This is a genomic window from Leptothoe spongobia TAU-MAC 1115 (assembly GCF_018739885.1).
Classification (GTDB): domain Bacteria; phylum Cyanobacteriota; class Cyanobacteriia; order Phormidesmidales; family Phormidesmidaceae; genus Leptothoe; species Leptothoe spongobia.
In genome coordinates, this window is record NZ_JADOES010000038.1 from 1 (window position 1) to 53,095 (window position 53,095).

Below are 53,095 nucleotides of genomic sequence, written 5' to 3' on the forward strand. Positions count from 1 at the left end.
TTTATTCTGGACCATGCAACAGAAGCTACCTTTGCCTGATACTATTGATGGACTTTTGTCAATGCGTAACTCCTATAATTGCTCTAAATTTCAGGAATTTTAAGGATTTGAGATGAAGTTTGAAAGCTAGAAATAGGTGGAAGCTTTCAAAAAAATAGTTGAGTATGATTATTCAGAAAGTTATAAAAGGCATTGGTGGAATTAGTGATGTGGAAGCTCAGAATATCTTAGATTTGGGGATTCAGTGTAACTGGTGGAGAAGGGTAGGCAGTTTGCCAGCATATGAAATTCCTTTAAGACTGACAGAGCGCAATCTATTTTGGCATCAGAATAGGTACGAGGATGCGGATCCTAATAGGGCAGGGCGACCATTTCAGGAAGGTACACCATTTATCTCAACAACTGCTGGCACTATTGAACGTGATACTGCTGCAAGGTCAAATCTTTTAACGCCTGCATGGCTTGAAGCACTTCGCTTCGCAACTGATCACTGGCGGCATGATGGTTATCTATTTTACTGTTACGTTTTTGTTATTGGTAGACAATCTATTAGACATGGTTTTTTTGCGGAAGAATTAAGGGAGCTTAATATTTATACTGGGTTTTCTCCGTTTCAACCCGAAGGAGAAATAACTGCAAAGATTTATATACCTTCAGCTCAGATTGAAAGGTTTGAGTTCTGGTCGATAGGGGACTTTATGCAAGACCTTGAAAATGGAATAATGCCTGAAGCTGGTAGAGTCGTCTATAATAGAAACTTCTATCTACCTCCCGAAAATTATCAAAATATTAGAGAAGTATTGTCTTAGAGAAGTAACGCAAGATGAAAAGGATTCCTGCATGGATTAGAGATCTGGGAATAGACTCTGAAATATTAGATGCAGAAGTTCAGATCTGCAAAAACCTGGGTTTTGTTTATAAGAATAAGGTTGCATCCAAAGATATCATCCTGCAAGAAGATGCAAAGAAGCAAGCTAGTACTATTGCAGCTAGTAATTTTCGTCGTGCGGCTGCACACAGTCTCTTAATTGGCAATCATTCAACTTTTAGAAAGTATTTCTATTGTGCAGCAGAAAGCTACGCAAGGTCTAAGATGCTCTATGCTTTCATGATGTCAGCTTTTGATATGGAAGTTTCTGCTTTCCTGACAGATATAGACTATGGGCAGAACTTAACTAACTTAGATGATACCTCGTATCAAGTCCCCCCACAAGCTGTTTATCCGCTATTGTTCTATTCCTATTCTTACCAGAAAGAAAAAAAGTATTCTTACCAGAAAAAAAAAACAGGCTTGTCATCTCGATCATGGGATCTTATACGAGAGAATCTTGAAACTTATCGTTCTTATCCTATTGGAGTACTAGGTATACAGATAGGAAGCTATCTAGATTTAGCAGATGCCTTAAGGACACAAATGAAAAATAACTACTCAAAGGAAAATTCCATTAAAGAGTGTTTACTTCCATTCTTAGAAAGCTATAATCGAGCTGTTAAACAGACTATGAAGAATAGGTATCATTGGAAAAGATTGGCTGTTCCATTTCATCCGGCAGAGCCTGATATTTTTAGTGTTCTCCTAATAGTAAGTGAAGCTCTTGTTGTCAACAGTTCTTATTCGGAGAAACAGAAGAAACGGAATACGATTTTTAGTTTAATAGAAAGTCTTCCATTAGCAAGTGAGAGTCACCTAATCCTTGCTAGGGTTTTAGAACAATGTTTTAGAGACTTCAGGTTTTGATAATCCCTTCATATTTAGGAATATATATCAGAGAAGGCTGAGATCTAATTTCTTAAACTTCTACTTTTTAGCAGTCATCTGACTTTTCAATATATAACTCTCCATTAACTCAATAATCCGTAATGTTTTTGGCTTATACCCTAAATCCTTTTCATTTCAAACATCTGTTCTGCTTCCTGAATTTTTGGTATGGCTATCTTACGTAACGTAATTCTAGTCGGGGCAACCACCTTATCATCTAGTAGTACAAACAAGTTTATAGGTTTGCCTGAGAGTATTGCAGTCGAACTTATAAAACTGTTGCCAAGTCTCTTGTGGTACATTTTTGTAGTAATTCTCTGTATATTGTTTTACAGACAAATCAAGCATGACCTTATTCCTAAGTTGAGTGGGTTTAAAGTACTTGGAGTTGAAGCTACCTTTACCAGGGCAAAACTTGATAGAGCCATTGAGAAGCAGCAAGCTCATGTTAGTGAGAACGATCGTTCCCAAGTTATTCGACGGGCAGCTTGGTCTGCAAGAGCCCTAGCAGGAATGCATGTGCTGTGGGTAGATGATTATCCAGATAACAATGTTAATGAAGTTCGATTGCTCAAAGATGTTGGTATAACCATAGAGCAAGTCAAAACAACAAACCAAGCTCTTTATATCCTCAGCAGGAAAAAAATTGATGCTGTAATATCTGATATTCAACGAGGCTCAGATCAAGATGCTGGCTTAAAGTTTTTAAATGAGATGTATCAAAGAAATCTATACCGCTGGACTATTCTTTACACTGGAACAGTTGAAAGAGATCGAGGTACGCCAGCTTATGCTTTTGGTATTACTGATCGTCCAGATCATCTACTACACTATTTGATCGATATTGCAGAACGACAGCGACTGTAGAAAAGTAACGCATCAATCAAAGCTTACTCCACCGGACCCAACTCATTAGGCAACTCCTCAATTGACCATTGCAACACCCGACATAACGCCTTCACCTGCGGCAACGTTAACTTCGCCTCCTTATACCGCCCCGTCTCCCAATTACTAACCGTCTGCATCGACACATTTACCCCAATCGCAATATCCCGCTGCTTTAGCCCCAGCTCCTCACGCCGACGTTTCAAAGCAGATTCTTTAGAAGGGGATGGCTCAGTCATCACATTCCATTTATGAACCAGACTCTTTGGTCGCAGCCACCACCAGCTCATCCAACGTACAGCCCAAAATCTCAAGCAACTGCCGCACTTGTGCCACCGTCATCTTTGGCGAATTTGCACTCTTCTCCCACACATAAATTGTCTTTTCCGTAACCCCCAGCGCATTAGCCACCTCACGGCGCGTTAAACCCGCCCGCGTGCGTAAATCCATCAAAGTATTTTGCTGATCTTGACTCGCCATACTATACTGATTGGTATACACCGTCTAGCATAGATAGAACGGTATACTTGACTGAGTTGCATCGCAGCATAACCTACGACACAGCTCAATTTCATAGTTTCCCATTTGCAATGCCATTTGTGCCTTGCGCACAGCTTTTTGTGTCAAAAATTCTAATCCCCATGCAAGAATTCATTCCCGAAACCTACACTCCACCACCTACTAACGCTCCAGCCCCCCAACCCACCCGTGAACCTGTACTCATCACCATCATCGGCTCCACCCCTGGCCTAAGCATTATCATCCAAATCCTCCATCGCCTCGGCTTTGCCGAAGCCGGAGCCTGGAGCAAACCCCAGATCGATCCCAAAAGCGGCAAACCCATGCGCGTCCTCAAAAAATGGATCCGCCTCTAGCTCCTCGGTTTCTATCAAATCCAGCACTCCATCGACCTCTACACCCACATCCTCGCCACCATCGCCGACCTCACCGAAACCCTCAAAGACATGAATACTCTCACGCCTGAGATCCACACCGATTCAGGCTTCGCAGAACTCATCAGCGCGATCCAAAAACGTCTCGAAAGCTAGCTGCGCAATACCTCTCGCTTAGATCCCCGGTTTCTACAAGGGATCCCATATCGCAACAGCCCAGGACTTTCTAGAAACCGGGGATCTTGCAATAACCCCCGGCGACGGCGCAGCTAGTCCAGCATCAAACGCTGCAACTCCGGATCCACACCTCCCGCCGCCTCAACAAAATCTCGATAAGCCTCCACTGAGCCAATCTGCCCCAGCACACTATCCAACTTCGGCAATGTCCCCTGCCTCAGTCCCACATAATCCAAATGGCTCTATATGGGTTTCTGGGAGGTCTTAATCAAGAAACGCTTGAAATTCTTACTATGCAAAGTTTTTAGCCTAGGAGGTGTAGAATTGCTGACGCATGGTTTGGGTAAGGCTTACAGTCCATTGGGTTAGTCCACCTTCCTGAAATAGCTATTGAGCCATCCAAATAACTCCACCTAAGAAAGATTAAAGACCAAAATCTGACCTCGCCGCTGCCAATCACCCTGATCTTCAGGCAGTGCTCTCATAGCCTCCGCTTCTGACTCCAGGACGAACTGGAGTTCCCCAGGCATTACCTTACAATCAACAAACTTAAACGAACGATCAATCCCAGCCGCTTGCTCCGCCGCAAAATCGCTCAGCATTTGAGCGCCTTTCACCTTCCCCCGGTGTTGTAAAATCGCTCGTTCCCACGTAGCCGTATAACGGGGACGATTCTCGCTATCCGCTCCTAAACAAGTTGTCTGAAAGAATCTAGGTTGTTCAACATTGCCGTAGTTGAAACCCAGGAATACAGTCACTACCGTAAATTTGCCCACCGTATCTTGCGCGACCAGCAAATTAGCCCCATCATTCATGAAAGCTCGCCAGGTTGACTCATCCTCACAGACTAATGGCTGCTGGTTGTTCAGAGTGTAATGACGTGAATCTCTGGGAATGTCCGGCAGTTCCATCATTCTAATAGCGACTTGTTATCGTTTAATTATGATACAAATAATGCTAGGAAATTTGTGAACCTTGCTGGATTCAGGGAGATTAAATGACGGAACTTGAGCAAGCCATAGAAATTGCAGTTGGACTTCACGGAACCATTACTCGAAATGACTCCGGTTTTATTGCTTGTTTCTCTGATGTGTTGACGGCTGAGTCTTATATTGTCTTAGTAGAGGACTTTGACTCCTTAACTGCCGATCGTCAAGACAGATGTGTAGTTGTCATCAAAGTGTCTAGCTTGATGTAGCTTTAGCCATCGTTCTCTTATACTTTAGCTTGAGTACAAATCATTGAAGCAAAGCACATTCGACTATTGACTTAAGCAAAGAGCTAATCGAGGAATAAAGCATAGAATAGTTCTATAAATATGGTCGATACCCATGTCCTACGACCAATTCAAAACCATCAGCAGTGTCAAAAAAGCCTTTGACCTGACCGTCGTAGAAGGCAAACGATTTTTACCAGAACTAGAAGGCATGGCACCATCAGACATCCTGACTGGATACCTCCAAGAAAGCCTGCCCATCGTCGCCACATCAGGCAGCGAAAAAGCTCGATCCGAAGGCATCATTTACCCTGTCTTACTAGAAGTACGCCGTTACCTCGATCGCCATATTAGCCTTTTCTCGGGCGAAGAATTTAACGTTGATGAAGCAGCAGGTTTAAGCGGACGCTGTGATTTTCTCATCACCCGCTCCCCCGAAATACTCGAGATCGAAGCCCCCGCCATCGTCGTAGTAGAAGCTAAGAAACAAGAATATCCCTTACTCCTGCAAAAATCGTGCTCTACCTGACATGCCTGTCTCAAACAGATCCTGGATAGCATGACTAAAAGAGTGCCAGCCTTTAGAAATAGTCTGTAAAGACACATTCAAGGCTCGGTTGACCGAATCAACCTCGGAGCTATCCATAGTTAAGTTAGCCACAGTCTGCACACCATTCGTCATTGCCACTGGTCCAGCCTCTGACAGCTGGTTTTTAAGACCGGCTACTTCAGAATGGGAATTCCCATGACATACCGCTGTTCTCTCTATAACAACAGGCTCGATATAGATCGGAATCTTCAAAACAATTGGAATAACAATTTCGCATCCATGAGGATAGCGTTCAAAATCGTGAGAAATATCCATAACCTTGCCCACATAACGATAGCGCCCTATTGTCTGGCAGGGGCTCCTACCAGACAATAGGGGAAAAGAGAACCTTAGTGATATCCTTTGTCAATACACTGCGGCTTTTTCTCGATTACAACAGGAACAACATAAACAGGCACCTTTAATTTGATCGGTGCACACACCTCACAAGCCCGCTTATAGTACTCGTCATACAGGGCAGATTCGAGTTTGACAGATTCAGTAGCCATGTTTATCACCTACATTCAAAAAAGTTTGTAATTTGCTAGGAACTGGAAAATAGCTCAAGGCATTAAGCAGTCATTAAGCGATCGCACATAAATAAAATCCCACTCTGCGAGAAGAGCCAAGCTCTACATCCCCCAACCCTTTAAAGGGAATAGCCTCAAAGTCCTTCTCCCCTAGGGAGAAGGATTTAGGATGAGGGCAAATGCAGTCTCTGGAATCACTTTCTAGCCTAGATTACTAGATGTGTATACACCGTAGCCTTGGTAAGGAGAACCAGATATCGCCAAGCATTTCAAACGGCAGAGATCATTTATTTGCACATCCCTTAACCCTTACTCAGGGTCTACTTAATACTTTTTCTCTAAACATTTAGCTTCCTTTTCAATCACAATGGGTTCGATATAGATAGGCGTCTTCAGAACAATGGGAACACAGACCTCACAGGCATGGTTGTAATACTTGTCGTAATACGCATAATCCTTTACGACGCCATTAGTTGTAGTGCCAGTTGCAACAGTCATAACAAGACCTCAGATAAGTTGATATCTAAATCCTAGGCACCACCCACTCGGGTCACATTACCCGAGTGGGTACCATGGCCATTTTTGCAACCCTCGCTGTATTTTGTGACATTTCTTCAAATGCCATGCAACGTGGAAACTACAACTACTACCATCTGATTCACGTAAGCCAAGTGAATTCTCTCTCAGTAACGATTTATACTTATATTTCTAGTGAAAACAAATTAATAATGCAGGTGATACCGCACTAAAATTCAACGTTATCCGGTGTCCGAGGGAACGGTATCACATCGCGAATATTCGCCATGCCGGTCATAAACTGTACCAGTCGCTCAAATCCCAGACCAAAGCCTGCATGGGGTACCGTCCCATAGCGACGCAGATCCAAATACCACCAGTAGTCTTCCTTCGGTAATCCAGCTGCCGCAATGCGCTCTTCCAACACATTCAATCGTTCTTCCCGTTGAGAGCCACCGATAATTTCTCCAATGCGTGGAGCCAACACATCCATCGCCGCAACCGTCTTGCCACCGTCATTCAAACGCATATAAAACGCCTTAATCTCAGTGGGATAATCCGTCACAATCACTGGCTTTTTAAAATACTCTTCTGCCAGATAACGTTCATGCTCCGACTGCATGTCTAAACCCCAGGAAACAGGGTATTCAAATTTCTTATCGCATTTCTCTAACAACGTGATGGCATCTGTATAGGTAATGCGTTCAAATTCATTATTAATGATGTTATCAGCCGTTTCCAAAACTGTTTTCTCAATGCGCTTATTGAAGAATTCCATATCGTCAGAACAGTCTTCTAATACGCGCTTAAAAACAAACTTAAGAAACTCTTCTGCTAAGTCCATATTGCCTTCAAGATCACAGAAGGCCATCTCTGGCTCCATCATCCAAAACTCAGCCAGGTGACGAGACGTATTCGAGTTCTCAGCCCGGAAGGTGGGACCAAAGGTATAGACATTTGCAAATGCCATGGCCATGATCTCAGCTTCGAGCTGGCCGCTCACGGTCAGGTACGTGGGCTTACCAAAAAAGTCACGACCATAGTCCACCTTGCCATCATCGCCCTTAGGCAATTTATCCAGGTTCATACTGGTGACGGTAAACATTTCCCCGGCCCCTTCACAGTCACTGGCAGTGAGAATGGGGGTATGGATCCAGAGAAAGTCGCGGCTTTGGAAAAACTCATGAATGGCATTGGCACAGGCATTGCGTACACGGAAAACGGCACCTAAGGTGTTGGTGCGCGATCGCAAATGCCCCAACTCCCTCAAAAATTCAAACGAATGTCGCTTCTTCTGCAGCGGGTAAGTTTCAGCATCCGACTCCCCCACCACCTCAAGACCACTCGCCTGCAGTTCCACCCGCTGCCCCTTACCCGGCGACTCCGCCAAAGTCCCCTCGACAACCACCGAAGCACCGGTTGTAATTCGCTTCATCGCATCGCTATAGCCATCGATCTTGGCATCCGCAATCACCTGCAGGCCTGTCATTGAGGAACCGTCATTAATATCCAAAAAGCTAAACGCCTTCGAATCACGCTTAGTACGAACCCAACCCTTGATCGTAACGGTATCACCAGGGTTGCCAGATTTCAGGATGTGCTTAATGCGCTGGGTGGTCATTGCCTGTCCATATTTTTGACTCTATATAAGTTAGCGCAGGCCAAGCCATTTACTCCCATTTATTCGAGATTCAATAAAATCAGCAAAATATCAATAAAATTCTAGCCTTTGACCATGGTCTTACCACCTATGCCCTGCTATCGCCCCTGCCCCCTTACCTTATCCTTTAGCGCAGTCAAAAACCTGATACCCAGAACCTCTTCTTCCTCCTTATGCCCCAAACCACCCTCGCAGAAACCACCCCAACACCAACCCCAATCCCACAAACCGCAGCACCTGCCAAAATGGGTCTTTGAGGTTATTCCAAGACATCAACTGATTTTCTAAGGTTGCTTCCAGGGTTTCAATCTGCTTTTTTAAACGTTTTAGCTCTGCCTTAGGTAAATGTCCCTGGGTTATCGTTGCCTGGGTCTGGGACCGCTGAGAAAATGCATCGCGCACCTCTTCATAGCGCTGACGTAAAGCATCGAAATCCTTATTAGTTTCCTCCAAAGCTGTGGCAAAGTCGGATAGATCTTGCTCAGTCAGGGGTAGAGACGATTTCATAACAGGATCAAGGTCATACAGTAGATATAAACTTAAGGTACAGGACGAACCCTCCAGGATAAACCTGTAACGATAGGTTTATCACTCGATGGCCCGTGGCCAACTCGATGGCCCGTGGCCGACTCGATGGCCCGTGGCCAACGCGATGCCCACGGGCCATCGACCCAAAAGATAGTAGGAAATAAAACAATGGCGGCTGGGAATGAAACGTTAAATCTGCAAGAAGCTCCGTCTTTAGAGCTTGCTCAGGCATTGGCCAATCAACTTGCCATTAGCCCCATAGATTGGCACCGACTTAATTCCAACCGACAAATACGTGCCAAAGAACAGGTGGCCGCAGCTCTAGTCTATTTGCTCAATGACAATCCAGAAGAAGCCTTACCCCGCTTAGAACAGGCGGTGGGCTGGCTCAATCGCAGCATCAAGGCTCCCCCCTGTCCCACCCATGGTGAGCGCAAGTGATTTAAGCTGACATTCGAATTATGCCAAATCCGAATTCATTAGACCCGATTAAAAATAGACAAATCCTGTAGGGGCACTCCCTTATGGATGCCCTTCGATACCGGGCGCTATCAGCCAGGATTTCTATTAGACGCAGAAAGAATATAAACATAACAAAAAGCCCTTCAGGCTGAGCTGAAGGGCTTTTTTCATTCTCCTAATGGAGCAATCAAACGCTAACCAAATCGGGCAGACGTCGATGCTATCAGGAAGGCAGCGTAAGTCAGGATAAAGCCTACCGTAAAGTGAGCTAGACCAACTACACGAGCCTGAACGATGGATAGAGCAACTGGCTTATCCTTCCAGCTAATTAAATTAGCTAGAGGAGTACGCTCATGAGCCCAAACGATGGTCTCAATCAGCTCTTGCCAGTAACCTCTCCAGGAGATGAGGAACATGAAACCAGTCGCCCAAACCAGGTGTCCAAAGAGGAACATCCAAGCCCAAACCGCCAGGTTATTCATGCCGTAGGCGTTATACCCGTTAATCAACTGGGAAGAGTTCAACCACAGATAATCACGGAACCAACCCATCAGATGCGTGGAGCTGTTGTTAAACTGCGCCACATTACCAGACCAGATAGCCAAATGCTTCCAGTGCCAGTAGAAGGTCAACCACGCAATGGTGTTAAGCATCCAGAACATGGCTAGGTAGAAGGAATCCCATGCAGAGATGTCGCAAGTACCGCCACGACCAGGGCCGTCACAAGGGAAGCTATAGCCGAAGTCCTTCTTGTCGGGCATCAGCTTAGAACCACGAGCATCTAGAGCACCTTTCACGAGTACAAGAGTAGTCGTGTGGAGACCTAGAGCGATCGCATGGTGAACCAAGAAGTCACCAGGGCCAATGGTCAAGAACAGGGAGTTAGTACCACTGTTGATGGCCTCGAACCAACCAGGTAGCCAGATACCGCTAGCAGCGCCAGTGGCCATGCTGTCAGCATTGGATAGTAGCGCGTCAAAGCCATAAAGGGCCTTACCAGAGGCAGCCTGAACCCACTGGGCAAATACAGGCTCAACCAGGATTTGCTTCTCGGGACTACCAAAGGCAACGACAACATCATTGTGTACGTAGAGACCCAGGGTATGGAAACCGAGGAACAGAGTGACCCAGCTTAGGTGAGAGATGATCGCTTCTTTGTGATCCAAGATACGAGCCAACACATTGTTAGTATTCGCAGCAGGATCATAGTCACGAATCAAGAAGATCGCACCGTGGGCAAAGGCACCCATCATCAGGAAGCCAGCAATGTACTGGTGGTGAGTGTAAAGCGCAGCCATGGTGGTGTAATCCTTAGCGATAAACGCATAAGGAGGCATCGCATACATGTGCTGAGCAACTAGAGAAGTTACTACACCCAGGGAAGCCAAAGCTAGACCTAGCTGGAAGTGCAAGGAGTTGTTGAGCGTGTCAAACATACCCTTGTGACCGTCACCCAAACCACCGCTAGGAGGCTGGTGAGCATTGAGGATCTCCTTGATGCTATGACCAATACCGAAGTTAGTCCGGTACATGTGGCCAGCAATGATGAAGACAACCGCAATGGCTAGGTGGTGATGAGCCATATCAGTGAGCCATAGAGACTCAGTCTGAGGATGGAAACCGCCCAAGAAGGTCAAGATTGCAGTACCTGCACCCTCAGACGTACCAAACACATGGTTTACAGTGTCAGGATTCTGAGCATACACACCCCAGTTTCCGGAGAAGAAGGGGGCTAAGCCTGCGGGGTGAGGCGAAACAGTTAGGAAGTTATCCCAACCAACATGAACACCACGGGACTCAGGAATTGCAACGTGTACCAGGTGACCGGTCCAAGCCAAAGAGCTCACACCAAACAAACCAGCCAGGTGGTGGTTTAGGCGAGACTCAGCATTCTTGAACCAGGACAAGCTGGGACGGAACTTAGGCTGCAAGTGCAACCAACCTGCAAGCAGGAAGATGGACGACAGCACTAATAGGAACAAGGACGCCGAATAAAGGTCGCCGTTGGTCCGCATACCAATGGTGTACCACCAGTGATAAACCCCAGAGAACGCTACGTTAACGGGGCCAGTAGAGCCAGCTTGGGTGAACGCATCCACCGCATTCTGGCCAAAGTGAGGGTCCCAAATCGCATGGGCGATGGGCTTAACGTTGAGGGGATCTTGGATCCACTGCTCAAAGTTACCTTGCCAAGCTACATGAAACAGGTTGCCAGATACCCAGAGGAAGATGATCGCCAGGTGACCAAAGTGAGAAGCAAAAATCTTTTGATAAAGATTTTCCTCCGTCATGCCATCGTGGCTTTCAAAGTCATGAGAGGTGGCAATCCCGTACCAGATCCGACGCGTAGTTGGATCTTGTGCGAGGTCTTGGCTAAATTTTGGAAATTTAGTTGCCATAGTTTTCTAGTAAGTCCTCCCCGCTAACCTATCGACAGAATTCGAGCATGGAAGAACGCCCAGGTCACCACAATACCGCCGAGGAGGTAGTGAGCTACACCAACCGCACGACCCTGAGTAATACTCAGTGCGCGAGGCTGAATTGCAGGAGCAACCTTGAGCTTGTTATGAGCCCAAACAATGGACTCGATGAACTCTTGCCAGTAGCCACGGCCACTGAAGAGGAACATCAGGCTAAATGCCCAAACAAAGTGACCGGCCAGGAACATCAAACCATAGGCGGACAGAGCCGAACCATAGGAGTTGATCACCTGAGAAGCCTGAGCCCACAGGAAGTCACGAAGCCAACCGTTAATGGTAATAGCGCTAGTTGCGAAACTACCACCAGCCGGGTGAGACACCGCACCGCCGGAAACCGTTCCCCATACATCCGACTGCATCTTCCAACTGAAGTGGAAAAGAACAACGGATAGGGAGTTGTACATCCAGAACAGACCTAGGAAAATGTGGTCCCAACCAGATACCTGGCAAGTACCACCACGACCGGGGCCGTCACAAGGGAAGCGGAAACCCAACTCGCTCTTATCAGGGATGAGGCGAGAACTACGGGCATACAGCACACCCTTAAGCAGGATGAGGGCAGTGACGTGAATGGTGAACGCATGAATGTGATGCACCATAAAGTCAGCTGTACCAAGGGCAATCGGCATCATAGCCACTTTGCCACCAACGGCAACCATGTCACCACCGAAAGCAACACTAGTAGGACCAATAGCGTTAGGCGCTGTGGTACCGCTAGCAGCTAGGGTGTGCAGGTTCTGCAGCCATTGAGCAAAGACAGGCTGAAGCTGAATTGCACTATCAGAAAACATGTCCTGGGGACGACCCAAGGCACGCATAGTGTCGTTATGGATGTATAGACCGAAGCTATGGAAGCCTAGGAAAATACACACCCAGTTAAGGTGAGAGATGATGGCATCACGAGCGCGCAGAACGCGGTCGAGCACGTTGTCGACATGCATGGCCGGATCGTAGTCACGAACCATTGCGATCGCAGCGTGAGCAGCACCACCCACAATCATGAAGCCGCCAATCCACATATGGTGAGTGAACAGGCACAGCTGAGTTGGATAATCAGTTGCTAGGTATGGATAAGGAGGCATCGCATACATATGCTGAGCCACGATAATACATACCGAACCACCCATAGCCAGGTTGATAGCGAGCTGAGCATGCCAGGAAGTGGTCAAGAACTCAAACAAGCCATCGTGGCCATTCTTAGCAGGGAAGAGCAACGGATCGCCCTTCTGACCTTCTAGGATCTCCTTGATGCTGTGACCAATACCCCAGTTAGTGCGGTACATATGGCCAGCAAAGATGAACATCACTGCGATCGCCACGTGGTGGTGAGCAATGTCAGTCATCCAAAGGCCACCCGTAACTGGGTTTAGACCTCCCTTGAAGGTCAAGAAGTCAGCATAAGCACCCCAATTTAGGGTGAAGAATGGCGTAATCCCCTGAGCAAAGCTCGGGAACAGGTCGGCCATAAACGCCTTATCTAGTAGATACTCGTGGGGCAAAGGAATATCCTGTGGAGCCACCCCGGAATCTAAAAGCGTATTAACAGGCAGAGATACGTGAATCAGGTGCCCCGCCCAGGACAGAGAACCCAAACCAAACAAACCAGCCAGGTGGTGGTTGAGCATGGATTCCACGTTCTGGAACCAATCAAGCTTTGGAGCTTTGATGTGGTAGTGGAATACACCAGCATTAATCATCAAACCAGCCATGACCAATGCACCGATGGCGGTACACAAAAGCTGGAATGAGTTGGTGTAGCCAGCTGCTCTCCACATCTGGAATAAACCAGACGTGATTTGAATACCTTGGAAGCCACCACCTACTTCACCGTTCAGGATTTCTTGACCGAAGATCGGCCAAACAACCTGAGCACTGGGATGAATATTAACGGGATCTGCTAACCAAGATTCAAAGTTAGAGAACCGAGCGCCATGGTAATACATGCCACTCAGCCAAATGAACACAATGGCCAAATGACCAAAGTGAGCACTAAAAATCTTACGAGAAATGTCCTCTAAGTCACTGGTGTGACTATCAAAGTCGTGAGCGTCGGCATGGAGGTTCCAAATCCAAGTAGTGGTTTTGGGTCCCTTAGCCAAGGCACGGCTGAAGTGGCCCGGCTTACCCCATTTCTCGAAAGAAACAGGTACCGGATTTTCATCAACTGTCACCTTGACTGCTGCCTCCCGCTCCCGCGGGGTAGTTGTCATGGAGACTCTCCTCTCTCTAGACAAAGAACGAACAGCCTAAAAATTTAGAACTAGCAAAAGCTTCATTAATGAAACAATTGCAAACATTTTCCACTGAGATGTTAACCCAGGAAAAACGTTTAAGCTCGCCACTTATTAGGATTGCTCCTGAGCATTATAGACTTGGCGCTTCACCGATCCCGCGTCGAGTTAACAATAATTCAACCTCCGAAATCCTCATAGGATAAGGATCGCAAGGTAGTCGTTTGCACAAAACCGATCCCGAACAGGCTGATCATTAACAAATCTCAATAGAGGTGCACTGATTTAGCAATAAGTCACAGAACACGCATAAAACCCTAAAGAATCAACCTTCTTTTCCTAATCAACACCATAGGTCTTACTAATACTCAACATATTGAGTTGATATGAACTTATTTTTCTATTCATGTATTTTTGTAAATAGACTGAGTCTTGTTCTCCCCCTGATCGTGTCAGATGACGATCCCACTCATCATCCTTGTCCCACAGACAGCTAGGATCGATGAAGCATCTCCCTGTCCGATTTAATATTGACGGAGCCGCACATCACCGCCGTTCGAGAAAGCTTGATTATGACTTTGGCTTCTGTTTTGGGGCATCTACAGCAGTATTTAGCAAAACTCACTCAACTGCTGGTCTTAATAGCAATCCTGCTATTTATTGCTAGTTGTGGTGGATCGCCTCAGACGGACAACTCATCATCAGCCACCAGCGAGCCCTCTAATCCGTCGTTATTTACTCCCCGTCCCAAGCTCAAACAGGTAGAGCCACCGGCTTTAATTAAAGAATTTGAGCCCTGGCTAGAGACCTACGCCCCTCAAGTCCAAATACACCAACCCAGAGCCGATCAAGTTTTGGACACCACCACGGTTAAGGTCGTTCTGCGCGTACAAGATTTACCTATATATAAGGATGAAACCTGGGGGATGGGTCCCCATGTAGAGGTCCTCCTCGATAATCAGCCCTTTGGCTCGATCTACGACATCGATCAGCCCCTGATTCTTGAGCATCTTTCCCCAGGTACTCATACCTTGAGGGTCTTTGCGGCACGTCCCTGGTATGAAAGCTTCAAAAACGAAGGTGCCTATGACCAGGTAACCTTCCACATCTTTGCTAAAACTGATGAAAACTCTCCAACAGTGAACGAGCCCTTGCTTACCTATGGTGCTCCCATCGGTACCTATGGTGCTGAGCCCGTTTTACTAGACTTTTATTTAACTGATGCTCCCTTACATCAGGTTGCTCAAGACAACCCAGCGATTTCAGATTGGCAGGTACGCTACACTCTCAACGGCGATAGTCTGACGCTGAAGGATTGGCAACCTATATATATAGAGGGACTAAAACCAGGGCAGAACTGGTTGCAACTCGCCCTGATTGATGATGAGGGCAAGCCCATCCCAGGTGTTTTTAATAACACCGTTCGCTTAATTGAATATGATCCAGCTCTGGATGACACGCTGACAAAAATCGTACGGGGGGAACTAACCCTGGAAGAGGTGGGCCGCATTATCGATCCTACCTATGAACCACCCGTGATTGAACCACCCGTGATTGAACCGTCGGGCACTGAAACACCCATGCCCCCAGAGATCAATGAAGGTGAAAAACTCGAAACTGATTTAGAAACTAACGTCACACCTATCGGCGTGCCTGAATCTGACGTGCCTGAATCTGACGTGCCTGAACCTGAAGCTCCTGAACCTGAAGCTCCTGAATCTGAAGCTCCTGAATCTGACGTTACAGAACCTCAATCCCTTCAGATAGAACTATCTAATACAGCCAGGGAATCGTTAGAAAAAGATCTTAAGGATGATGACTACGCTACTGAGAATATCCTCCCCACCGAGCAGCCACCAACCTTAGACACTGACTCATCAGCAACTGAACATTCAGAGGCTAAAAACGTTGAAGCTCCAAACAGCCTCGATGATATGGCAACTCAAGAAATACCGATAGAAGAGTCGGTAGAAAACTCGGCTCCAACAGTTGATGAGGAAAAATCTGAGGCCATTGATCCTGCCAAGTCCTTCGAAAATAATTCGGACTTACCCACACATACGACTGCCACCCCTCAATCCGAGCCAACGTCCCAAGCAACGGATGATCATGCGAATACAGTCACTACCGAATCGGCAAGTGAATCTACTAGTGAATCTACTTTGGACAATACAGACGGTACATCCGAATCGACTAGTGATGAGGAAATAGCCTCACCAAAACGGCGATATTTACAACGGCTCTATGACTATCGAGAAAAGTCTATGAAAACCTACAGTCGTTAATTCCTCGCATTCAAATCACAGGCTTCTGGCTTTAGTTCACGCTCCATGAGACCTTCAACGGCTTCTTGGGGAGTGATCACACCGCGTAGTAAACGATGTACCTGGCGGGCAATGGGGACCGGAATGCCTTCACGGTTTGCCATGTCAATCAGTACATGGGTAGTGTTTACACCTTCAGCAGTGCTGCCCAGCTCATCTAAAATCTGATCTAGTTTTTTGCCATGAGCTAACCCGTAACCCACTCGATAGTTACGACTCAGTGTCCCGTCACAGGTAGCCAGAAGATCTCCTAGACCTGAGAGACCATAAAAGGTTTCAATCTGGGCACCCATATGTACACCCACTCGCAGCATTTCAGGAATTGCGCGAGTAATTAGAGCTGCCTTGGCATTGGAACCGAGCTTGAGACCATCACAAACACCGACTGCGATCGCAACCACATTCTTCAAAGTTCCCCCCAGCTCTGCCCCCACTGGATCTGGACTGGTATAAATCCGAAACGTCTCTGACGCATATACCTGCTGCACTCGGGTCAACGCATCCACATCGGTACTCGCAACAACAGTGGCCGCAGGCAGCTGGGCTTCAATTTCCTTAGACAGGTTAGGACCAGACAGCACCACAATCGGATTATCAGGAAAGGTATCGCGAAAAATCTTTGACGGGGTACGTGTAGTCTCAGGATCCAACCCCTTAGTCGCTGTCACCAAAATTGTTGACGACTTCAGATTGGCTGCCTGCAACTGACCAGCCAGAGCCGCCACCCCTTTCATAGAAATTGCCGACACCACAATATCGGCATCGGCCACCGCCGTCGCCAAATCCGAGGGACCTCGTCGCGACCAAATTTGCACCTGATTACCATTCGTCAAAGCTAGCCTTGCCAGGGCCGTTCCCCACGCACCGGAGCCCAACACCGTCACCCGTGCCATTTGCTTCAGGGCTTCTGATAACGGAACTATCGGAGTTTCAGATGGTGCAGATGAGGTAATCACAAGAAAATGTCCCCTTAGCAAAGGTTCTAGATAGTTTTAAAATTTTAATTTTTGAGTTTTGAGTTAGGAGATCAACCCAAAACTCATACTTAGCCTAAGCCACTGACGCCGCGACGGGAGGCTGATATTGTTCCAACTGATACTCAGGAATGCAGTTGTCGCGCATAAAAGTGTAGTAGTCGATCAGATTGCGATCGCATCGTTCTTCAGACCAACCGCAATAGCGCTGTAGCACATCGGCCACCACCGGTAACGCATCAAACCCATAGTTGCCACGCATGGACACAGCCGTCCGTCGCCGACAAATATCCACATAGGTCCGGGCCAGCTCAGCCCGAATACTATAAACAATTTGGGCCTTAATATCAGGCTGCCCCACCACAATCGGTTCGCATAGTTCAGGAAATTCCTCAACGATGGCCAAGACGAAGGGAGTGCGTGCACCATAAATCGATAGCAAGTGGGCCACCACATCTCGGTTGGCCGTTGTCATCAAGTCCTTAGCTTCGCTAGTCGAAATAGCTCCCGGCAACGGCGCTTGTCGAGTAGCCGAATGACTTCGAGGTTTTTTTTGCTTTTTCAGCGCTGCATTCACCATCTCCTCACCCACTTGACGATGGGTGGTGAGCTTGCCGCCAATCAAGGACACCATATTCTCCACAGATTCAGATGTGTGGTCATACAACACATGACTACGAGTAATGCTACTAGTCTTCTTACCCTCGCTATAAGGCAAGGGCCGCACACCAGCATAGGTAAACTTCACCGATTCTCGTGTCAGCTGAGCCGTGGGAATGACTCGGTTTGTTTCATTTATTAAGTAATCAATCTCCTCATTACTGGCATGGACTTTATCTAAGTCCCCATCAAAGCGAATATCCGTAGTGCCAATCAGACATCGACCCAGCCACGGCAGAATAAAGAAGGGTCTACCATCAGTCAACGCCTCCACATAGAGCGCCTCATCTGGTGCTCCAGGAAACTTATCGACAATAATATGACTGCCCCGTGTACCACCGATTTTACGAGTTTTTCCCACAGGGGCAGGGGCATTCCCCTGAATCCCACTACGACAAACCTTATCCACCCAAGGGCCAGCGGTATTGATCACCACCGTCTGGTCATGGCCATGTATCGTAAACGCTTCACCGGTTTCGCTATCACGACACACCAACGACGAAACTCGGTTACCGCTACGCTGCAATTGGGTCACCGTCACATAGCTCAGCATGGTCGCCCCTGCCTCCTGAGCCGACAGCACAATCTCTAAACACAGACGCTCAGCGTATTCCACCTGAGCGTCATAGTATTGCGCCGCACCACAGCAGCCATCCGGCTCCACTGAGCGAAATAACTGTTGCATCTTCTTGCCCCCCAGCATCCGGTGATTAGGCAAGCTTTTGCCAGAGCTCAGCAAATCATAGAGCATCATCCCAGCCTGGATTTCCCAATAACTGCGAGATCCCTGAGCATAGATCGGAATCGTCATCTGAATCGGCTTCACCAGATGGGGAGCCGTTCGCAGTAAAATCTCCCGTTCTCGCAGAGACTCACGGACCAAATTAAACTCAAAATATTCCAGGTAGCGCAAACCACCATGAATCAAACGACTTGACCAACTGGTGGTGCCGCTACCAAAGTCGCTCTTCTCAATCAAAATAGTCTTTAAACCACGCAGCGTACCATCACGGGCTACGGCCACGCCATTGATACCACCACCAATCACAATCAAATCGTAGGCCGTCGCCTCTACCGTTGCGTAATCAGGCATAATTGCCACCCAAAGTAACGATCTGGAGATGTATTAGGTCACGAACACAGGTTTCCCCATGCTCCAAGATGGCACAGATTTTTAGAAATTTTAGGAGCATGCATGCAATGCCCCTAAAATTTCTAATTTCCTTAAACTCCTACAACTTCCTTCGTTTCCGGCTCAATCGCCACCGTCGCTTTTGCTTCCCTAAACAAATGATTGGCCCACTGCTGGACGTCATAGCGGCAAATGGCCTTGTGCAGCTTCTTCATCCGCTCGGCTTGCTCCTGGGCAGACATGGCGAGGGCCTGATCAATGCGCTCATCCATACGACTGGATGAATAGGGGTTAGTTAGTAGCGCATCGGGTAACTCTACGGCAGAACCAGTAAACTCCGACAGGATTAAAACACCGTCCTCACCATTGTGAACGGCCACATATTCCTTGGCGACTAGGTTCAGGCCATCCCGCAACGGGCAGATCCAGGCAATATCGGCAGCCTTATAAAGCGCCATCAAATCGTCATAGGGCAACGGCTCGGTAAAGAGCTGTACCGGCGTCCAATTTAGAGTGCCAAAGCGACCGTTAATCTGACCCACCATCTGCTCGATTTGCTCCTGGGCGATACGATAAACTCGCATTCCCTTCGCCGCTTTCACCGCCGTCATCATGAGATTGACTTTACCCATTAGCTCCGGGCGTCTAGCCAATAAGCGCTCAAAACAAGCAAGCATTTCCTTGGCACCTTTAACATAATCCACACGACCAGCGGACATGATCAGCTTGTTATCACCAATCTCAGCTCGTAATACCTTTACCCGCTCTTGGATCGAAGGCCGCATCACCACATCGTGAATCTTTTGAGGACTGGTACCCACAGGAAACGCATCAATGGTGACAATGCGACCGTTATAACGCAGTTTAGTCACCATTTCAGGCTCAGCCAGAGCAGTACCGGTCTTGGTAAAGGCCTCTGGCACAGGAATACGCTCAACTACATCTACATCACGGCAACTACGGGCAGCAGATACAAAGTTCTGAACATAGCGAGGAATATGGAACCCACACAGATCACAGCACAAAAGGCTGTCGATAATCGCATCTCGCCAGTGGAGAATATTAAACACATCCGCCGCTGGAAAGGGCGTGTGGTGGAAGAAGGCAATCTTCACATGGGGCATCTGCTGGCGGATATAGTAAGGCGTCAGCCAGAGGTTGTAATCGTGGATCCAGATCAGCGCATCATCAGCGGCATCCTCACAGGCTGCCTCAGCAAAGAGACGATTAATATTTTGAAAATTTTCCCAGTCTGAGCTGTCATAGGTAAAGTGCTCAGGGAATGAATGCAAAATCGGCCAGAAAGCTTCTTTAGATGTGATGTGATAAAAATTGCGCACCTGATCGGCATTGAGGGGAATGCGTCGTACTACGCAGCTATCGCTGCCCCCTTCCATGGTCACTCGATCAATAAATCCTTCTTGCTCAGCCTCAGTAATTTGTTTCCAAGCTACCCAAGTACTCTGATCCGCATTAGCAAAAAAGCTTTTTAGCGTAGGGACAATGCCATTTGGACTCTTCTTTTCACGGTAGTAAATTTTGCCATTTTCCATCACCTCATCATAGGGTTCTCGGTGGTAGAGGATCACCAGGGAAGACTTCATGTTAGTTTCTCCTGCAGGTTGATTAACAGTGACCAATTAAGCTTGACATCCAAACATAATAAGGCCCAGCAAAGACAACTTTCTTACCAAGCTGCCTCCGCTGAGCCTCAAAAAATTGCATGAAAATGCTATTAAAATCCGCTGATGATGTTTGCTAACTCACGTCCAAGTTTAAGCCTGTAGTTTCCTCTACAGAAATACTCCAATTTTGGACATAGAGAAGGGGTAGTCCATCAGGGTTTACAGTGAGTTACATTACCGTATTAAGACTGTTTTAGCAATTGACGGATATTCTCCCTTAAGCCCTTAATCAAGCAAGAGAAAACATTTTCAGCAACGAATTTAACAACGTGAGTCCCATATGTTTTTTCGCTCACTATCGAGCTTACACTCTGTTTAGAGCTGTAAGTTATAGGCGCACTTTCGCCCTATTGCACAGGCGCACTTTCGTCCTATTTTTTCAGCTGGGAACTATAGGCGCGTCTAGCATTCTGAGCTAATGTAGCGCCAAGCTAGCGTAGTGCCACTGCGCTCCCCTCACTAACGAGACATACGGTGATTGCAACTGCCCCTAAAAAAATTCAACTGATCGAAGATGAAACCCAAAGCCTACTCATATGGGCGGAAAGCATCCAACGTTCAGAAGCTACATTCTTTGAAAAGGCCCAGAAAATTGCTCGGCGGCTAGGAGCCCATTACCGGGCGGACCGACTAACTGAAGTAGGATTTTGGACCCCTGATCTCACAGGTGACATTATCCAGTCAGAAGATCGAATTGTGCTGGAGATTTATACGCCGACAGAGGATATTAATTTTCGTGCAGCAGAACAAACTGTCGCCTTTAATCGCACACACATTCCCCTGGTTAAACAAGGAGAGTTTGTCTGGGGAGTGATTGAGGGGATGCGTCCCGGTCGTCGCGATCGCGCTGGATGTTTTTACTGGTTACGCTACACCGACCAGGATGGACGAGTCCATATCATTCGGGATCCGCTGGCTTATTCATTGCCCTATGGGATTTTCGCCCCTGCAGAACTGTACGATATGCGCTTGCTTCAGCGTCAGCGGGCAGACCGCAGCTATTTTCGTCGCACTGGCAGTAGCTATAGCGATAGTAGTGATATTCCTCGTTTGGAAGCACCGACCAATATTTTGCAGCTCCATGTCAAAACCGCCTCTCCCCAAGGCACCTTTGAAGGTCTGACAGAAATTTATCAGCATATTTCTGACAAGCTAACCAGGGATGAAGAACTGACTGCGCAAGAAGCTGTTTATGCAGGCTACGATGCCATTCAACTGCTACCCGTCGTCCCCACCATTGAGTATCGTCGTGAAGACACGTCTGGAGACTATGAGTTCTTCTCAGTTTTAGGGGATACCGATAGCTCAGTTAAGCCATTATCTCCAGACAATCGCTTAACTGACCTTTCATCTAATAAAAACACCCAGGCAGTTCTGAGAAGACCCGATACTCAAAACTGGGGCTACGATGTCCCCATCCTCGGATCAGGTACCACCAATCCATCGGTCCTAGGCAGTTTGCGCCCCGATGAGGTGATTGACTTTATTGCCACGCTCCACAATTTTTCTGAAGGCCCCATTCAACTGATCTATGACTTAGTCTATGGTCATGCTGACAATCAGGCCCTAGAAGTGATGACCCATCAGTTCTTTAAGGGGCCAAATATGTATGGCCAGGACCTCAACCATCAACTCCCCCAGGTGCGAGCCATCTTATTAGAGATGCAACGGCGCAAAATCAATACAGGGGCCGATGGCATTCGTGTGGATGGTGGCCAGGATTTTCGGTTCTTTAACCCGCTTACGGACCGGGTGGAACAAGACGATGCCTATCTACTGGCCATGAGCGATGTGGTCCAGGATATCAATGGCTATCGGCGGCTAATGTTCACTATTTTTGAGGATGGTCGTCCCTGGCCCCAGGAAGGGTGGGAAGAGATTTCTCGCTATCGAGAGTTAATTGAGCAAAAACCTGAATCATTTCAATGGGGGCCGTTAATTTTTGCCCACAACACCCCTTCCCTAAAAGGATTTTGGGACCGCAAATGGCGACGGGTGGGGGAAGTGATCTTCCAAGGTAATCGCTGGATTACAGGCTGTGGCAACCATGACACAGTCCGGCGAGGCACCCAGGTAAAAACGGATCAGCCAATCAACTGGAACCTGGGAAAAACACTGCCCAATGTACTGCACAAAGCCTATAACAATCCAGCTACCCAGCTATGGGTCTGTGGCTTTAGCCCTGGCTTACCCATGGACTTTATCAACGCCAATGTGGGAGCTCCCTGGGGATTTTTCAGAAATACGGACGACCAATATGGCGTCAAGGTAGTCTCAGAAGAAATCAGTTTCCTCGACTGGCAAATTGAGCCTGATATGTATGACTTAGCGGAGGTTTATCCCCAGCTTAAGCAAATGGGATTTCGGGAATTTGAGCAGCTGCGAGATTTTTCGCAAACCCTGCAAGAAGCGATGGTATCGACGGACTACAACCTACAGGAAGTCGCCACCATCTGCAGCCGCTGCTTAGGGCCCAACATCGACAGCTGTGAACTGCCCACCCTGGCGGAGTTGAACGAATCTTCCCTAGCAGGATTCTTGGCAAATTTAGATGTCCCTAAACTCAAGAAGTTTGCCATGGCCTTTATGGAAGACGGCCACGACTTGTGCAACGTCTCTCGCTCCTATGACCGAATTGACCAGAGCATTGCCACATTTCATTTGGCCCTGAGGCAATATCGCCGTCGTCATCCGTGGCTCCAGGATAACCTCACAGGCCGCGACCGCTTCAACCGCATCAGTGATGATCAGCGCACCGTGTTTTATGGTCTACGTAGCCATCCTGACAGACCGGGTGAGCCACCCATTTTGATGGTGGCTCACATGGGTGGTGCGCCCTTGAGTATTGAGCTTGAGGATTGGCTCGGGGTGGATATGCAGAATTGGGAAGTTGCGATCTCAACACCTGATCTCAACCCTGAAATCGATCTCAAAAACTTAAGCCAATTCACCCTAAAAGACAGTCAAGGTGTTCTTTTTGAACAGAAAAAATAGCTCTTTCCCCCGGTAGAGATTGCAGCAATGTTAGCCGTGATCTCACAACACAGTACACAAAGTTACATTACCAATTTTTCGCTGACAACAATTAATGAAACCCCTCTGATTATTTGCCACAGGAGGATTTTAGAGATCATAGAACATTTATTTTTCTGACTACGTATAACTTTTCAAAGTGCTAAGATATATAAAATCAATCTTAAGAAAAGACAGCATTATCTCTTGTAGACCTGTGCAGTGTCTGGGGAATTTTGTCATATGGAAAGAAAGCTCAAAGAACTCGTTGGCCAAGGCAGCGTATGGCTCTATGTAAAAAGCAGCAACGGCTGGTTTAAGAATGTAGAGATTTTAGAGGTGACCAACAGTACTATTACGTTCCGGTACGAGTCTGAGTCTGACGTTGAACGTAAACTGTGGGAAAAAACTACCCGCATCGATAACATCGCCGAAGTCGAAGTGCGATTACTCACCGTCCCCAAAGTGGACAAAAAGCTGGATGCCATCCGTGGACAGCTATCCCGACTACTCGATCAAGACGAACAGTAACCGCGATTGATGGGGCCCATCAGACCATTAGCAATACGTCCCCAACCTCGCCCTTAGACCATCCAACCGCTAGATAAACCACGTCCAAGTTGAAACCTGTAGTTTCTCCCACGATAAAACTCTAGTTCTGGACGTGGACAAGGTTTAAACATTAGCCTCAAAAGAAATCAATACTCAAAAACTTTTCCTTTAGAGGAGTGCGATCACGCACCCTCTTTTTTATGGGGCACAACTCCGAGCATCCCACCCCATTCCCTAAACTTTATTAATTTCCCCTAAGACTTCCCCCGTTTTTTTCCACAAAAGAAAACCCGCGACACAATAGGTGGAGTTCTTTAATTAGATTGGTTTTCCATGTCAAAGTACGTTATGGCCCTGGATTTGGGCACCACTGGCAACCGTGCCATCCTGTTCAACCAAGCGGGCGACATTGTGGGTCAAGCCTATAAAGAACTGACCCAGTATTATCCACAGCCCGGTTGGGTAGAGCATGATGCCACAGAGATTTGGCAAGCAGTGCAGTGGGCGATGAAAACGGCCATTGCTGAGGCAAAGATCAGCGCCAGTGATATTGCCGCCATTGGTCTGACAGTGCAACGGGAAACTTGTTTGCTGTGGGATAAAACTACGGGTGAGCCATTACATAAAGCCATTGTTTGGCAGGACCGACGGACGGCGGATATGTGTGCCACGTTGGCAGACCATAAGGCGGATATCTATGAGCGTAGTGGATTATTTCTGGATGCTTACTTCTCAGGAACAAAGCTACGATGGCTGCTGGATAAAACTCAGCCAGAAAACTTGAACAATGTGCTAGCAGGTACCATTGATACTTGGGCCTTGTGGAACCTGACAGGTGGCAAAGTACATGCGACCGACCATAGTAATGCCAGCCGTACATTGCTGATGAATCTGGCTACGCAACAGTGGGACAAGACACTACTGGATACCTTTGGAGTGCCTCAGTCGCTACTGGCAGACATTAAGCCCAGTCAGGGGATTTTTGGTTACACCGACCCGACGTTGCTGGGGGTGGAGGTTCCGATTGCGGCAATTTTGGGTGATCAGCAGGCGGCCTTGTTTGCCCATGGTTGCGATCGCCCTGGTCTGCTCAAATGTACCTATGGCACAGGTGCATTTTTGGTCGCTCATACCGGCAAAGAAATTGTCAGATCCAATAATCAGCTGCTGTCCACCATCGGCTGGACTACGGCCAAAGACGATGGTAGCTATGACCTGGGCTATGGTCTAGAAGGCAGTATGTTTACGGCGGGGGCCTGCATCCAATGGTTGCGAGATGGCTTGCAGATTATCGATAGTGCTGCAGATAGTGAGCCATTGGCTACATCGGTCGCAGATAACGGTGGTGTCTATTTTGTCCCTGCCCTCAGCGGGCTGGGTGCTCCTCATTGGGATATGGGTGCTCGCGGTGCGTTTTTGGGCATTACTCGCGGTGCGACAAAGGCGCACATGGTGCGGTCAGTGTTAGAAGCGATCGCAAACCAAGCTCGTGAGGTGGTGATGGCGATTAACGATGACAGTGGCACACCGATTACAACACTGAAGGTAGATGGTGGTGCCTGTCACAATAACTTTTTGATGCAGTATCAGGCGGATGTATTGGGCATTCCGGTGGAGCGTCCGGCGGTACTGGATGCAACGGCTCAAGGGTCAGCATTTGCGGCAGGGTTAGCCGTTGGGTTCTGGGATGACTATACAGTGCTGGTAAATAGCCGGAAGATTGATAAAACGTTTGAACCTGGAGCAGGTAAAGCAGTTGCGCAGGAGAATTTTCAAACCTGGCAACGGTCTATTGAGCGAGCAAAGGGTTGGATTGAATGAAATATCCCTCTTATTCCCCAAAAGAATTTACCCGTAAGGTAAATCCCGGTAAGACATCTTCTCCCGATAGGGTAGCTGGTAATCCATGGGTCTCCTTGACGTTGCCTAAGCGATAGATTTCTACCTGTTGAGCCTTTGGGTTAAATAACCACCCCAAACGCACACCACTGTCCAGGTATTCCTGCATTTTATTCTGTAGCGTTTTGAGGGAATCGCTGGGCGATCTTACTTCAATAACAAAATCTGGAGAAATCGGCGGAAACTTACGACGCTGCTCTGGGGTAAGGGCCTCCCAACGGGACAGTTCTACCCAGGCGGCATCGGGGGAGCGATCGCCACCGTTTGGCAATCGAAAAATAGTGGATGAGCTAAAGACCTTACCTAATTTCGTTCGACGATTCCAAATGACTAAATCTGCCCCCAGTTCGATTTCCTGATTGCCGCTATCACCACCCACGGGGGACATGAGGATTAAATCTCCTTGAGGTGTCCGTTCTACTTGGATTTCTGGGTTTGTAACACAGAGCTGATAAAACTGCTCATCTGTGAGGTTGACAGTTTTGAGATCGAGGGTAATGGGTAAAGTCAACATAAAACTGAGCCCATGTAGCTAGACTTAGTATAGCCTTGGGATCAAGGCCACCCTAACGCGCTCAAGTATTGGCCTGCCTCCAGGAGCAACACGATGACTTATACGCCCACTAAACTCCTGACGGTTGACAGTTTTATTGAGGAATATGGCGCACAGACTCGTTATGAGTTGGCCGATGGGGAACTGATTGATATGGAGCCGACAGGTCCCCATGAAACGGTAGCGGGCAAGCTCACCAGCAAACTGAATATCAAAATTGATCAACAGCAACTACCCTGGGTTATCCCTACCCGTGCAATTGTACGTCCGTTTGCTAATGTTGCCACTGCTCGACGTCCAGATGTGGTTGTGTTGGATGAACTGGCATTGGTGCAAGAACCATTATGGCAAAGGGAACCGGTAATTACGTTAGCAAGTTCGATCAAGCTAGTGGTTGAGGTAGTCAGCAGTAACTGGGAAACGGATTATGCGCGAAAGGTAGAAGAGTATTCTCTCTTGGGTATTACAGAGTATTGGATAGTGGATTTTTTGGGTTTAGGAGGGATTGCGTTTATTGGTCGGCCAAAGCAGCCAACGATTACGGTATGTCAGCTGGTGGATGATGAGTATGAACAACGACAGTTTCGACTGGGGGAACGGATTGTCTCGCAGGCTTTGCCAGAGATAAAACTGCGATTGGATGATGTGTTGCCACGCTAAGTTTAGTAGGTCATTTTGTAGAGGTGGTGCCTTATGCCCATCCTCAGTGAGGACTTCTTTAGCAGGTAGTATTTGTTTTTATACACCTCAATTAGATAAAGCCAGAGGCTTCTGGGGATGTATGTACTCAGCCAGAGGCTGGGCACCAGAAAGAGGAAAAAATCAATCGTGCTTCGAGAGAGAGAGAAAGAGAATTGAGGAAAAAGAGAAAAAGACGAGAAGAGAAAAGGGCTACTGAAGAGGTCCTGGGGGCTCACAACTCACTCGAAAACCGAAAACGTTGAGGCGGTCGCCAGGAAGACTGTCGTTGCGCGAGGCGGAGCGGCAATTCCGGCGACATTGGTAAATACAGGAAATAGCCAACACACAAAGAAGCTCTAATCTAGCGATTAAAGCCACCTTCTGCATATATACAGCTTTTCAATCGCTTTAGCTGATGCATTTCAAATAAAGCCAGAGGCTTCCAAAGAGGTTCTCAGCCAGAGGCTGGGCACGAGGAAAAGCGATGAGGATAACCTCTGCTTTCAGAATTTTGTCGCAGGGCGCAAAATTCTGAACTACCCCACCGGCCACCCAAACCCGCTATTCGGGATAGCATTCATATTTTTCTGCTGGGTTTTAGGGCGGACAGCCCCGCCCTGACCATTGGGGTTTGGGGCACTCGAAGGAGCCCCAAGCAGCCGGTATTGCTTCTTGTCAGAATCTAAAGATTACCTTGATGACATTGGCAAATAGCGATTAGGGTCGCTCAGGGCTTTCCTCCCCGAACCCCTCCTAGTCGTGGGGGCCTAACCAGACTTTTCCATATTGCCTAAAACCACTTGGAAACTCGAATTGTCATGAAATGCAAATTCTTTAACTTTTGTACAAATATATGCAAAGTTACAGCAATTTTTCAAAAGGATGGGCATCGTAGGGTTAGTCAGTGACGCATCTAAAGGATGCGACGACCTATGAAAAAACCCTTTAATATTCCATCATCACAAAATGGCGCTACTTGCAGCCTTTGTCAGGACAAGCTGTTGCGCCACATTAGCCAAAGCAGAATGTTTTGGTATTGTCCTAGTTGCCGCCAAGAAATGGTTTGCGAGGAACCAAGAACTTTGACTACAGCGATCGCAACTCGTATCGGTCCAGTCCCCCCACAGCGTAAACTCGCTAAAGTTACGGACATTAGCAAGCGCATTAGCATCAACGCTAGCTAATTTGATGGGCGGGCGTTGCACCATGTAACGCCCTTTAAACCTGCTCAGTGTCCAGATCGATTAAATGTAGTTTTTCCGTAGAAGCAGCGTCTAGGTTTCAACTTAGACGTTTTTTACGCTAAGCGCTCTCTAAAATCCATTGAACCAAAGTGCGTACACCATATCCCGTTGCACCTGGATTATTGTAGGCATTATCTTTTTCACTCCACACTGGCCCGGCAATATCCATGTGAGCCCAGTCTGTCTCTTTCACAAACTGCTTGAGAAATAATGCCGCAGTGATGGAGCCGCCAGGACGAGGGCCTGTATTTTTCATATCGGCCACAATCGACTTCAGACCATCGAAGTATTTTTCCTCCATGGGCATCCGCCACAGTTTTTCACCAGCGGCCTCTGCAGCATTAGCCAACGCTCCAGCCAACTCATCATTGGGGCTAAACAAACCAGCCAGATCATTACCCAGGGCCACAATGCAAGCCCCGGTCAGCGTAGCCAAGTCCACCATGGCATCCAAACCTAATTTATCGGCATAGACCAAGGCATCGGCCAGAGTCAGACGACCTTCGGCATCTGTATTATTGACCTCGATGGTTTTACCGTTGGATGCCGTCAAGATATCCCCAGGATGCATAGCATGACCGCTGATCATGTTTTCGGTGGCGGCACTAATAAAGTGCACCTCCACATCGGGCTTGATCTGAGCAATCGCCTTGGCCGCGCCAAGAACGGCAGCAGCACCGCCCATATCCATTTTCATTAACTCAATCATGCTGCCTGCACCAGCCTTGATATTGAGACCACCTGAGTCAAAGGTGAGGCCTTTGCCAATCAGGGCTAACTTGCGCTTGGGTGTCCCTGCAGGCGTATAGGTAAGGTGAATAAATTTTGGTGGCATCTCTGAGGCCATGGCCACACCGAGATAGGCTCCCATTCCCAGCTCTTCACACTCAGCCTGTTCTAGCACCTTAAGCGTTAGACCGTGGTCATTGGCAATGGCTGCGGCTGTCTCAGCCAGGCTGGCTGGCGTCACAATATTAGGAGGAGCTGCTACTAGCTCACGGGCCAGGATAACACCATCACAGACATGGGACGCAGTCTCTAGAGCGTCTTCATGACCGGGTAAATCCAGCAGAGCCACATCGCTAAGCACTACTTTCGGAGTTTCAGGATCAGACTTAAACCGTTTGTCCTCATGCATCGCCAAGGTAACCCCCTCAGCAATGGTCTGGGTTGTCCGTTCCGGACTGTTATTCCAAATGGGGAAGCTAATACCAAGGGAGGCACATTTTTCGCATTTGGCTAGCTTAGCCGCCACCGCCGCCGCCCGTCGTAATCCTTCGAGTTTGAGATCTTCGGCAGCACCTAATCCGACAATGGCCAACTTCCGAACCGAGCCACCGACTCGGATCACAGCAGAACTTCCCACCTTTGCTTTAAAGTCTGTTTCGTCGATGAGTTCTTGAAGCAGCCCAGACACCTGCTCATTTAAGTCAGACAGTAGACCAGTAAGGGGTAGTGACTCTTCCGATAAACCAACGACAAGGCAATCCCCCGACCACGTTAAACAAGACTTGTCTGATGCTACAAACTTCATTCCCATCTCAGTGCTAATTCCCGTCTTAGTATCTAACGATTTCGGCGTCTTTATTGACTGAATATCATATACGGCTCTCTACTATATTTATGGTTTTTAAATAGAACATTATTCACCTATTGTTCGTCCGCTTTGACAGCACAGTAGCGCATCATCGCCTCTTAACTTCTACTTAAATTTAAGTCACATCTAGTCTGAAACCTTGAGTTTTACCTTTGAAAACCGACAGCTATGGATGTAGACATGGTTATACCGCTTTCTAAAACCATCAATCTGGCTGATTCACCATGGGAAAACGTCTCATAAACCTAGGAAAAGAGCAATTACCCCTGTTACTGTTGGGCGGTATCAGCCTCGCAAGTTTAGCCCTGATAGTATTTTTTGCCCAGGCGACTAAGCAAGCATTACCGGATGATCAAACAACATCTGAGCATCAGACAGAAACTGCGGCGTCTGATTCAGCCGCATTTCGACTGGCACTGCTACCGCCAGAAGGACGCTATGAGATGCTGCTGCAGTTGATCGGTGCTGGACAAAACTCTAAAGATAGTTATCTAGCCCGTTATCTCTTGGCAACCGACTTATTAGATCAGGGCAAGGCCGCTGAGGCATTGGCAATTCTAGATGGCCAGGAAAAAAGTCAAAATGCCCTCACCCCCTATGTGCTGCTCAAGCAGGGACAAGCTCAGCTCCTGGCGGGAGAAGCACCAGCTAGTTGGAATCAACTGCTGGCTAACTATGACACCCACGGTGCGGCGGCTGAGGCTCGCTATGAACTGGGTAAACGAGATCCAGCTCAGTGGGATGCTCTATTAGCCAAACATCCTAGCCATCCACGTTCAGTAGAGGTAGCCCTGCAACAACTCAAAACTGGTACCTCAAAGGACAAGCTGCTATTGATAGCTGCCTACGGTCTCTATCGTGATGAATATGAGTCTAGCCTTGACCGGCTCACCAAAGAGTATGGCCAGGGGCTGACACCTGAGCAGTGGGAAATCATTGGGTTTGGTTACTGGGAAAATCAGCGATATGGCAAGGCATCCCAGGCCTATGCCAAAGCCCCTGCCTCACCGACTAGTCTTTATCGAACGGCGCGAGGGGCCCAGATTGACCGGAAAAAGGTGGTTGCGATCGCAGCCTACCAAAAGCTGGTCCAAACCTACCCCAATGCACCGGAAACGGGTCTGGGACTGATCAAACTAGTCGATTCTCTACCCGACAAAGCCGCCCTCGCTCCTCTAGATCAAGCCATGAAGGCATTTCCAGATCGCGCTGGCGAAGCCCTGCTCAAAAAGGCCAATATTCTAGAAAAGCTCAAAAGTCCCACGTCTGCCCAAAATGCACGCACCTCGATCCTGAGTCAGTACAGCAACTCTGAAGCCGCCGCCCAACTACGTCTCAGCCGAGCCCATAAAGCAGCCAAGGCCAATGACCTAGGTACTGCTCGCCAACTCGTAGAAGAGTTAGTAGCCGCTAATCCGCAAAGTGAACTGGCCGCTGAAGCCAGCTTCTGGTCGGGAAAATGGGCGCAGCAACAGGGCCAAGATGCACGCCTAACCTATGAGCGCACCATCAACCAGTATCCCGAATCCTACTTTGCCTGGCGTTCAGCCGTCATGCTGGGTTGGGATGTGGGAGATTTTACCGGTGTGCGTTATTTAACTCCCGAGGTCACCCTGCCTAAACAACGAGAGCCACTACCGGCTGGCTCGGACACACTGCAGTTGCTATACCGCCTGGGTCAAGATGCCGATGCCTGGAGTCTGTGGCAGACCGAATTTAGTAATGTTCAAGCCCCCACCGTGGCCGAACAGTTTACCGATGGTGTACTGCGGGTAGGTGTCGGCGACAATCTCGATGGTATTTTTATGCTCACCAGCCTGGCCTGGCGTAATGAGGAGACCGAAAAGGCCGAATACCGGCAGCTCAAAACCACACCCGCCTACTGGCAAACGGTTTACCCTTTTCCTTTCTCCAGCCTAATTCAAGCCTGGTCGCAGCAGCGCCAGCTCAATCCGTTGCTGGTCACTGCGCTCATGCGACAAGAATCACGTTTTGAACCCAAGATTAGATCCAGCGCTGGGGCGATTGGGTTGATGCAGGTCATCCCCAGTACTGCCGACTGGATTGTGGGACAAATCGGCGAAAGTAACAGCGACCTGGATATCAAGCTAGAAACCCCCAACGAAAACATCAAGCTAGGCACCTGGTATCTGGACTATACCCATAAGGAATATAGTGACAATTCAATGTTTGCCGTTGCCAGTTACAATGCAGGCCCCGGTGCTGTTGCCAATTGGATTGCCAAGGGCTACGGCGACCCAGATGTCTTCGTTGAGAACATCCCCTTTAGTGAAACCAAGGGCTATGTAGAAGCTGTCTTTGGTGGCTACTGGAACTATCTCCGGCTCTACAATCCGGCGATCAAACGTCAAGTAGCTAAATATACGACTCAACCATAAGCTCAAAACATTCGTATTGACAGCCCTATGCGATTCGAACGGTTGACCATACAATGAGTCAAATGAAGACAAGGGGCAACACTTATCTTCGGGAAAAGTGAATCTAAAACGAAAACGTTCTGAAGAATTAGTTTCCATTTCAGATTGATTCATCCCATAGATCAGCACAAATATGTAGAGAATCCACCTAGATAGCCGAATATCGGGACTATAGATTGATACAGGTAGGCAATTTTTGTAACCTAATTAATGCTTAAACCGATAAGATGCACCCAACCAATCGTTCAAGCCCATCTGCTTTAAGTTTGCTCCAACTAATTTAGGGTTAGCTCAATCCCTGCGAGGCATATCGGCTCTTATCGTTTATCACACCAGCAGAGTAACGTGACTAGCTACAGCAATGTTCAGAAGCAACAACTGAGTCAACTTGGTGCTTACCTGCAAGAAAAGCGTCAGGAACAAGGTAGGTCTTTAGAAGATATCTCTCTACAGACTTACATCCGTGCTCAATTGTTAAAATCCTTAGAAGCCGGTGATACCACCGACTTACCTCAGCCTATTTTTGTTCAGGGGTTTATTCGCCGCTACGCCGATGCTCTGGGATTAGACGGAGCCAATTTCGCTAAGCAGTTTCCAGTGCATTCTATTCCCAATACTCCACGACCTGTGCCGAGACCAGCAACCCAGGTCGATATGTCTTACCAGACAGCGGCTCAGAAGCCACCAGTTCAATCCAAGCCGGTTAAAACTCAGGCTAAACAGCCTCAAATTAAGCAACCTGAGATCAAACAGCCCAAGCCAGCCGTTGGGGCCATGCCGTTGGTGAATGAGCCGTCCGTTTCCAAAGCTATGGATAGTAGCGGTAGTACAGCTGAGAAAACGACCAAAAGCACCACTACCACCCAAGACTTTACCCTTGATCCACACCCAATGACCGACGGTGAATTAACTGCCCTAGGTCTCAATACCCTGGCTAATAGTGCTGACAGAGCAAGTTCTCCCGAAGGCTCCTTCTTGGGTAAAGAAGAAACAGTCCCATCATCCCTAAATCCTGCTCCGGTGACGCCATCCCCATTACCGATGGGTTCGCGATCTACAAACACGTCTGAGCTTAGCAGTTTTAATTGGCGACCTTGGGCAATTGGTGCAGCTGTGGTTGCGAGTGCGATCGCATTGCTAGTTCCTATTATATTGAGCAGCGGTTTTGGCAAGAAGACGGACCCCGTCGAAGCTGAAGCGCCTCAATCTGAACAGGTTGAGGCATCACGAACTGAACCCATAGCACCAACTCCTGCCCCCGAACCCGAACCTGAACCCATAGCAGTAGCCAGTGATGCCCCAGTGAGCGTAACGGTAGAAGTCACCGAAGCTGGACCATCTTGGATGAGCGTAACTGTTGATGGAGCGATCGTTTTTGAAGGCACGATGGAACCCGGTAGCAAACAGAACTGGGAAGGTGAGGAAACGATCACCATGAATATCGGCAACGCAGGAGCGGCTCTTATCTCAGCCAATGGCAGTGAGCAAAAACCAGCCGGCAATCCCGGCGGTGCTGAATTTTTAACCTTCGAGGCAGCAGAGTAGTTGCAGAGTAATTGCTCTTAAACCCACAATCCTAAATCCAGCTGCCGCAGTACAATCACAGCGATACAATACAAAACATAGCTATACAAATACCTGGCACTGGAGCCCATGACGTCGAACTTAGAGACGGTAGAGTCCACTGAGCAGCCCGACTACCTCGACGAACTGCCCGATGAACTAGAAATGTCCCTCTTTGACCACCTCGAAGAGCTAAGGCTGCGCATTTTCTACTCATTGATTGGAGTATTAGTAGGTGTCATCGGCTGCTTTTGCGTTGTCAATCGCATTGTCGAACTTCTAGAAATTCCAGCCCAGGGAGCTAAGTTTTTACAGCTTTCCCCCGGTGAGTATTTCTTTGTCTCGATCAAAGTGGCAGGCTACAGCGGCATCTTAGTCGCGAGCCCCTTCATCCTTTACCAAATCGCCCTGTTCGTATTGCCTGGCCTGACTCGTCGAGAACGACGGCTGATTGGTCCCATTGTCCTCGGTTCTAGCGTCCTCTTTGTTGTCGGTATATTTTTTGCCTACATTGCTCTGATTCCTGCCGCGCTAACCTTCTTTATTAACTACGGTGAGGGAGTTGTCGAACAGCTGTGGTCTATTGATCGATATTTTGAGTTTGTACTGCTGCTGTTATTTAGTACCGGCTTAGCCTTTCAGATTCCAGTCATCCAGTTCATGTTGGGGCTATTGGGCATCGTCACCTCTGAGAAGATGCTCAAAGGCTGGCGTTCTGTTTTACTTGGCGCTGTTGTGCTCGGGGCGGTCCTCACCCCGTCCACTGACCCCATTACCCAAAGCTTGCTAGCTGGAGCTGTCCTGTTCTTGTATTTTGGTGGCATCCTGGTGGTCAAGGCGATTGGGAAATAGTCGTTAGCTATATCCTAATAGGGATGCTTGGAAAACAACTCCGCTCCGCCAAACAATAAACCCAAAATACTCAAAGCGGGTGCTTTGCGGGTATGCCCACATGCCTAGGAAATTCTTTCTCTGTCTTTGCAACCTTTTTGATATACAGACAATGACGGTTGCCCTGGGTCAGGGGTGTTTCCCATGAACAGACGGCCACTAGCTCACCGCCGAGGGTATCCAAAGCTCCCATAAATAGCTCTTCTTCTTCGTCAGTCCATTGACCGCGAAAGATGATGGCAAACCCACTTTTCTTTAGCAACGGCAGCGCATACTCCGCACAGGTGGAGGCTGGACCTACGGCACGGACCATTGCTAGGTCATACTGAGCACGATGCTTTGGATCTTTTCCTACTGTTTCTGCCCGCTCTACCAGACAGTCGGTATTGGTTAAACCTAGCTGCTGACAAAGGGTTTCTAGAAAGGCTATCTTTTTGCGGGTGGAGTCGAGGAGGGTAACCTGCCATTGAGGGCGTGAGATCGCAACCGGAACTCCAGGAAAACCGCCACCAGTTCCAATATCAATAACCCGCTTCACCGTTGGTAGCCATTCCGGCTTCTCTGGCTCGTACCAGGGAGCTAGACCGCTCAACGAATCCCACAGATGCTTTTCCCAGAATTCAGCAGGCTCGGTAATGCGAGTTAGGTTGACCTGACGATTGCCATCAAGAACCCCCTGGTACAAACTATCAAATAAAGCTTGCTGCGCTGTCGATGGCTGCCATTGCAAGGTTTCTTGCCAAATTTCACTGTTAACTGGCAATGGTTCGGTTATTGTTTCTGTCATTTTTTACACCCTCTGTCTTCCCTGATTCCTCCGCCCTTATCGGGTTGCATACATTCAACCCAACTTACGCGACCGGAAGCATTTCTAAGGGCTTGGTTAATAGCTCTCCATTTTGCAACGTCCAGCAATAATCTGCCAAATGTTCTAAATCACTAGCATCGTGAGATACCACCAACAAACTCCAATCTTTCTTCAGCTCTGCTAATAAGCCAATGAGCTGTTGCTTCATAGACCAATCCAGCCCAGCCGTAGGTTCATCCAACAGTAACAAATAAGGCTGTCGAATCAGCTGCACCGCCAGAGCCAGACGCCGCTGCTGACCACCACTCAGGGCATGGGGAGCAGCCTGCTGTGAAATTGCGCTCAGCCCCACCGATTCAAGAGTTTTTGCCACCTGCTCAGCCCCCAGTTCCGGATGGCCAATGCGCAGCTCTTCTAGAACTGTATGGCCACAAAAGTGTCGTTCTGGAAACTGAAATACAAGCCCTGCCAGCTGTTGCAGGGTTTCCGGCTGCAGCTCTTGATCGCGCCAATGCAGCGTACCCTTCGATGGCGATACAAGCCCTGCCAAAATTTCCAATAGCGTGCTCTTCCCAGAACCACTTGGCCCCACAATCAATCCCATTTTTTTAGGCGCTAAGGTAAATGAGATCTGCTTAAGAATCGGCGTTGCGCTAGCCGCTGGATGATACGAAACTCGATCAAGAGTGAGCATTAAGGAGAACGAGAAGGTCCATGACACACTATAGCCAATGTTTTACGGGCAGTGTAAACACCCCCACTCCAAGACCTTGCTATGCTAGGTAAGCCCTGTCCACGTCTAGAGCTGAATTGTTTCTTTAGAGGCAACTATAGGTTCCAACTTGGACGAGGTTTAGCCAAAATCATGACACCTCAGCTATGGAAATTCGCTTTCGCGAGTGCGACTTCTTTAATCTATGGATTTGGTTAGAGCTAGACAATGTACCCTCCGCCATGGAGCAGCAGTACATCGAAGAAATTTTTGACTCGTGGTTTTTCCTCGGCAAACTCGGGGGCTTTAATGCCGAAAACTTGCAAGTCCAAGACGGCGGCCATGAAATTAGCTATATGAACTACGACAATGATGAGGCTGATGGCAGCCTCATGGCAGTTATGCACAATATGTCTGAAGTTCAGTTTGAAGGCACCTGGGCTCGCTGTTGGTTTGACCTGGGCACGACTGATGCGATCGCTCTAGATGTTCTAGTCAACACGCTCAAGCAGTTTTGCAAAGATTACATTGAGATTAAACGGGTATACATTGGCGGTGAAAATGAAGACTGGCCAATTCCTCGGGATCAGCAAGCTGATTTTGTAGATGCCATGCATTAGGAACTGGTAAACAGTTTTTGACGTTCAATTAGGTATTGTTCAGAGCCCAAAGACCTTCCCAGAAATATACCTGTAGCTTCATGATGTTTACCCAAAAACTACAGGTATATTCAACGGATAAACTTTTCTGAAAACAAGTTCAACAGACTCAAACTACTTTCTAAGATCACACTGAGGTGCAACAGGCATAATAGCAGTGCCCCCTCAAAAATACATCGATCATGGATTACGCAGCACAGCGTCAGGCCAGTCTAGAATCTCCTGTATTTAGTCAATTAGACACTTGGTTGACTAAGCGCATTCGTGAACTTAGTGTCGATGCCCTAGCAGCTCAGGCATTTACCTGTACTGCCTGTGGCGAAGTTGCAGGCGAGTACCTGGTGGACTATGAAGGTAAAACCTACCGTTTTGATACAGCCAACACTTATGCTTTCCTAGAATTTATCTTGGCTAAGCAACCAATCACAGTCAGTTAGGTAATCATCTAAACCAAGACTTCATGATCAAATCGCTGACGTTTTTCAAACTCAAACGGTCCGGCAATAGAGCCCCAGAGTAACTCATCTGTCTCCGGGTCACGACCACGGTCATAACTAATGAGCTTATCGTTAGTAATCTCAAATTCATTATCTAGATAGCTGGTCTTACCCTTGCGTACGACCATGCAATTTTTGCCTGGTACTACCTTGCCAATAAAGCTGTGCCCAGTCCAACGCACTGTCATATCGCAACCAGGCATTTTCTCTAGCTGGTCCGCTTCAATAGTGGTCAGTTTTTGCTGCTCGCGGGCAGCTCCAATCACGGATTCTTGGTCTTTAAACGTATAGTTTTCGAGCAGGATGTGATCCTCCTGGGGCAAAAAACGCAGCACTCTTACCCGATAAGGTTGACCCAGCATAAAATCATACGCTTGCTCTAGATATAGACAGCCTCCTGGCAAAAAACTAGACGGTAACGGCCTCATACACACCCGAATATGAGCAAAAAAAGGTGGATTTTCGATTGCCTGAGCTTGGTTGCTAAAGTCAGCAGCCATCCACTTGAGCAAGGTAGAAATATCGGTCGCGTGGGACATATCGGACAGTTAGTGTAACATCGCCATTTATCATGAAAGGATAGAATCCTCTCAAGAGCAACCATATGGAGCCTCGCTCAGTTTTCCATACATTTTTCGATCATTGTGTTGGTAGCTGGTCAACAGAACGCACATATCACTACCTGACTCAAAACGACGTTGAGCGCTCCCATACCGATTTCCAGGTATCACCTCTGACGCCGGACCTCAAGCGCAAGGTACTGTCAGACAATGGCTACGATGAGATTACAGATTTATCCGCCCTACCAGGATTTCACCTTGCCTTTAACACGATGTCAGAAAAGGGTGAAAAGGTTTCTCAGGCCTTAAATCTTACCTTTGTTATCCAAAGTGAAACCGGTCATATTCTAGAAGGTGATTATTTGCGCGATCTCGCCTATGAAGAAGCACGCCCCATCATCTCGCGCTTCCGCTTCGATAGCAATACCCGAGAACTGTTGATGACCACCAACTACACCCGAGTGGTATCCGTAGACTCCATCACCTTAATCAATCCCGACACCCGTATTCGCCGCATCCTCAACTACCTACGACCTCCAGCGGGTCAGCCCCTAGAGAAACTAGGTCTAGTAGGATTTGGAGTTGAACAAAAGGTCACTTAACAACACTTTAGAGTATGCTCCAGTGCCCCGATTACCTACGGAATCGGAACAAATTAACCTGTATTGATTTCTATAACAGTTACACATAATATCCCCATATCAAGGGAAAGCTAGGGTAACTCTAGAACAGATATACCGTCGCTACGGAGAGCGCACCAGTGGGTTTATTTGAGAAAGTTCGGGCCGAATTTATCGATATTATCGAGTGGCTTGATCCGTCGCAAGATACCATTGCCTATCGCTTTGAACGATTTCAAAACGAAATCAAAATGGGGGCACAGCTAACCGTACGCCCCGGTCAAGTTGCAATTCTAGTCGGTGAGGGCCAGGTGGCCGACGTGTTTGAGCCTGGTCGCTACCGCCTTGAAACCCAGAATATGCCGGTCCTGACCACTCTGATGGGCTGGAAATATGGCTTTAATTCTCCATTTAAGGCCGAAGTTTACTTTTTCAACACTAAGATTTTCACCAACCTCAAGTGGGGCACGGCAAATCCCATCACGATTCGCGACCCCGAGTTAGGACCAGTCCGCCTCCGGGCCTACGGCACCTACACAATGCGCGTTAGTGATGCTCGCACACTATTGGAGCAACTGATTAGCACTGATGGTCTGTTCCAAACTGACGAGATTAGCGATCACCTGCGCAATATGATTGTGTCAGCATTTGCCAGCTGGATCGGTCAGGACCAAACCCCACTGTTTGATCTAGCGGCTAACTATCAGGCCATGGGCGAGCAGGTTCGCGACGCCATGCAACCCAACATGGAGCAGTTTGGCCTAGAGCTACGTCAGTTACTGATCGAGAATATTTCCCTCCCCCCCGAAGTCGAAGCCGCCCTCGATAAGCGAGCCTCCATCGGCATCCTGGGCAACATGCAGCAATACACCCAATACCAAGCCGCTAATGCCATTGAGCAATCTGCCAAAAATCCTGGGGGTGGTAGTCAAGGACTAGACCTGGGTGTCGGCATCGCCATGGGCCAGCAAATTGCCAATGCCATGAACCCACAGGCCGCCGCCCCGGCTGCACCATCTGCCGCCCCTGCGCCCCCGGCTCCAGCCGCACCACCGCCGCCCCTACCCACCGCCGCCTGGTACATCACCCGCGATGGCCAAAATTTTGGCCCTTATGCCACAGAGCAACTCCTAGCCAATGGCTTAACCGCCCAATCGAATGTGTGGAAACAAGGTATGGCTAGCTGGCAACCGGCCAATCGGGTACCTGAGCTGCAGTCGTTGCTAAGCAGTGTGCCACCACCGCCACCTGGAGCTTAGTCACCAATGGAGCCAACGACCTCCGTTAATCAATATCAGTGTCCCGGTTGTAAAGCTGACATGGCATTTGACCCAGATTTAGGGCAACTCAAATGCCCCTACTGTGGTCATGCTGAGGCCATGCCTGAGGTAACGTCCACCAAACTTAGGGCAACACTACAGGAACATGATTTAGCGGCATTTATTCATACCAATCGCACCCAAATTGCTCAGTTAGCAACCACCGCCCAGGAGGTTAACTGTCCTGGCTGTCATGCCACCATTGCCTTTGAGCCCCCGGATGTGGCTGGTAAATGTCCGTTTTGTGCCACCAGCATTGTTACCCAGGACGCTAAGCCGACGGACCCCACATTAGCCCCATCGGGGTTGGTGCCTTTTCAAGTAGGGCAGAAGGCGGCACTTCGAAACCTGCGCGAGTGGCTGGCGTTTCGGTGGGATCTCAAGGATCTCAAAGCCATGTTTCTGCCAGGGCAGCTCAAGCAACTGGCCCAACAGCAGTTACTACTCGGGGTCTATTTGCCATTTTGGACCTACGACGCTCAAACTCAAAGTCACTATAGTGGCGAACGGGGCACCCACTATTACACCACTCGACAAACCAAGGATGGGACTAAACGGGTTCGCAAAACACGATGGAGAAAGACCTCAGGTCATGTGTCGCGGTTCTTTGATGATGTATTAGTCCCAGCAACACGAGCCCTGGACTCTAAAAAATTGCATCAGCTTTGGCCCAACCTGCCTGTGTCACAGCTGAAACCCTACAGCGCCGAATACCTGGCAGGATTTCAGGCTCAACGCTATGAAATCCTGGTCAAAGAAGGCTATGAGCAGGCCAAGGGCATCATGGCAAATACTATCCGCAGCGATGTTCGCTCTGACATTGGTGGCGATGAACAGCGGGTTCATTCGGTCTCTACAGACTACTCACAAGAAACCTTCAAACATATTTTGCTACCCGTTTGGATGTCCACCTATCGCTACGGCGGCAGAACCTATCAGGTACTAATCAACGCCCAAACGGGTAAGGTAATGGGCGAGCGTCCGGTGGCAAAATGGAAGGTGGCATTGGCGATTGCGATCGCAACCATTCTGGTTCTAATTATCATTCTGGCCGCCAACGGATAACCCCCCTTGAAACCAGCAAAAATGTTCCTGATAAACATTCAAAACCCTTTATACAAGGTCTGCCCAAGTTTTTTAAAACTACCATTGCCGATTCAAAAAAATATGTTTAACATTTAGTTACATAGGTGTTACCCACCTTAACGTTTCGTTTGAAGGATTTCGAATCATGGCAGAAGATAAAGCAAAGTTTGGCTTCACTCAGATTGCTGAAAACTGGAATGGTCGTCTGGCTATGCTAGGTTTCATCATCGGTCTTGCGACTGAGCTAATGACGGGTCAAGGTATCCTTTCCCAAATTGGCATCATGTAGGCCCAGTAAGCATTAGATATAGTTAGAACGGAAAATTCTCCAATCTCAGTAGCATCATTTTTCCGTACGGTCAAAGCATAATGATGGGACAAGCTGCGGCTTGTCCTTTTTTATAGCAAACCAAACTTACTCCTCTGCTTGTGGCTCACTCCAAGTCGCCACGGTCTTCAGTTCTGACGGAATCATATGTTCAGGATGAAACTCCAGCGTGGTCTCCCGATATCCCAAGTAACCTGACTCGGTAAACGACATCAGCATGCGGGCTAACGCAATCCACACTGTTTCGTCAAATTCCCAATCTTTGTAAAACCCGGCCCGATCAGCAATAGACTTCAGTGCCCAAAAATAACTATTACGCACCATCGACCCCTGCTTTTTGTAAGGAGGCACATCATCCTGATGAATAAATAAAACTTGGTTGCGGATCTTTGCTCTCATGGGCATCAATGTTTTACAACTATATCCATATTCGAACTATGTCTAGCGTTGCTGATCACCGGTATGATCTGAGCTGTAAGGAGCTGATTTTGAAGCCTTTATCCAGATTGGCAACTTTCCCAATATCAACAACAGTACTTTTCTAAAACTTCTATGGTGGCGGCTGTTTGCCTGCGAAACGTTCACAAAGTCTATAACAACACCTGTGTGGTTAACGATCTCTCGTTGACGATTCAACCGGGTGAAATCTTCGGCCTACTTGGACCAAACGGCGCGGGAAAATCCACCACAATTCGCATGCTTACCACCCTGACTCGTGCCACTCAAGGTGACATCGTGGTTTCTGGGTATGACGTTTATCGTCAAAAGGCGGAGGTACGTCGTCAGATTGGCGTGGTACTCCAGCAAACTAGCGTCGATGGCGATCTATCTGTCTGGGAAAATATGGAATTCCACGGCAGAATGCACCACATCCCGAATCCTCAGCGTCAGCAAAATATTGATCAATGGCTAGCTTATGTGGAGCTAGCTGAACGCCGTGATGACAAGGTCAAAACCCTATCAGGCGGAATGAAGCGTCGCTTACAGATTGCTCGCGCCCTGCTACACCAGCCAAAAATTCTTTTTTTAGACGAACCAACGGTAGGTTTGGATCCGCAAACGCGTCGCCGCCTCTGGGAGATCATTCTGGATCTAAATAAGCACAAGGGTATGACTATGCTGCTGACCACCCATTATATGGAAGAGGTGGAGTATTTATGCGATCGCATTGGCATCATGGATCAAGGGCAGTTAATTGAGATGGGGACATTGGAGGAGTTAAGATCGAATCATGGTGAAGGCATCGTCATGCGAAAAACTGACGACCGCTGGAGCTACACCTTTTTTCCCACCCTGCAGGATGCCAATCAGTTTCTCGAGCAGCAATCCGACAAAACTGGGATGATGACCCGCCCTTCAAATTTAGAGGATATTTTTGTCGAGCTGACTGGACATAATTTAGATTAGCCTAGCCAAACGCCCTAAAAACATTAGGGGCGCTGCATGCAGCGCCCCTAATAAATAAAATCAGATTAATCACAATTAATCCATCAATTAATCCAAATAACCCATTAGTGCCGCTGCATCCTCATCAATATCATTGGATGCAATAGGACGGTTACCAGGCAAAGTCTCAAGGTCAGAAACTACTAATGTGCTAACAGCAACAGGACGATGACCGGGCAAATGATCAGTGCTAGCAATTTCAAAGTTATCAGCCATGACCGGACGAACTCCAGCCGAGGACAGATTATGAACAACCTCCACATCACTAACCGTAATGGGGCGATTGTTTGGCAGCGTATCGGTTTCAACAACGCGAGTGTTGTCCTCTAGCACAATGATTTCATTTTTCTCAGCCTTAACAATGCCACCGCTCTTAGCTGCGGAAGACGTTGAGGACTTTTTGCGAGTGCTACTCGAAGAAGTGGACTCTTGAGTTGCCGCTTTAGTGGTTTCCGCTGCGTCGCTGCTCATAACCTTATAACCCCTAGTACTAATTGAAGTAATGCCTACGCGGCATGCATGCCTATGGCACTCATCTGCGACCCGTGATCCAGTCGTGCTCACAACCTATAGCCAGCACCGACTACCACCAGGAACACCTGTAAATTACCGGGGGCAAACCCACGAAATATCAAGGCATTTCGAATGCTTAGGCAATACAAATGTCTAAATAATTATAAGTTAAAAAACAACCTCTTTAGTTTATTAAAGCTAATCAGTCCCATAAAACCCAATACTTTACAAAAGCCTAAGACTTAGAAATATTTCTCCCTGAGAATCGGCATTTCCTAAATTGCAGGCTACAATAATAAACACTCCATACAGCTAGCCCTAAGCTATTGGATAGTAACAAGGGGCTGTAACGGTTTCGACGTTTTGACGAAAGTCGCGTTGTGATGCAGGTCGAGAGCGAGTCCACTCTCGGAAATCAAGACTCAACTAAATACAGATGCAAACAACATCGTACCTTTTGCTCGTAAGCAAGTAGCTGTAGCTGCCGCTTAAAAACCTCTCTTAGGTTCGAGCGCTTATCACCTGACTCCGTTAAGGGTGATAAGCCTAACCCCAACGGATGCGTTAGGTTGATTTCTCTGGTGAGAAGCCTAACAAAGACCTTTACCAGAGCATCCTACGTTCGGGATAATGAACGGCTCCCGCCTTGAGGGTTAGATAGGCTAAACCTGTGAATGAGTGGCGCGTTATTACTCAGGGCGGACACGGGTTCGACTCCCGTCAGCTCCATTTCAATAACCATAGTTAAATCTAAAGACACCTCAAATATGGGGTGTTTAATTTTTGCTACGCGATTCCCTAAATCCTATTTTTAAGAGCTATATTCGTGGACCGACTATGCCACTGGTACTGACAACTAGACTGTCAGTATTAATCACCTGATCTAATAGAAACCACTATTGTTTTTCTTTAAGCTGAGTGAAGTATTTTTCCAACTTTAGAACAAGATTAGTTGTCAAAAACTAAGGTGTTTATACTGAAGGAGAAATCCTTCTACGTCGAAGATTATAGATGTAAGAAAATTTGAATTATTAGCCTTGATATAGGTTTAAAAATAGTGTTTTGAGCACTTGATCGGCAGTCATCAATCATAGGTGAGTGATCGGGTTTAGACACAATAACGTTTACTTGCGACCGCCTTGAGCTAACGCTTCTGTTTGTTTTGCTGAGTCCCTTGAAAATGAAATTCCCATTTTGGCAATATCTTCAACAACCGGTGTTTAGCCGGGATTATAAAACCGTCTTCAGCCCATTTAAATTTTGGCAAAATCACACTCTACAACATCTAGAGCGGTGCTGGGAAAAAGAGTACCGTCAACCAGGAAAACTAAACTAAATATTGTTCAAAGAGATCGCAATATATGTTTGATTTATAACATTCCTGATTGACTCTTTGTTAAGGGTTTCTAACAAAGATATGTTACTTAATAAAGCTAAAGGCATCGATTAACTGGTTTAATCGATGCCTTTATTTTCAATACTTATTGTCTAATACGAAATTCTGAAGGCATCCACACGCGGCTTAATTTATACCGAGTAGTCGCACCATCAGCCAACTAGTTCAATCTTCGATAAACTAATTTGCCTGACTCAAATAGTTTTCAATCTTCGTACGGGCTTGATTCCAATCTGCTAATGCTCGCTCAGACCACAACCAATGGACTGATATATCAGAAATAGGCACCTCCTCTTCCTCAGCAGTCTTCATAACAGCCTGCCAGTAATCTGCAGCAACCGCTAACAAGGGTCGTTGGTCACTATCCGTCAGCCCGATCTCAGACTCCTGATAATAGGCCATGGCCAATCCAAGTTGAGCATGGAGCGTCATCGGTGCATTTTGAATATCTGCACCTGGCAGATCGTCGTGAAGTGACAGAATGGGGATACCATAAGCCTCACCCGTATCAAGGGCATCTTCCCAAATAGCAATTGCATCCTGAAAATTGCCCTGTTCGTAGTAGGCAAAACCTAACGCAACTTGAGCATCGATCCAGTTGGCTTTGACATCCAGGGCATCTTGCCAGGATCTGGCAGCCTCAGACGGCCCAATGCTGTTATCAACAAAGGAACTTTGGTTCATCAGATCCCACTGCAGTTGTCCTTTAGAAAACAGCAGTGTGGGATCATCAATAGTCCCTAGTTCAAGAATGCGATCAAGTGCCTGATTTTGCTCACCTTGAGCAGCCATTGCAGTCAGGGTCACAACAGCCTGCTCAGGGTTACCGCTAACGATACCAGCAGTTTCGGGGATATCTGGAGGCGTATTTGAGGTCCTGGTAGGGTTGGTCGTTAGGGCTGGCTGGGATAACAAGTTCAACGGATCATTAATCGCCACCCCCGCTAAGGCCACTAAGACCAAAGCCCCCATCCCCATGACTACTTGTCGATTTCGTCGCCTAGCAATAGGCTTCGAGGGTTGAGTAGCAGGAGCGTCAACCACATTAGGGACATCGTGATGATCGTCATAAATCGTCGCACCATCACCATCCGTCTCAGTCGACGGAACAGGACTTTGGGGAAGCGGATCCAGTTCCAGACCGGGGGTTTCTAAAGTCTCTGGTATCAATGACTCAGCAACATCCGTAGACGTGTCCTCATTAGATGTCGATGGCTGCTGGGATAGCTCCAGATCCTCCACCAATTTTGTCATCGTCGAGGCATCTTCTTCGTTGTAGATCAGGATTTCTTCTAACTCTAAGGTTTCTACAACGTTATCTAAATCAGCATCTTCTAAGGCAACACCAACATGGGCCTGAGGGTGCTGCTGTTCTTTATTGTTGCTAACAACCACAGACTGATCATCACGCAAAGCTTCTAGTGCCGATTCGGACTCACTGAGTAACTTATCAAGGGCACTATTATGATTTCCAGGTTTACTAGCAAGATAGCCATCAAACCCAGGCTGCATATATAAAATCGGCAGAGCCCAATAGCTATAGTGAGAACCATGGGCTGAGATCAGCCCCTGCCGGGTGCGATTAAGACACAGATCGATGGGGTTGCCCTGCTTTAGGTTCCGATAGAGCAGCTGGGTAAAGGTAATAGCCACATCATCGGGAATGCGTTCCGCCATGGCAATCACACCAGGAATACCACGGTTGACTAACGCATGGGCTAGATTCTGCTCATGCCAGCCAACTTCGGATGTTCCACCTTGGGCATAAGCGCCCCGACAAGAATTTAAAACCGCCAGTTTGACACCATTATTTGATAAAAGTCCGGCTAGATCTTCACCACTAATACGCTCGGTCAATCCAGTCTGACGACTAACGAGATACAGATCTCCACCTGCATTACCCAGGTTACTATGCCCGGCATAGTGTAAAACCTGATAGTTACCTTGCTCCAAAGCTTGAGTCAGTTCACCTCGCCCCGGCTGCTCTAAAACAGTCAGCTGGACATCCAACTGCTGCTTGGGCAGGATGTCGTAATCTCCTCCTGAACGCATCGAAACAGGGTGCAGTTCATTTTGGAGATGCTTGGCTTCACGAGCAAGTTCTAAACGATCTTGATCATTGGGAGCGGCGATCACCATTAACACCCGTAGGGGCTGTTCAAAGTCAGGAACTGTAGCTACCGGTCGGTCATAGCCTTGACGTCGATCTAAATGGTAGCGAGAAAAGGTGACGTCAGTTCCAGTTCCCAGAGGGCGGTCACCGGCATGGAGCACTTCCCAGGGCAATTTCTGTAACTTTTCTCCCTTTAACCCTAGGCGCAGCCGGAGGGGAGAGCGTCGATTTTGAGCAACCCCTTGGGCCGTCAACCAACTATCGCGCAAAGCTTTGTCAAATAAGCTATTGTAAAGGGCTTGCCCCAAACTCACTAAAGTGGGAAGCTGGCTGGCTGTATCCTCATCATCACTATGACCCGAACGATAGTTTGGCTTTGATGCCCAGCGTTGGCTTGACTCTCCCTTTAATATCCCGAGCAGAGGATCATGCATGAGTGTGGACGATTCATTCAGCCAATCGTCTATGGGCCAATAAAACTGTTCCTGAGCCAGGGGAACTCCGGGTGCAACCTGCTCCGTGCGCACCAAATATCGGTCATTGCCGACCGCTGTAATTGATATGTCAAATTCTTGGAGCACTGTTAGCAGATCGCGTTCCTATTACCGTTTTGTAATGAATCCTTACTCTTTCAGGCCTGGGACCCTCACTCTAGCTGTTTTTTCTAGTATCCCCAGTAAACCAGCATAATGCGTCTAAGCAGATACAGTTATCCCATAGATGCAGTTATCAGACTGTCCTATAGCTTTGAAGGGCATTGTCCCATGGGTCCATCAAGGTTTTATGAATTGTTGATCGTGACTATTTTAAGAGGTCCTATTTGTTGCGAAATTTAGCATTCACAGATGAATTCATCCGGCGTTAATGATTCTCAGCTGGATTCACGACCATGGCAGCACCACCTCCACGTCTGTTTGGCTCAGCCGCTGCCTGCATCTCACCATTAGGCCAAATCTCCAATCCTGTGGCGGCACCAATTTCATCCACTAGACGAAACTCATGACCTAGAGCGCTAAGGGCCTTGGTTTCATCCATCTCTTCTAAAGTCCGCTCAAGCAGGGTCGTATTAACATTGCGCTGGGACAGCCGAGGAGCGCTAATGGCCTGGGGTAGAGGCATGTCAAAGTCAAGCATGTTGGTAACTATACCAACCACAGTAGTGATAATGGTGGAACCACCAGGACTGCCCAAGGCAAGGATACGACCATTGGGGGTCAAGGCAATGGTGGGAGCCATGCTACTACGAGGGCGTTTGCCGGGTTCTGGCGCATTGGGATGGGGCAAGACGGTGTCAAAATCTGTCAGCTCGTTGTTGAGGATAAACCCGTAACCAGGGACAACCATACCGGAACCGCCCGTAGATTCAATAGTCAGGGTATAAGAAACTACGTTGCTATACTGATCCGCTGTGACCAGGTGGGTGGTGGATAAACCCTCTTGACTATTGCCAGCGGCTACTTGGGGCACTTGGGTCAAGCTAGGACTGGGATCGGTTTGGTAGGGCAGTGGATTGCCAGGGGTGATGCAGGGCTCAACAGCCTGTTTAGGGAGGGAAAAATTGGCGGTATAAGCGGGGCTAAGGAGACCCGTAACAGGAGCATCGATGTATTCAGGGTCACCTAGGTAGGTGTTGCGATCGCAAAATGCCAACCGCTCCGCCTCAATCACCTGATGTAGCGCTTCACTACGCTTCAAACTCCCCAGATCGCTACCTTCAAGAATACCTAACGTCTGGGCCACCGTAATCCCACCACTACTGGGCAATCCCATGCCATAGAACCGATAGCCCCGATAGTCACTCACCACCGGAGGGCGTACCCGCACCTCATAACGATCCAAATCACCTAAAGTCATCCCCCCAGGCTGTACCTTAAATGTGGGTTCATCCACTACCGGCGGTGCCTTTACAGTCTCCACAATCGCCTCAGAAATGTCACCCCGATAGAAACTATTCACGCCCTGGGTTGCCAGCAACCGATAGGTATTGGCCATGTCAGGATTTTTGAACGTTGACCCCACCTCAGGGGGTGCACCATTCGGTAAATACAGCTGACTAGTCGAAGTAAATGCCCCAAACCGCTCCTGGTTTCGCACCACCTGCTGAGCAAATGTGCCATCCACGGTAAATCCAGTCTCGGCCAGCTCAGTGGCTGGAGCCAGAGCCTCGGCCAAAGATAGAGTGCCATAACGGTCCAGAGCTGTCTGCCAATTTAAGGGGGTACCTGGCACACCTACAGCTAAACCGCTACTAATACGATTTGGGAAAAACGGTAAATTCCCCCCTGCCGGATCGTCTGGGTCACGAAATAAATCAGCCGTTACCGCGGCCGGAGCTTCTTCTCGACCATCCAAAGTAATCACCCGATCTTGATCGTGGAGGTAAATCATAATAAATCCTCCCCCACCAATACCCGCCGAGAACGGTTCCGTCACCCCTAGGGCCGCTGCCGTTGCCACAGCCGCATCGACAGCATTTCCACCCTGGCGTAGCACCTCGATCCCAATGCGACTGGCATCCACATCCACTGAGGCCACGGCTCCACCAACACCTTTAGATACAGGAACTTTATCCACCGTTTGGGCAATACCGACAAAAGCCGCCATCACCATCACTCCAATAGCACAAAGAATCGACAGAAGATATTGTGTTCTAAGTTTCATAGTCAATCTATGGCGATCCATTCCAAGCATGCTCCCCATCAAAAGAGGGTGGACAATGCCCACCCCCCATCTCCTTTCAGTGCCAAAATCTAGACAAATCTAGGATTGCAACACCTGTTCTTTACCAGTTGCTGCAGCTTCAGCCACCTCTCTTTCTTTATCCAAGCGACGCTTACGAGCATAGAGTTGGATCGTCGCCAAAAATGAAATGGTCAACGCCACAATCAGCCACGTGGTAGCCCCCGTAGGAAACTGCCCCTTGAAAATCACCAGCATGACAATGATTACAAGCAACAGCGTCGGCCCTTCATTAAACAAACGCAGGGTTTTACTGTTCCACTTACACTCGCCCGCTTCTAGCTGCTTGATCATGCGACCGCAGTAAAAGTGATAGAACAACAACAACCCGACAAACCCTAGCTTGGCATGCATCCAGCCCTGGTGTAGGTAGTCAGGCATGGTATATAACAGCCCAGCAGCCATGACCACCGTCAACACCATGGCCGGTGTTGTAATGATGTTGTACAACCGCTTTTCCATGATGGTGTACTGCTTTTTCAGAATGCTCTGGGCGGGTTCTATCTCCATCTCCGCTTCCACGTGATAGATAAACAACCGCGCCAGATAAAAAAGACCTGCAAACCAGGCTACAACACCAAAAATATGGAATGACTTAAACCAGTAATAGGCCATGGAATTTAACAGTTGGACTAAGACTTAATTTTTCTATGACGACTATTCTCCCGTAGATGCAAAGCTTTTGACTGGGTCCAGGGTGTTTTGTAACAGCCTTGTAATGATTGGCCGGACTCAACCCAACTGACATAATGTCTCTTGCATTCCATTCAAACTTTTCAGCGGACACACTATGCAAGTCGATTGGCAACCGGTCAAAACCTACGAAGACATCTTTTATCACAAGGCCAATGGCATCGCGAAAATCACTATCAATCGGCCCCACAAACGCAATGCCTTTCGTCCCAAAACCGTATTTGAACTGTACGAGGCCTTTTGCGATGCCCGCGAAGACACATCCATCGGCGTCGTACTGCTGACTGGGGCGGGTCCCCATACGGATGGGAAGTATGCCTTCTGTGCTGGTGGCGACCAGAGTGTGCGTGGGAAGGCGGGTTATGTCGGCGATGATGGCATTCCCCGATTGAACGTCCTCGATCTACAGCGACTGATTCGGTCCATGCCGAAGGTGGTAATTGCCCTGGTGGCAGGCTATGCCATCGGTGGTGGTCACGTGCTGCATCTAATTTGCGATCTGACCATTGCTGCTGACAATGCGATCTTTGGTCAGACGGGGCCTAAAGTAGGCAGCTTTGATGGTGGCTTTGGAGCTAGCTATCTCGCCCGCATTGTGGGTCAGAAAAAAGCGAGAGAAATCTGGTTTCTCTGTCGACAGTACGACGCTCAACAGGCGATGGATATGGGCCTAGTGAACCATATTGTCCCCATCAATCAGCTTGAAGCGGAAGGGATCCAATGGGCTCAGGAAGTCTTACAAAAGAGTCCTACAGCTATTCGTTGCCTCAAGTCAGCCTTTAATGCCGACTGCGATGGTCAGGCTGGATTGCAAGAGCTAGCAGGCAATGCGACTTTGCTTTACTACCTCACTGAGGAAGGTGCGGAGGGTAAACAGGCATTCTTAGAAAAGCGTCCGCCGGACTTTAGCCAGTATCCTTGGCTGCCTTAGCCCGACTGACACTAGCTCAACAGCTTTTCAATTGATATTAGGAAACTACTAAATCCTTTACCGGTTCAGATGCTGACTGAGCACTGAGCTCATCGAGTACAGCCACTAACTCTCGCTCAAAGACAACCTGGGCACGATTTGTACGTCCTCCCACATAGAGCTGATCGCCATCCTGCAACGCCCAAACTTGAGAGTGAGAAATGTAGCTCATTACCACTCCCAACATCAGCAAACCAAATCCCAAATAAACAATGGGTACACCTGGATCAGATTTAATCTGCAGTCCAGTACTACCAATGAGCTCAGCAACGGATAGAGTCACCCCATTTACATCCACCGACATACCCGCTCGCACAGTGGAAAGAAGCTCACCTTTCTCACTGTAAACCACCATAGTACCCTGGAGGTCTTTGGCTATCAGCGATACTCCCGTGCTCATGTCCGGCTTTGTCGGCACCCAAGTGCCCCAGAGTTTACCGCCATCCCCAGTATCAATCGCCGCCATAGGAAACTGCAAAATGGGACTATTGTTGACTTTCACTCGTACCCCGGCAATAGACCAATCAGCCTGATACATGGTGACATTGCGATAGCGCAGCGGCTCATTTACCCATACAGTTTTACGCTTGACTTCATCACCCTGGTCATCCAGGACCGACAGATCTGAGTAAAATTGCTCTACCCGCCCCTCGGGACTGTAGTCAATCCAAAATCGGTTGACCTTAACTGACCAGTCTTTGGGAATTTGGGGACCGGCCCAAGGGCCAGCATCAAAAACATTTTGCACGGTAAAGGTATTGCCACTGGGTACCATTTCCTGGGCAAAGAACCCAGTCATGGCACCGTACATGGCTCCCAAAAGAATAATCAGCATACTGGCATGAACCAAAATGGGACCGATCCGCCCTGACAACCCTTTATGGGCATAGAGCATGGTGCCATCTTTGTGGAAGGTTTTGTAGCGCTTACCTGCCAATAATTCAGTGAGCTGATCAATGGAACCCTTACTAATCTGGGTGCTCAGGGCCATTTTCCCAAACTGGCGAGGCTTACTGTAGAAATTCCAGGTGCGGGAAAACCATCGTAGGGCCGTAATCTGTCGGGTAAAGGTGCAGGCGGTCAGACTACTGCCAAACAGAATTAACAGTGACAGATACCACCAAGTACGATAAACATGGTCCAAACCTGCTGTAAGTAAAACTTTCCAGCTGAGAAAACCGAATAGGGCTGGCTCCTCGGGATAGTTCTGCTGATAAAAGTCTAATCCTTGCCCCTGCTCAATGACTGTGCCCAGGATGCTGAACACGGCGATGACTAGCAATAGAACAATTGCCAGCCGGAGGTCAGCCAGAAGTGGAATCAGGTCCTTTTTGAAATAGCGTTTGACAGCAAGCAGCATAGCAACCGGAGAAAGTCTTTATTGAGAAAATTTATTTTTGGGAAAAATATAGAAATGTAGGGTGGGCAGTGCCTGGGATGTTGGCTAAGCCTCTTTTACAATAGTGAAAGTTCATGCATTATAACTGTAAGCAGTTCGATTCCAA

General features: G+C 48.0%; 47 protein-coding genes, 1 other RNA gene and 1 pseudogene. 24 read left to right on the forward strand and 25 right to left on the reverse strand.

Annotated features, from left to right (window positions below):
• Positions 1-164: 164 nt before the first annotated feature.
• The 3 genes from IXB50_RS16835 to IXB50_RS16845 all read left to right on the forward strand — a co-directional run bounded on the left by IXB50_RS16835 (position 165) and on the right by IXB50_RS16845 (position 2,626).
• Positions 165-809 carry a hypothetical protein gene (locus tag IXB50_RS16835; protein ID WP_215610152.1) on the forward strand — a complete coding sequence of 215 codons (645 nt, stop codon included), beginning with the start codon at positions 165-167 and terminating at the stop codon, positions 807-809.
• A 14-nt stretch (positions 810-823) separates the two neighbouring features.
• Positions 824-1,738, forward strand: a complete 915-nt coding sequence (locus tag IXB50_RS16840; protein ID WP_215610153.1) for a hypothetical protein — start codon at positions 824-826, stop codon at positions 1,736-1,738.
• Between the two features lie 189 nt (positions 1,739-1,927).
• Positions 1,928-2,626 (forward strand): DNA-binding transcriptional response regulator, encoded by a 699-nt coding sequence (locus tag IXB50_RS16845; protein ID WP_215610154.1) that lies wholly within the window; start codon positions 1,928-1,930, stop codon positions 2,624-2,626.
• 23 nt (positions 2,627-2,649) lie between these two features.
• Here the strand turns inward: IXB50_RS16845 and IXB50_RS16850 are convergent, their stop codons facing one another.
• Positions 2,650-2,883: a helix-turn-helix transcriptional regulator gene (locus IXB50_RS16850; RefSeq protein WP_215610155.1), complete on the reverse strand. Its 234-nt coding sequence runs from the start codon at positions 2,881-2,883 to the stop codon at positions 2,650-2,652.
• A 10-nt stretch (positions 2,884-2,893) separates the two neighbouring features.
• Positions 2,894-3,124 carry a helix-turn-helix transcriptional regulator gene (locus tag IXB50_RS16855; protein WP_215610156.1) on the reverse strand — a complete coding sequence of 77 codons (231 nt, stop codon included), beginning with the start codon at positions 3,122-3,124 and terminating at the stop codon, positions 2,894-2,896.
• Between the two features lie 161 nt (positions 3,125-3,285).
• On the opposite strand from IXB50_RS16855, the gene IXB50_RS16860 reads away from it, so the two are divergent.
• Positions 3,286-3,519 carry a hypothetical protein gene (locus tag IXB50_RS16860; RefSeq protein ID WP_215610157.1) on the forward strand — a complete coding sequence of 78 codons (234 nt, stop codon included), beginning with the start codon at positions 3,286-3,288 and terminating at the stop codon, positions 3,517-3,519.
• 608 nt (positions 3,520-4,127) lie between these two features.
• Here the strand turns inward: IXB50_RS16860 and IXB50_RS16865 are convergent.
• Complete coding sequence (locus tag IXB50_RS16865) at positions 4,128-4,628, reverse strand: hypothetical protein (RefSeq protein ID WP_215610158.1); 501 nt, start codon at positions 4,626-4,628, stop codon at positions 4,128-4,130.
• 83 nt (positions 4,629-4,711) lie between these two features.
• On the opposite strand from IXB50_RS16865, the gene IXB50_RS16870 reads away from it, so the two are divergent.
• Together IXB50_RS16870 and IXB50_RS16875 are read left to right on the forward strand one after the other, a co-directional pair.
• On the forward strand, positions 4,712-4,912 hold the full coding sequence (locus tag IXB50_RS16870) for a hypothetical protein (RefSeq protein WP_215610159.1): 201 nt from the start codon (positions 4,712-4,714) through the stop codon (positions 4,910-4,912).
• 133 nt (positions 4,913-5,045) lie between these two features.
• Positions 5,046-5,423: pseudogene (locus IXB50_RS16875) on the forward strand (hypothetical protein); the annotation flags it as partial.
• Positions 5,424-5,429: 6 nt separating this feature from the next.
• Here the strand turns inward: IXB50_RS16875 and IXB50_RS16880 are convergent.
• The 5 genes from IXB50_RS16880 to IXB50_RS16900 form a co-directional block, all read right to left on the reverse strand.
• Positions 5,430-5,795, reverse strand: coding sequence for a hypothetical protein (locus IXB50_RS16880; RefSeq protein ID WP_215610161.1), 366 nt, complete (start codon positions 5,793-5,795; stop codon positions 5,430-5,432).
• 74 nt (positions 5,796-5,869) lie between these two features.
• Positions 5,870-6,028 carry a hypothetical protein gene (locus IXB50_RS16885; protein ID WP_215610199.1) on the reverse strand — a complete coding sequence of 53 codons (159 nt, stop codon included), beginning with the start codon at positions 6,026-6,028 and terminating at the stop codon, positions 5,870-5,872.
• A gap of 345 nt (positions 6,029-6,373) precedes the next feature.
• Positions 6,374-6,547, reverse strand: coding sequence for a hypothetical protein (locus IXB50_RS16890; protein WP_215610162.1), 174 nt, complete (start codon positions 6,545-6,547; stop codon positions 6,374-6,376).
• A 247-nt stretch (positions 6,548-6,794) separates the two neighbouring features.
• Positions 6,795-8,186: an asparagine--tRNA ligase gene (gene asnS, locus IXB50_RS16895; RefSeq protein ID WP_215610163.1), complete on the reverse strand. Its 1,392-nt coding sequence runs from the start codon at positions 8,184-8,186 to the stop codon at positions 6,795-6,797.
• A 210-nt stretch (positions 8,187-8,396) separates the two neighbouring features.
• Entirely contained in the window at positions 8,397-8,732 is a 336-nt protein-coding gene (locus IXB50_RS16900) for a hypothetical protein (RefSeq protein ID WP_215610164.1), read from the reverse strand.
• A gap of 189 nt (positions 8,733-8,921) precedes the next feature.
• Between IXB50_RS16900 and IXB50_RS16905 the strand changes: the two genes are divergently transcribed.
• Positions 8,922-9,194 carry a DUF6439 family protein gene (locus IXB50_RS16905; protein WP_215610196.1) on the forward strand — a complete coding sequence of 91 codons (273 nt, stop codon included), beginning with the start codon at positions 8,922-8,924 and terminating at the stop codon, positions 9,192-9,194.
• 215 nt (positions 9,195-9,409) lie between these two features.
• On the opposite strand, the gene psaB is transcribed toward IXB50_RS16905, so the two are convergent.
• Both psaB and psaA read right to left on the reverse strand, forming a co-directional pair.
• Positions 9,410-11,614: a photosystem I core protein PsaB gene (psaB, locus tag IXB50_RS16910; RefSeq protein WP_215610165.1), complete on the reverse strand. Its 2,205-nt coding sequence runs from the start codon at positions 11,612-11,614 to the stop codon at positions 9,410-9,412.
• Positions 11,615-11,637: 23 nt separating this feature from the next.
• Positions 11,638-13,905: a photosystem I core protein PsaA gene (psaA, locus tag IXB50_RS16915; RefSeq protein ID WP_215610166.1), complete on the reverse strand. Its 2,268-nt coding sequence runs from the start codon at positions 13,903-13,905 to the stop codon at positions 11,638-11,640.
• A 593-nt stretch (positions 13,906-14,498) separates the two neighbouring features.
• Here psaA and IXB50_RS16920 point away from each other — a divergent pair.
• Entirely contained in the window at positions 14,499-16,211 is a 1,713-nt protein-coding gene (locus tag IXB50_RS16920) for an MSCRAMM family adhesin (protein WP_215610167.1), read from the forward strand.
• Here the strand turns inward: IXB50_RS16920 and IXB50_RS16925 are convergent.
• The 3 genes from IXB50_RS16925 to ggpS all read right to left on the reverse strand — a co-directional run bounded on the left by IXB50_RS16925 (position 16,208) and on the right by ggpS (position 20,620).
• Positions 16,208-17,143 carry an NAD(P)H-dependent glycerol-3-phosphate dehydrogenase gene (locus IXB50_RS16925; protein WP_215610197.1) on the reverse strand — a complete coding sequence of 312 codons (936 nt, stop codon included), beginning with the start codon at positions 17,141-17,143 and terminating at the stop codon, positions 16,208-16,210. The two genes, IXB50_RS16920 and IXB50_RS16925, sit on opposite strands and share 4 nt — an antisense overlap.
• Positions 17,144-17,300: 157 nt before the next feature.
• Complete coding sequence (locus IXB50_RS16930) at positions 17,301-18,977, reverse strand: glycerol-3-phosphate dehydrogenase/oxidase (protein ID WP_215610168.1); 1,677 nt, start codon at positions 18,975-18,977, stop codon at positions 17,301-17,303.
• A 131-nt stretch (positions 18,978-19,108) separates the two neighbouring features.
• Complete coding sequence (gene ggpS / locus IXB50_RS16935; protein ID WP_215610169.1) at positions 19,109-20,620, reverse strand: glucosylglycerol-phosphate synthase; 1,512 nt, start codon at positions 20,618-20,620, stop codon at positions 19,109-19,111.
• A gap of 555 nt (positions 20,621-21,175) precedes the next feature.
• Here ggpS and gghA point away from each other — a divergent pair.
• From gghA to glpK, 3 genes are all read left to right on the forward strand, one after another.
• Complete coding sequence (gene gghA, locus IXB50_RS16940; protein ID WP_215610170.1) at positions 21,176-23,695, forward strand: glucosylglycerol hydrolase; 2,520 nt, start codon at positions 21,176-21,178, stop codon at positions 23,693-23,695.
• Between the two features lie 261 nt (positions 23,696-23,956).
• Positions 23,957-24,244 carry a DUF6679 family protein gene (locus tag IXB50_RS16945; protein ID WP_215610171.1) on the forward strand — a complete coding sequence of 96 codons (288 nt, stop codon included), beginning with the start codon at positions 23,957-23,959 and terminating at the stop codon, positions 24,242-24,244.
• A gap of 354 nt (positions 24,245-24,598) precedes the next feature.
• Positions 24,599-26,086: a glycerol kinase GlpK gene (glpK, locus tag IXB50_RS16950; protein WP_215610172.1), complete on the forward strand. Its 1,488-nt coding sequence runs from the start codon at positions 24,599-24,601 to the stop codon at positions 26,084-26,086.
• A gap of 10 nt (positions 26,087-26,096) precedes the next feature.
• Here glpK and IXB50_RS16955 read toward each other — a convergent pair whose 3' ends face one another.
• Entirely contained in the window at positions 26,097-26,678 is a 582-nt protein-coding gene (locus IXB50_RS16955; RefSeq protein WP_215610173.1) for a Uma2 family endonuclease, read from the reverse strand.
• Between the two features lie 93 nt (positions 26,679-26,771).
• Here IXB50_RS16955 and IXB50_RS16960 point away from each other — a divergent pair, with 93 nt between their 5' ends.
• Entirely contained in the window at positions 26,772-27,377 is a 606-nt protein-coding gene (locus IXB50_RS16960; protein ID WP_215610174.1) for a Uma2 family endonuclease, read from the forward strand.
• A 980-nt stretch (positions 27,378-28,357) separates the two neighbouring features.
• On the opposite strand, the gene IXB50_RS16965 is transcribed toward IXB50_RS16960, so the two are convergent.
• Together IXB50_RS16965 and IXB50_RS16970 are read right to left on the reverse strand one after the other, a co-directional pair.
• The gene (locus tag IXB50_RS16965) at positions 28,358-28,606 is read right to left on the reverse strand and encodes a hypothetical protein (RefSeq protein ID WP_215610175.1); all 249 of its coding nucleotides are present in this window, start codon (positions 28,604-28,606) and stop codon (positions 28,358-28,360) included.
• A gap of 94 nt (positions 28,607-28,700) precedes the next feature.
• Positions 28,701-30,176: a leucyl aminopeptidase gene (locus IXB50_RS16970; RefSeq protein WP_215610176.1), complete on the reverse strand. Its 1,476-nt coding sequence runs from the start codon at positions 30,174-30,176 to the stop codon at positions 28,701-28,703.
• A 287-nt stretch (positions 30,177-30,463) separates the two neighbouring features.
• Here IXB50_RS16970 and IXB50_RS16975 point away from each other — a divergent pair, with 287 nt between their 5' ends.
• From IXB50_RS16975 to tatC, 3 genes are all read left to right on the forward strand, one after another.
• Entirely contained in the window at positions 30,464-32,638 is a 2,175-nt protein-coding gene (locus IXB50_RS16975; RefSeq protein WP_215610177.1) for a lytic transglycosylase domain-containing protein, read from the forward strand.
• 384 nt (positions 32,639-33,022) lie between these two features.
• Positions 33,023-34,222, forward strand: a complete 1,200-nt coding sequence (locus IXB50_RS16980; protein WP_215610178.1) for a helix-turn-helix domain-containing protein — start codon at positions 33,023-33,025, stop codon at positions 34,220-34,222.
• Between the two features lie 108 nt (positions 34,223-34,330).
• On the forward strand, positions 34,331-35,092 hold the full coding sequence (gene tatC / locus IXB50_RS16985; RefSeq protein WP_215610179.1) for a twin-arginine translocase subunit TatC: 762 nt from the start codon (positions 34,331-34,333) through the stop codon (positions 35,090-35,092).
• Between the two features lie 70 nt (positions 35,093-35,162).
• Here the strand turns inward: tatC and rsmG are convergent, their stop codons facing one another.
• Positions 35,163-35,906 (reverse strand): 16S rRNA (guanine(527)-N(7))-methyltransferase RsmG, encoded by a 744-nt coding sequence (rsmG, locus tag IXB50_RS16990; protein ID WP_407658817.1) that lies wholly within the window; start codon positions 35,904-35,906, stop codon positions 35,163-35,165.
• Positions 35,907-35,982: 76 nt separating this feature from the next.
• Positions 35,983-36,633, reverse strand: a complete 651-nt coding sequence (locus IXB50_RS16995) for an ABC transporter ATP-binding protein (RefSeq protein ID WP_215610181.1) — start codon at positions 36,631-36,633, stop codon at positions 35,983-35,985.
• Between the two features lie 185 nt (positions 36,634-36,818).
• Between IXB50_RS16995 and IXB50_RS17000 the strand changes: the two genes are divergently transcribed.
• Both IXB50_RS17000 and IXB50_RS17005 read left to right on the forward strand, forming a co-directional pair.
• Positions 36,819-37,271 (forward strand): DUF3531 family protein, encoded by a 453-nt coding sequence (locus IXB50_RS17000; RefSeq protein ID WP_215610182.1) that lies wholly within the window; start codon positions 36,819-36,821, stop codon positions 37,269-37,271.
• A 221-nt stretch (positions 37,272-37,492) separates the two neighbouring features.
• Positions 37,493-37,747, forward strand: a complete 255-nt coding sequence (locus IXB50_RS17005; RefSeq protein ID WP_246564626.1) for a hypothetical protein — start codon at positions 37,493-37,495, stop codon at positions 37,745-37,747.
• 8 nt (positions 37,748-37,755) lie between these two features.
• Here IXB50_RS17005 and IXB50_RS17010 read toward each other — a convergent pair whose 3' ends face one another.
• Positions 37,756-38,346, reverse strand: a complete 591-nt coding sequence (locus IXB50_RS17010; protein WP_215610183.1) for a chromophore lyase CpcT/CpeT — start codon at positions 38,344-38,346, stop codon at positions 37,756-37,758.
• A gap of 65 nt (positions 38,347-38,411) precedes the next feature.
• Here IXB50_RS17010 and IXB50_RS17015 point away from each other — a divergent pair, with 65 nt between their 5' ends.
• The 4 genes from IXB50_RS17015 to IXB50_RS17030 all read left to right on the forward strand — a co-directional run bounded on the left by IXB50_RS17015 (position 38,412) and on the right by IXB50_RS17030 (position 41,681).
• Positions 38,412-38,969 carry a phycobiliprotein lyase gene (locus tag IXB50_RS17015; protein ID WP_215610184.1) on the forward strand — a complete coding sequence of 186 codons (558 nt, stop codon included), beginning with the start codon at positions 38,412-38,414 and terminating at the stop codon, positions 38,967-38,969.
• A 158-nt stretch (positions 38,970-39,127) separates the two neighbouring features.
• Positions 39,128-40,246: an SPFH domain-containing protein gene (locus IXB50_RS22655; protein WP_215610185.1), complete on the forward strand. Its 1,119-nt coding sequence runs from the start codon at positions 39,128-39,130 to the stop codon at positions 40,244-40,246.
• Between the two features lie 6 nt (positions 40,247-40,252).
• Positions 40,253-41,371, forward strand: a complete 1,119-nt coding sequence (locus IXB50_RS17025; RefSeq protein WP_215610186.1) for a primosomal protein N' — start codon at positions 40,253-40,255, stop codon at positions 41,369-41,371.
• Between the two features lie 121 nt (positions 41,372-41,492).
• On the forward strand, positions 41,493-41,681 hold the full coding sequence (locus IXB50_RS17030; protein WP_326520827.1) for a chlorophyll a/b-binding protein: 189 nt from the start codon (positions 41,493-41,495) through the stop codon (positions 41,679-41,681).
• Between the two features lie 126 nt (positions 41,682-41,807).
• On the opposite strand, the gene IXB50_RS17035 is transcribed toward IXB50_RS17030, so the two are convergent.
• On the reverse strand, positions 41,808-42,119 hold the full coding sequence (locus IXB50_RS17035; protein WP_215610188.1) for a hypothetical protein: 312 nt from the start codon (positions 42,117-42,119) through the stop codon (positions 41,808-41,810).
• A 153-nt stretch (positions 42,120-42,272) separates the two neighbouring features.
• On the opposite strand from IXB50_RS17035, the gene IXB50_RS17040 reads away from it, so the two are divergent.
• Complete coding sequence (locus IXB50_RS17040; protein WP_215610189.1) at positions 42,273-43,127, forward strand: ABC transporter ATP-binding protein; 855 nt, start codon at positions 42,273-42,275, stop codon at positions 43,125-43,127.
• Between the two features lie 87 nt (positions 43,128-43,214).
• Here IXB50_RS17040 and IXB50_RS17045 read toward each other — a convergent pair whose 3' ends face one another.
• Entirely contained in the window at positions 43,215-43,637 is a 423-nt protein-coding gene (locus tag IXB50_RS17045) for a hypothetical protein (protein WP_215610190.1), read from the reverse strand.
• 382 nt (positions 43,638-44,019) lie between these two features.
• Between IXB50_RS17045 and ssrA the strand changes: the two genes are divergently transcribed.
• Positions 44,020-44,411: a transfer-messenger RNA gene (gene ssrA / locus IXB50_RS17050) on the forward strand.
• An 844-nt stretch (positions 44,412-45,255) separates the two neighbouring features.
• On the opposite strand, the gene IXB50_RS17055 is transcribed toward ssrA, so the two are convergent.
• The 3 genes from IXB50_RS17055 to hemJ all read right to left on the reverse strand — a co-directional run bounded on the left by IXB50_RS17055 (position 45,256) and on the right by hemJ (position 50,542).
• Positions 45,256-47,769, reverse strand: coding sequence for a CHAT domain-containing protein (locus IXB50_RS17055; RefSeq protein WP_215610191.1), 2,514 nt, complete (start codon positions 47,767-47,769; stop codon positions 45,256-45,258).
• 280 nt (positions 47,770-48,049) lie between these two features.
• Entirely contained in the window at positions 48,050-49,849 is a 1,800-nt protein-coding gene (gene ggt, locus IXB50_RS17060) for a gamma-glutamyltransferase (RefSeq protein WP_215610192.1), read from the reverse strand.
• A 99-nt stretch (positions 49,850-49,948) separates the two neighbouring features.
• Positions 49,949-50,542, reverse strand: a complete 594-nt coding sequence (gene hemJ / locus IXB50_RS17065) for a protoporphyrinogen oxidase HemJ (RefSeq protein WP_215610193.1) — start codon at positions 50,540-50,542, stop codon at positions 49,949-49,951.
• A 175-nt stretch (positions 50,543-50,717) separates the two neighbouring features.
• Here hemJ and menB point away from each other — a divergent pair, with 175 nt between their 5' ends.
• The gene (gene menB / locus IXB50_RS17070; RefSeq protein WP_215610194.1) at positions 50,718-51,551 is read left to right on the forward strand and encodes a 1,4-dihydroxy-2-naphthoyl-CoA synthase; all 834 of its coding nucleotides are present in this window, start codon (positions 50,718-50,720) and stop codon (positions 51,549-51,551) included.
• Positions 51,552-51,588: 37 nt separating this feature from the next.
• On the opposite strand, the gene IXB50_RS17075 is transcribed toward menB, so the two are convergent.
• Positions 51,589-52,950 carry a cytochrome c biogenesis protein gene (locus tag IXB50_RS17075; protein ID WP_215610195.1) on the reverse strand — a complete coding sequence of 454 codons (1,362 nt, stop codon included), beginning with the start codon at positions 52,948-52,950 and terminating at the stop codon, positions 51,589-51,591.
• Positions 52,951-53,095: the final 145 nt, after the last annotated feature.

Coding starts and splice junctions, on each gene's coding strand:
- IXB50_RS16835 (WP_215610152.1), top strand. CDS start 165: ATGATTATTCAGAAAGTTATAAAAGGCATTGGTGGAATTAGTGATGTG.
- IXB50_RS16840 (WP_215610153.1), top strand. CDS start 824: ATGAAAAGGATTCCTGCATGGATTAGAGATCTGGGAATAGACTCTGAA.
- IXB50_RS16845 (WP_215610154.1), top strand. CDS start 1,928: ATGGCTATCTTACGTAACGTAATTCTAGTCGGGGCAACCACCTTATCA.
- IXB50_RS16850 (WP_215610155.1), bottom strand. CDS start 2,883: ATGACTGAGCCATCCCCTTCTAAAGAATCTGCTTTGAAACGTCGGCGT.
- IXB50_RS16855 (WP_215610156.1), bottom strand. CDS start 3,124: ATGGCGAGTCAAGATCAGCAAAATACTTTGATGGATTTACGCACGCGG.
- IXB50_RS16860 (WP_215610157.1), top strand. CDS start 3,286: ATGCAAGAATTCATTCCCGAAACCTACACTCCACCACCTACTAACGCT.
- IXB50_RS16865 (WP_215610158.1), bottom strand. CDS start 4,628: ATGATGGAACTGCCGGACATTCCCAGAGATTCACGTCATTACACTCTG.
- IXB50_RS16870 (WP_215610159.1), top strand. CDS start 4,712: ATGACGGAACTTGAGCAAGCCATAGAAATTGCAGTTGGACTTCACGGA.
- IXB50_RS16880 (WP_215610161.1), bottom strand. CDS start 5,795: ATGGATATTTCTCACGATTTTGAACGCTATCCTCATGGATGCGAAATT.
- IXB50_RS16885 (WP_215610199.1), bottom strand. CDS start 6,028: ATGGCTACTGAATCTGTCAAACTCGAATCTGCCCTGTATGACGAGTAC.
- IXB50_RS16890 (WP_215610162.1), bottom strand. CDS start 6,547: ATGACTGTTGCAACTGGCACTACAACTAATGGCGTCGTAAAGGATTAT.
- asnS (WP_215610163.1), bottom strand. CDS start 8,186: ATGACCACCCAGCGCATTAAGCACATCCTGAAATCTGGCAACCCTGGT.
- IXB50_RS16900 (WP_215610164.1), bottom strand. CDS start 8,732: ATGAAATCGTCTCTACCCCTGACTGAGCAAGATCTATCCGACTTTGCC.
- IXB50_RS16905 (WP_215610196.1), top strand. CDS start 8,922: ATGGCGGCTGGGAATGAAACGTTAAATCTGCAAGAAGCTCCGTCTTTA.
- psaB (WP_215610165.1), bottom strand. CDS start 11,614: ATGGCAACTAAATTTCCAAAATTTAGCCAAGACCTCGCACAAGATCCA.
- psaA (WP_215610166.1), bottom strand. CDS start 13,905: ATGACAACTACCCCGCGGGAGCGGGAGGCAGCAGTCAAGGTGACAGTT.
- IXB50_RS16920 (WP_215610167.1), top strand. CDS start 14,499: ATGACTTTGGCTTCTGTTTTGGGGCATCTACAGCAGTATTTAGCAAAA.
- IXB50_RS16925 (WP_215610197.1), bottom strand. CDS start 17,143: ATGGCACGGGTGACGGTGTTGGGCTCCGGTGCGTGGGGAACGGCCCTG.
- IXB50_RS16930 (WP_215610168.1), bottom strand. CDS start 18,977: ATGCCTGATTACGCAACGGTAGAGGCGACGGCCTACGATTTGATTGTG.
- ggpS (WP_215610169.1), bottom strand. CDS start 20,620: ATGAAGTCTTCCCTGGTGATCCTCTACCACCGAGAACCCTATGATGAG.
- IXB50_RS16945 (WP_215610171.1), top strand. CDS start 23,957: ATGGAAAGAAAGCTCAAAGAACTCGTTGGCCAAGGCAGCGTATGGCTC.
- glpK (WP_215610172.1), top strand. CDS start 24,599: ATGTCAAAGTACGTTATGGCCCTGGATTTGGGCACCACTGGCAACCGT.
- IXB50_RS16955 (WP_215610173.1), bottom strand. CDS start 26,678: ATGTTGACTTTACCCATTACCCTCGATCTCAAAACTGTCAACCTCACA.
- IXB50_RS16960 (WP_215610174.1), top strand. CDS start 26,772: ATGACTTATACGCCCACTAAACTCCTGACGGTTGACAGTTTTATTGAG.
- IXB50_RS16965 (WP_215610175.1), bottom strand. CDS start 28,606: ATGGTGCAACGCCCGCCCATCAAATTAGCTAGCGTTGATGCTAATGCG.
- IXB50_RS16970 (WP_215610176.1), bottom strand. CDS start 30,176: ATGAAGTTTGTAGCATCAGACAAGTCTTGTTTAACGTGGTCGGGGGAT.
- IXB50_RS16975 (WP_215610177.1), top strand. CDS start 30,464: ATGGGAAAACGTCTCATAAACCTAGGAAAAGAGCAATTACCCCTGTTA.
- tatC (WP_215610179.1), top strand. CDS start 34,331: ATGACGTCGAACTTAGAGACGGTAGAGTCCACTGAGCAGCCCGACTAC.
- IXB50_RS16995 (WP_215610181.1), bottom strand. CDS start 36,633: ATGCTCACTCTTGATCGAGTTTCGTATCATCCAGCGGCTAGCGCAACG.
- IXB50_RS17000 (WP_215610182.1), top strand. CDS start 36,819: ATGGAAATTCGCTTTCGCGAGTGCGACTTCTTTAATCTATGGATTTGG.
- IXB50_RS17005 (WP_246564626.1), top strand. CDS start 37,493: ATGGATTACGCAGCACAGCGTCAGGCCAGTCTAGAATCTCCTGTATTT.
- IXB50_RS17010 (WP_215610183.1), bottom strand. CDS start 38,346: ATGTCCCACGCGACCGATATTTCTACCTTGCTCAAGTGGATGGCTGCT.
- IXB50_RS17015 (WP_215610184.1), top strand. CDS start 38,412: ATGGAGCCTCGCTCAGTTTTCCATACATTTTTCGATCATTGTGTTGGT.
- IXB50_RS17025 (WP_215610186.1), top strand. CDS start 40,253: ATGGAGCCAACGACCTCCGTTAATCAATATCAGTGTCCCGGTTGTAAA.
- IXB50_RS17035 (WP_215610188.1), bottom strand. CDS start 42,119: ATGAGAGCAAAGATCCGCAACCAAGTTTTATTTATTCATCAGGATGAT.
- IXB50_RS17040 (WP_215610189.1), top strand. CDS start 42,273: ATGGTGGCGGCTGTTTGCCTGCGAAACGTTCACAAAGTCTATAACAAC.
- IXB50_RS17045 (WP_215610190.1), bottom strand. CDS start 43,637: ATGAGCAGCGACGCAGCGGAAACCACTAAAGCGGCAACTCAAGAGTCC.
- ggt (WP_215610192.1), bottom strand. CDS start 49,849: ATGAAACTTAGAACACAATATCTTCTGTCGATTCTTTGTGCTATTGGA.
- hemJ (WP_215610193.1), bottom strand. CDS start 50,542: ATGGCCTATTACTGGTTTAAGTCATTCCATATTTTTGGTGTTGTAGCC.
- menB (WP_215610194.1), top strand. CDS start 50,718: ATGCAAGTCGATTGGCAACCGGTCAAAACCTACGAAGACATCTTTTAT.
- IXB50_RS17075 (WP_215610195.1), bottom strand. CDS start 52,950: ATGCTGCTTGCTGTCAAACGCTATTTCAAAAAGGACCTGATTCCACTT.